56 protein-coding genes and 1 riboswitch (2 of these 57 running past the window's edge) are annotated in these 56,832 nt (G+C 53.4%); of the genes, 25 read left to right on the top strand and 31 right to left on the bottom strand.

What is annotated here, in order from left to right:
- Positions 1–1,034, bottom strand: partial view of a glycine cleavage system aminomethyltransferase GcvT gene (gcvT, locus tag PSE_RS07625; RefSeq protein ID WP_008550050.1) — the 5' portion only. 109 nt of this gene lie to the left of the window's left edge; 1,034 of the gene's 1,143 nt are visible here — the first part of the coding sequence; its start codon is at positions 1,032–1,034; the stop codon falls past the left edge of the window.
- A 195-nt stretch (positions 1,035–1,229) separates the two neighbouring features.
- A riboswitch (glycine riboswitch) is annotated at positions 1,230–1,324 on the bottom strand.
- A 122-nt stretch (positions 1,325–1,446) separates the two neighbouring features.
- Positions 1,447–2,034 carry a hypothetical protein gene (locus tag PSE_RS07620; protein ID WP_008549995.1) on the bottom strand — a complete coding sequence of 196 codons (588 nt, stop codon included), beginning with the start codon at positions 2,032–2,034 and terminating at the stop codon, positions 1,447–1,449.
- A 210-nt stretch (positions 2,035–2,244) separates the two neighbouring features.
- Between PSE_RS07620 and ispH the strand changes: the two genes are divergently transcribed.
- The 5 genes from ispH (at position 2,245) to PSE_RS07595 (ending at position 6,163) form a co-directional block, all read left to right on the top strand.
- Positions 2,245–3,240 carry a 4-hydroxy-3-methylbut-2-enyl diphosphate reductase gene (gene ispH / locus PSE_RS07615; protein WP_193384387.1) on the top strand — a complete coding sequence of 332 codons (996 nt, stop codon included), beginning with the start codon at positions 2,245–2,247 and terminating at the stop codon, positions 3,238–3,240.
- A 2-nt stretch (positions 3,241–3,242) separates the two neighbouring features.
- Positions 3,243–4,208, top strand: a complete 966-nt coding sequence (locus tag PSE_RS07610; protein WP_014284327.1) for a homoserine kinase — start codon at positions 3,243–3,245, stop codon at positions 4,206–4,208.
- Entirely contained in the window at positions 4,205–4,657 is a 453-nt protein-coding gene (rnhA, locus tag PSE_RS07605; protein ID WP_041768129.1) for a ribonuclease HI, read from the top strand. Before PSE_RS07610 ends, rnhA begins: the two co-directional genes overlap by 4 nt.
- 23 nt (positions 4,658–4,680) lie before the next feature.
- The gene (locus PSE_RS07600) at positions 4,681–5,610 is read left to right on the top strand and encodes a diacylglycerol kinase family protein (protein ID WP_014284325.1); all 930 of its coding nucleotides are present in this window, start codon (positions 4,681–4,683) and stop codon (positions 5,608–5,610) included.
- A 265-nt stretch (positions 5,611–5,875) separates the two neighbouring features.
- Positions 5,876–6,163, top strand: a complete 288-nt coding sequence (locus tag PSE_RS07595) for a PilZ domain-containing protein (RefSeq protein WP_208998111.1) — start codon at positions 5,876–5,878, stop codon at positions 6,161–6,163.
- Positions 6,164–6,178: 15 nt separating this feature from the next.
- Here the strand turns inward: PSE_RS07595 and PSE_RS07590 are convergent, their stop codons facing one another.
- The 6 genes from PSE_RS07590 to PSE_RS07565 form a co-directional block, all read right to left on the bottom strand.
- A complete protein-coding gene (locus tag PSE_RS07590) occupies positions 6,179–7,237 on the bottom strand; it encodes a D-alanyl-D-alanine carboxypeptidase family protein (protein WP_014284323.1) in 1,059 nt (352 codons plus the stop codon).
- Between the two features lie 200 nt (positions 7,238–7,437).
- The gene (locus PSE_RS07585) at positions 7,438–10,326 is read right to left on the bottom strand and encodes an EAL domain-containing protein (protein ID WP_008550026.1); all 2,889 of its coding nucleotides are present in this window, start codon (positions 10,324–10,326) and stop codon (positions 7,438–7,440) included.
- 102 nt (positions 10,327–10,428) lie between these two features.
- Complete coding sequence (locus PSE_RS07580) at positions 10,429–11,076, bottom strand: GNAT family N-acetyltransferase (RefSeq protein ID WP_014284321.1); 648 nt, start codon at positions 11,074–11,076, stop codon at positions 10,429–10,431.
- Positions 11,077–11,140: 64 nt separating this feature from the next.
- On the bottom strand, positions 11,141–12,412 hold the full coding sequence (locus PSE_RS07575) for a pitrilysin family protein (RefSeq protein WP_014284320.1): 1,272 nt from the start codon (positions 12,410–12,412) through the stop codon (positions 11,141–11,143).
- Entirely contained in the window at positions 12,412–13,818 is a 1,407-nt protein-coding gene (gene thrC, locus PSE_RS07570; protein WP_014284319.1) for a threonine synthase, read from the bottom strand. Before thrC ends, PSE_RS07575 begins: the two co-directional genes overlap by 1 nt.
- Before the next feature lie 190 nt (positions 13,819–14,008).
- Positions 14,009–14,602, bottom strand: a complete 594-nt coding sequence (locus tag PSE_RS07565; protein ID WP_014284318.1) for a YqgE/AlgH family protein — start codon at positions 14,600–14,602, stop codon at positions 14,009–14,011.
- Positions 14,603–14,796: 194 nt separating this feature from the next.
- On the opposite strand from PSE_RS07565, the gene PSE_RS07560 reads away from it, so the two are divergent.
- Both PSE_RS07560 and PSE_RS07555 read left to right on the top strand, forming a co-directional pair.
- Complete coding sequence (locus tag PSE_RS07560; protein ID WP_041768128.1) at positions 14,797–15,654, top strand: protein-disulfide reductase DsbD domain-containing protein; 858 nt, start codon at positions 14,797–14,799, stop codon at positions 15,652–15,654.
- Between the two features lie 193 nt (positions 15,655–15,847).
- Positions 15,848–16,333 carry a peroxiredoxin gene (locus PSE_RS07555; RefSeq protein ID WP_014284316.1) on the top strand — a complete coding sequence of 162 codons (486 nt, stop codon included), beginning with the start codon at positions 15,848–15,850 and terminating at the stop codon, positions 16,331–16,333.
- A gap of 72 nt (positions 16,334–16,405) precedes the next feature.
- On the opposite strand, the gene PSE_RS07550 is transcribed toward PSE_RS07555, so the two are convergent.
- The 8 genes from PSE_RS07550 to coxB all read right to left on the bottom strand — a co-directional run bounded on the left by PSE_RS07550 (position 16,406) and on the right by coxB (position 23,439).
- Complete coding sequence (locus PSE_RS07550) at positions 16,406–17,476, bottom strand: SURF1 family protein (protein ID WP_014284315.1); 1,071 nt, start codon at positions 17,474–17,476, stop codon at positions 16,406–16,408.
- Positions 17,466–17,861 (bottom strand): DUF983 domain-containing protein, encoded by a 396-nt coding sequence (locus PSE_RS07545; protein ID WP_208990142.1) that lies wholly within the window; start codon positions 17,859–17,861, stop codon positions 17,466–17,468. The genes PSE_RS07550 and PSE_RS07545 overlap by 11 nt, the downstream gene beginning before the upstream one ends.
- 147 nt (positions 17,862–18,008) lie before the next feature.
- Complete coding sequence (locus PSE_RS07540) at positions 18,009–18,899, bottom strand: cytochrome c oxidase subunit 3 (RefSeq protein ID WP_014284313.1); 891 nt, start codon at positions 18,897–18,899, stop codon at positions 18,009–18,011.
- A gap of 56 nt (positions 18,900–18,955) precedes the next feature.
- A complete protein-coding gene (locus PSE_RS07535; RefSeq protein WP_014284312.1) occupies positions 18,956–19,579 on the bottom strand; it encodes a cytochrome c oxidase assembly protein in 624 nt (207 codons plus the stop codon).
- Positions 19,580–19,588: 9 nt separating this feature from the next.
- Positions 19,589–19,744, bottom strand: a complete 156-nt coding sequence (locus PSE_RS27370; protein ID WP_008549643.1) for a hypothetical protein — start codon at positions 19,742–19,744, stop codon at positions 19,589–19,591.
- Between the two features lie 23 nt (positions 19,745–19,767).
- A complete protein-coding gene (locus PSE_RS07530; protein ID WP_041768126.1) occupies positions 19,768–20,700 on the bottom strand; it encodes a heme o synthase in 933 nt (310 codons plus the stop codon).
- A 140-nt stretch (positions 20,701–20,840) separates the two neighbouring features.
- Positions 20,841–22,433 (bottom strand): cytochrome c oxidase subunit I, encoded by a 1,593-nt coding sequence (gene ctaD, locus PSE_RS07525; protein WP_008549500.1) that lies wholly within the window; start codon positions 22,431–22,433, stop codon positions 20,841–20,843.
- Between the two features lie 82 nt (positions 22,434–22,515).
- Positions 22,516–23,439, bottom strand: coding sequence for a cytochrome c oxidase subunit II (coxB, locus tag PSE_RS07520; RefSeq protein WP_008549512.1), 924 nt, complete (start codon positions 23,437–23,439; stop codon positions 22,516–22,518).
- 593 nt (positions 23,440–24,032) lie between these two features.
- On the opposite strand from coxB, the gene PSE_RS07515 reads away from it, so the two are divergent.
- A complete protein-coding gene (locus PSE_RS07515) occupies positions 24,033–24,515 on the top strand; it encodes an invasion associated locus B family protein (protein ID WP_014284309.1) in 483 nt (160 codons plus the stop codon).
- A 90-nt stretch (positions 24,516–24,605) separates the two neighbouring features.
- Here PSE_RS07515 and PSE_RS07510 read toward each other — a convergent pair whose 3' ends face one another.
- Entirely contained in the window at positions 24,606–25,184 is a 579-nt protein-coding gene (locus PSE_RS07510) for a DinB family protein (RefSeq protein WP_041768123.1), read from the bottom strand.
- A 192-nt stretch (positions 25,185–25,376) separates the two neighbouring features.
- Between PSE_RS07510 and PSE_RS07505 the strand changes: the two genes are divergently transcribed.
- The 3 genes from PSE_RS07505 (at position 25,377) to tldD (ending at position 28,280) form a co-directional block, all read left to right on the top strand.
- Positions 25,377–25,994: a LysE family translocator gene (locus PSE_RS07505; RefSeq protein WP_208998110.1), complete on the top strand. Its 618-nt coding sequence runs from the start codon at positions 25,377–25,379 to the stop codon at positions 25,992–25,994.
- Positions 25,995–26,133: 139 nt separating this feature from the next.
- On the top strand, positions 26,134–26,739 hold the full coding sequence (locus tag PSE_RS07500; protein WP_208998109.1) for a LysE family translocator: 606 nt from the start codon (positions 26,134–26,136) through the stop codon (positions 26,737–26,739).
- A gap of 116 nt (positions 26,740–26,855) precedes the next feature.
- A complete protein-coding gene (gene tldD / locus PSE_RS07495; RefSeq protein WP_008550088.1) occupies positions 26,856–28,280 on the top strand; it encodes a metalloprotease TldD in 1,425 nt (474 codons plus the stop codon).
- Between the two features lie 66 nt (positions 28,281–28,346).
- Here tldD and PSE_RS07490 read toward each other — a convergent pair whose 3' ends face one another.
- Positions 28,347–29,096, bottom strand: a complete 750-nt coding sequence (locus tag PSE_RS07490) for a transglutaminase family protein (RefSeq protein ID WP_014284305.1) — start codon at positions 29,094–29,096, stop codon at positions 28,347–28,349.
- Positions 29,097–29,314: 218 nt separating this feature from the next.
- Between PSE_RS07490 and PSE_RS07485 the strand changes: the two genes are divergently transcribed.
- The 5 genes from PSE_RS07485 (at position 29,315) to PSE_RS07465 (ending at position 35,440) form a co-directional block, all read left to right on the top strand.
- Complete coding sequence (locus PSE_RS07485; protein WP_041768120.1) at positions 29,315–31,219, top strand: monovalent cation:proton antiporter-2 (CPA2) family protein; 1,905 nt, start codon at positions 29,315–29,317, stop codon at positions 31,217–31,219.
- A 113-nt stretch (positions 31,220–31,332) separates the two neighbouring features.
- Complete coding sequence (locus tag PSE_RS07480; RefSeq protein ID WP_041768118.1) at positions 31,333–33,111, top strand: monovalent cation:proton antiporter-2 (CPA2) family protein; 1,779 nt, start codon at positions 31,333–31,335, stop codon at positions 33,109–33,111.
- Between the two features lie 146 nt (positions 33,112–33,257).
- Positions 33,258–33,680, top strand: a complete 423-nt coding sequence (locus PSE_RS07475) for a helix-turn-helix domain-containing protein (RefSeq protein WP_014284301.1) — start codon at positions 33,258–33,260, stop codon at positions 33,678–33,680.
- A gap of 6 nt (positions 33,681–33,686) precedes the next feature.
- Positions 33,687–35,051, top strand: coding sequence for an MATE family efflux transporter (locus tag PSE_RS07470; protein ID WP_041768116.1), 1,365 nt, complete (start codon positions 33,687–33,689; stop codon positions 35,049–35,051).
- A gap of 167 nt (positions 35,052–35,218) precedes the next feature.
- Entirely contained in the window at positions 35,219–35,440 is a 222-nt protein-coding gene (locus PSE_RS07465) for a DUF2093 domain-containing protein (RefSeq protein WP_014284299.1), read from the top strand.
- On the opposite strand, the gene lpxK is transcribed toward PSE_RS07465, so the two are convergent.
- The 6 genes from lpxK to PSE_RS07435 are packed head-to-tail and all read right to left on the bottom strand — an operon-like array spanning position 35,437 to position 40,928.
- Complete coding sequence (lpxK, locus tag PSE_RS07460; protein ID WP_014284298.1) at positions 35,437–36,450, bottom strand: tetraacyldisaccharide 4'-kinase; 1,014 nt, start codon at positions 36,448–36,450, stop codon at positions 35,437–35,439. The genes PSE_RS07465 and lpxK overlap by 4 nt on opposite strands.
- 3 nt (positions 36,451–36,453) lie before the next feature.
- Positions 36,454–37,743 carry a 3-deoxy-D-manno-octulosonic acid transferase gene (locus tag PSE_RS07455; protein ID WP_014284297.1) on the bottom strand — a complete coding sequence of 430 codons (1,290 nt, stop codon included), beginning with the start codon at positions 37,741–37,743 and terminating at the stop codon, positions 36,454–36,456.
- A gap of 21 nt (positions 37,744–37,764) precedes the next feature.
- Positions 37,765–38,463 (bottom strand): lysophospholipid acyltransferase family protein, encoded by a 699-nt coding sequence (locus tag PSE_RS07450; RefSeq protein WP_014284296.1) that lies wholly within the window; start codon positions 38,461–38,463, stop codon positions 37,765–37,767.
- Between the two features lie 48 nt (positions 38,464–38,511).
- Entirely contained in the window at positions 38,512–38,754 is a 243-nt protein-coding gene (locus PSE_RS07445; protein ID WP_008550012.1) for a DUF4170 domain-containing protein, read from the bottom strand.
- 49 nt (positions 38,755–38,803) lie between these two features.
- Positions 38,804–39,598, bottom strand: a complete 795-nt coding sequence (locus tag PSE_RS07440) for a 3'(2'),5'-bisphosphate nucleotidase CysQ (protein WP_014284295.1) — start codon at positions 39,596–39,598, stop codon at positions 38,804–38,806.
- Entirely contained in the window at positions 39,585–40,928 is a 1,344-nt protein-coding gene (locus PSE_RS07435) for a TldD/PmbA family protein (protein WP_014284294.1), read from the bottom strand. Before PSE_RS07435 ends, PSE_RS07440 begins: the two co-directional genes overlap by 14 nt.
- 317 nt (positions 40,929–41,245) lie before the next feature.
- Between PSE_RS07435 and PSE_RS26640 the strand changes: the two genes are divergently transcribed.
- On the top strand, positions 41,246–41,854 hold the full coding sequence (locus PSE_RS26640) for a DUF6101 family protein (RefSeq protein ID WP_014284293.1): 609 nt from the start codon (positions 41,246–41,248) through the stop codon (positions 41,852–41,854).
- Here the strand turns inward: PSE_RS26640 and ubiA are convergent.
- Complete coding sequence (ubiA, locus tag PSE_RS07425) at positions 41,851–42,795, bottom strand: 4-hydroxybenzoate octaprenyltransferase (protein ID WP_014284292.1); 945 nt, start codon at positions 42,793–42,795, stop codon at positions 41,851–41,853. The two genes, PSE_RS26640 and ubiA, sit on opposite strands and share 4 nt — an antisense overlap.
- Before the next feature lie 71 nt (positions 42,796–42,866).
- A complete protein-coding gene (locus tag PSE_RS07420) occupies positions 42,867–43,355 on the bottom strand; it encodes a hypothetical protein (protein ID WP_014284291.1) in 489 nt (162 codons plus the stop codon).
- A gap of 123 nt (positions 43,356–43,478) precedes the next feature.
- Here PSE_RS07420 and purD point away from each other — a divergent pair, with 123 nt between their 5' ends.
- Complete coding sequence (gene purD / locus PSE_RS07415) at positions 43,479–44,759, top strand: phosphoribosylamine--glycine ligase (RefSeq protein WP_014284290.1); 1,281 nt, start codon at positions 43,479–43,481, stop codon at positions 44,757–44,759.
- A gap of 318 nt (positions 44,760–45,077) precedes the next feature.
- On the opposite strand, the gene PSE_RS07410 is transcribed toward purD, so the two are convergent.
- On the bottom strand, positions 45,078–45,842 hold the full coding sequence (locus tag PSE_RS07410; RefSeq protein ID WP_008549802.1) for a LuxR family transcriptional regulator: 765 nt from the start codon (positions 45,840–45,842) through the stop codon (positions 45,078–45,080).
- A 213-nt stretch (positions 45,843–46,055) separates the two neighbouring features.
- On the opposite strand from PSE_RS07410, the gene PSE_RS07405 reads away from it, so the two are divergent.
- The 4 genes from PSE_RS07405 (at position 46,056) to PSE_RS07390 (ending at position 51,025) form a co-directional block, all read left to right on the top strand.
- Positions 46,056–46,901 carry a patatin-like phospholipase family protein gene (locus tag PSE_RS07405; RefSeq protein ID WP_008549989.1) on the top strand — a complete coding sequence of 282 codons (846 nt, stop codon included), beginning with the start codon at positions 46,056–46,058 and terminating at the stop codon, positions 46,899–46,901.
- Positions 46,902–46,931: 30 nt separating this feature from the next.
- Complete coding sequence (gene fdhD / locus PSE_RS07400) at positions 46,932–47,684, top strand: formate dehydrogenase accessory sulfurtransferase FdhD (RefSeq protein WP_014284289.1); 753 nt, start codon at positions 46,932–46,934, stop codon at positions 47,682–47,684.
- Positions 47,685–47,730: 46 nt separating this feature from the next.
- Positions 47,731–50,025, top strand: a complete 2,295-nt coding sequence (locus PSE_RS07395; RefSeq protein WP_014284288.1) for an FdhF/YdeP family oxidoreductase — start codon at positions 47,731–47,733, stop codon at positions 50,023–50,025.
- 118 nt (positions 50,026–50,143) lie between these two features.
- Positions 50,144–51,025 carry an SDR family oxidoreductase gene (locus PSE_RS07390; protein ID WP_014284287.1) on the top strand — a complete coding sequence of 294 codons (882 nt, stop codon included), beginning with the start codon at positions 50,144–50,146 and terminating at the stop codon, positions 51,023–51,025.
- On the opposite strand, the gene PSE_RS07385 is transcribed toward PSE_RS07390, so the two are convergent.
- Positions 51,022–51,924: a LysR family transcriptional regulator gene (locus PSE_RS07385; protein ID WP_041768109.1), complete on the bottom strand. Its 903-nt coding sequence runs from the start codon at positions 51,922–51,924 to the stop codon at positions 51,022–51,024. The two genes, PSE_RS07390 and PSE_RS07385, sit on opposite strands and share 4 nt — an antisense overlap.
- 230 nt (positions 51,925–52,154) lie before the next feature.
- On the opposite strand from PSE_RS07385, the gene PSE_RS07380 reads away from it, so the two are divergent.
- Positions 52,155–52,598 (top strand): VOC family protein, encoded by a 444-nt coding sequence (locus tag PSE_RS07380; RefSeq protein WP_014284285.1) that lies wholly within the window; start codon positions 52,155–52,157, stop codon positions 52,596–52,598.
- A gap of 368 nt (positions 52,599–52,966) precedes the next feature.
- Positions 52,967–53,587: a hypothetical protein gene (locus tag PSE_RS07375; RefSeq protein WP_041768107.1), complete on the top strand. Its 621-nt coding sequence runs from the start codon at positions 52,967–52,969 to the stop codon at positions 53,585–53,587.
- Between the two features lie 13 nt (positions 53,588–53,600).
- On the opposite strand, the gene PSE_RS07370 is transcribed toward PSE_RS07375, so the two are convergent.
- The 3 genes from PSE_RS07370 to PSE_RS07360 all read right to left on the bottom strand — a co-directional run bounded on the left by PSE_RS07370 (position 53,601) and on the right by PSE_RS07360 (position 56,390).
- On the bottom strand, positions 53,601–54,710 hold the full coding sequence (locus PSE_RS07370; RefSeq protein ID WP_083841556.1) for a PLP-dependent cysteine synthase family protein: 1,110 nt from the start codon (positions 54,708–54,710) through the stop codon (positions 53,601–53,603).
- 179 nt (positions 54,711–54,889) lie between these two features.
- Positions 54,890–55,519 (bottom strand): MarC family protein, encoded by a 630-nt coding sequence (locus tag PSE_RS07365; RefSeq protein WP_208998108.1) that lies wholly within the window; start codon positions 55,517–55,519, stop codon positions 54,890–54,892.
- 121 nt (positions 55,520–55,640) lie between these two features.
- Complete coding sequence (locus tag PSE_RS07360) at positions 55,641–56,390, bottom strand: AraC family transcriptional regulator (RefSeq protein ID WP_014284282.1); 750 nt, start codon at positions 56,388–56,390, stop codon at positions 55,641–55,643.
- A gap of 235 nt (positions 56,391–56,625) precedes the next feature.
- Here PSE_RS07360 and PSE_RS07355 point away from each other — a divergent pair, with 235 nt between their 5' ends.
- A protein-coding gene (locus tag PSE_RS07355) for a DMT family transporter (RefSeq protein ID WP_014284280.1) crosses the window boundary here: on the top strand, positions 56,626–56,832 show its 5' end (the start). It continues 684 nt past the right edge of the window; 207 of the gene's 891 nt are visible here — the first part of the coding sequence; it begins with the start codon at positions 56,626–56,628; the stop codon falls past the right edge of the window.

Below are 56,832 nucleotides of genomic sequence, written 5' to 3'. Positions count from 1 at the left end.
AGTTTGGATGGGACATAGCCCATTGCCACCGGCGCGCCGAGTGTTGGGCCAAAACCACCTGATGTGACGCGGCCAATTACTTCTTCAGAACCCGGAACACGTATCTCTGCGCCTTCACGTGCCGGAGCACGGCCATCAAGCAGCAGACCCACGCGGAGATTTTCAGTGCCTTCAGCCAACTGCTTGAGCACGCGCTCGCCACCTGGGAAGTCGCCCGCTTCTTTGCGGCGCTTCTGCATGCAGAAAGTGATATTGCCTTCAACAGGTGTGGTGTTTTCGTCGATGTCGTGACCATAGAGGCAAAGGCCAGCTTCAAGGCGCAGGCTGTCGCGCGCACCAAGGCCGATCGGTTCTACACGCTCATCGGCGAGCAGCGCCTTTGCGACAGCTTCAGCTGCGCCAGCAGGAATGGAAATTTCGTAACCGTCTTCACCGGTGTAACCGGAACGGGATGCAATCACGGAGATGCCGTCAAACTCAAGCGGACGCGCTTCCATGAAGCCCATCTCAGCGGCTTCCGGTGCGTGCAGCGCCATCACTTCAGCGGCTTTCGGGCCCTGAATTGCGATGAGTGCACGGTCTTCAACGATCTCAAGTTTCACGTTGTCCGGCAGAGCAGCTGCGATGATTTTGTAGTCGTTGTCTTTACATGCTGCGTTAACAACAAGCATCAGGCGACCGTCGTCTTCAGCCGCAAGCGGGCGAGACACCATGAGGTCATCGATGATGCAACCGTTGTCGTTGAGCAGAACCGTGTAGCGCTGTTTACCCGGCTTCAGTTCCTTCATGTTGGATGGAACGAGCGTTTCCAATGCAGCAGCAGTGGTTGCGTGGTCAGGGCCTACGAGCCAAGCCTGTCCCATGTGGGACACGTCAAAGAGGCCTGCGCTTTCACGGGTGAAGAGATGTTCTTTCATAACGCCGAGCGGGTATTGTACTGGCATATCATAGCCAGCGAACGGCACCATTTTAGCGCCAAGCTCGGTGTGTAGATCGAAAAGCGGTGTTTTCAGCAGGTCTGTAGCTTCAGCCATATGGTCCCCTCAGACAGTGGCGTACACGTCAAAGACCATTCCCTTTGGAATGATCAAGTACGCCCCCTCTGTCTCGAGAACCTGAGAGATTTCCCGCACTGGCAGCTACAAAAACCAGAGCGATTACTCCTTCGGTGAGAGCCTTAACGTGCGATCCATACGGATAGCGCGCTCGGCACTGCTTTCCAGAGTGTTGCTTACTATGCGGTCCTTTTGCCTGAGAGTTTCCGGGGCGGTTGCTCCTTCGGCGATAACCCAATGGGTGGCTTATTCTCTCCCGCACAGCTCTGCACTCGCCAGCCCTCCTCTCAGAACCGGCGAATGTATTCCTCCTCAGCGGCTGCAACATGCCCCTGAGAAAGGCTGGCGCGACACTATGACGCCAAGCTGTGAACCCTTACTAACCTATTTTTTACTTTTCGTCGAATCCAAAGACGACATTTTGTCCCGGTTCATTCGGAAGGATAATATTTTCTTCCACAAATGCCCATGTCGCAGACGGCGATCCGGCCCCTAAAGTGACAGGAACGCTGAAGAGTTTGGAGTAGATTGTTTTTTCTCCGCCATCCACATCTTGTGTGACTGCTACACGCACAGGAAGCAGTACTTCGCCCCCTTTCCACGTCGGACCAGGGGTAATCGTACCCGCGATGCCCAATTTCATTGCTGAGTTCTGGCCGGACTTTTTACAGGTGCGTGCCCAATCGGTGATGATTGCCTGATAGCTGAGATTCTCAGGTGTCTTCTCTTTGCCGCGTGGGTATTTGGTCAGGATGGTTGTTCCTGAAAGTTCCTGCAAGGCGGGACATAAGGCAGGTGCCTGAAGCACGGACAGATCGAAAGTCTTCTCAGTTGCAGGCGGATTTGCTGAAGAAGATTCCAGCTCAGCATCTGATGACATGAAGCTTCCGCAGCCTGCCAGAGATGCACCGATTGCTGCTAGAAGAATTGCCCGTCCTGTGTTTTTGAGCAGTGATTTTGCCAATAAATTGCCCACCATACGAATCCCAAATTTATCTGCAGTTTTTGTTTCTATATCAGCCGCAAACGCAAATGGCGAGATACATCAGTCACCTGAAACACATTGGAGGAAGCTGACAGGCTGAATATTGGAGAAAATCAGCGCTTGATGCCCGATTAAAAACTCTTTTTCTTGACAGAGACAGCCAACATCCTTCAATTGCTCAAAGTCAAAATTCAGGAATACATCATGCAGGTTACGCCCTCCCCGAAGGCACCGGTCAAAATTTTACTTTGCGCTCCACGCGGCTTTTGTGCCGGTGTTGACCGCGCGATTCAGATCGTGGACCTCGCGCTGGAGAAGTATGGCGCTCCTGTTTATGTGCGCCACGAGATCGTTCACAACAAATATGTTGTTGAGGGTCTGCGCAACAAAGGTGCTGTTTTTGTTGAGGAATTGGATGAGATTCCGGTTGATGACCGTCCTGTGATTTTCTCTGCTCACGGTGTGCCTAAGTCCGTTCCGGAAGCTGCGCGCCTGCGTAATCTTTTCTTCCTTGATGCGACCTGTCCGCTGGTTTCCAAGGTGCATAAAGAAGCAATTTTGCACGACAGACGCGAGCGTGAAATTCTTCTGATCGGCCACAAAGGCCACCCGGAAGTTGTCGGCACAATGGGTCAGTTGCCGCGTGGGCGTGTCTCTCTGATTGAGACTGCGGAAGATGCACGCACGTTTGAGCCAAAGACAGATCATCAGCTGGCCTGGATTTCACAGACCACACTTTCTGTTGATGACACCAAAGAGATCGTCGAAATCCTTGAAGAGCGCTTCCCGACTATTGCGAAGCCGCACAAGGATGACATTTGTTATGCGACCACCAATCGCCAGCATGCGGTGAAGGAAATTGCGCCGAAATGTGATGCGATGATTGTTGTTGGCGCGCCGAACTCCTCCAACTCCAAGCGTCTGCGTGAAGTTGGTGAGCGGGCTGGTTGTGACAAAGCATTCCTGATCCAGCGGGCCTCCGAGATTTTCTGGGGTGACTTTGAAGGCGTGAAGACCATTGGCATCACTGCCGGTGCGTCTGCTCCTGAGATCCTCGTTGAAGAAATTGTTGAAGCCTTCCGTGAGCATTTTGATGTGACACTGGAAACCGTTACAACTGCTGAAGAAGACATTTCATTCAATCTACCGAAAGAGTTACGGGCTGCTCCTGCACCTAGCGGAACAAGCGCGGCAGAATAGTTATGGCTGTATATACCGATGTTTCCGATGAAGAGCTGGGCGCCTTCATCGACCGTTTCAACATTGGCACACTGCTCTCCTACAAGGGCATTGCCGAAGGCGTTGAGAACTCCAACTATCTGGTTCATACGGAGACGGGCTATTACATCCTGACGCTCTACGAAAAACGCGTTAATCCTGATGATTTGCCGTTTTTTCTGGGCCTGATGCAGCATCTCGCCGGTAAAGGTCTCAACTGCCCGACCCCGCTGATTGATCGCGACGGGCAGATGCTGGGTGAGCTCGCAGGACGTCCTGCGGCCATGGTCACATTCCTTGATGGTATGTGGGTACGCAAGCCGCAGCTGGTGCATTGCTCTGAGCTGGGCAAAGGCATGGCGCGGATGCATCTGGCTGGTGCTGACTTTGAGATCAAGCGTCCGAACTCCCTGAGCGTTGATGGCTGGGCACCTTTGCTGGATGCAAGCCGCGACCGTGCGCATGAGGTGAAGGCAGGCCTTGCAGAAGAGCTGACAGCTGAGCTGGATGAATTGCAGGCGCTGTGGCCTAAGGATCTACCAAGCGGTGTGATTCACGCGGATCTGTTCCCGGACAACGTTTTCTATCTGGGCAAGGAACTTTCCGGCCTGATCGACTTCTACTTTGCCTGTAATGATGCTTTTGCTTATGACGTGGCGATCTGCATCAATGCGTGGTGCTTTGAACCGGATGGCATGTTCAACGTGACAAAAGCACGTGCGCTGTTGGAAGGTTACCGAAGTGTGCGTCCGTTCAGCGAGCTGGAGTTCGACAATCTGCCATTGCTGTGCCGCGGTGCTGCGCTGCGCTTCCTGCTGACACGTCTTTATGACTGGCTGTCTGTGCCGGAAGGTGCGCTGGTTGTTCCAAAAGATCCACTTGAATACCTGCGCAAACTCAGGTTCCATCGTGGCGTATCCAATGCGAGTGCATACGGGCTGGATAAATGAGCGATACCAAACGTGTTGAGACGTGGACGGACGGAGCGTGCTCCGGCAACCCCGGGCCTGGAGGCTGGGGTGTGCTGCTTCGCTTTGGCGAGCACGAGAAAGAACTGTGCGGCGGCGAGCCAGCCACGACCAACAACCGTATGGAACTGATGGCGGCTATTCAGGCTCTGGAAACCCTGAAGCGGCCTTGTGCGGTGGATCTTTATACCGACAGCTCTTACGTGAAGAACGGCATCACGCAGTGGATGCACAACTGGAAGCGTAAAGGTTGGCGGACCGCCTCCAATTCTCCGGTTAAGAATGCAGATCTCTGGCAGCAGCTGGATTCAGCTGCACAGCGTCATGATGTTTCCTGGCACTGGGTGAAAGGCCATGCCGGGCACGAAGAAAACGAGCGTGCTGATGAACTGGCACGAAAGGGTATGAAGCCCTTTCAGAAGTCCAAGTAAGTCGGGAAGGTTCGGACGTACGCATGGAAAGCCCGCTTCCTCACTCCCGGCTGGATAAACCCGAGAAGAAGCCTCGCAAAGCCAAGCGTGTGCTTATTCTTGCCAATCCGACAGCCACATCCTTCCGCTTTCAGCGCATCACAGAGATTGTGAAATGTCTGGAAGAGGCTGGGATGAAGGTGGAGCTGAAGCTGACCAACCGTGCCAGTGAGATTACCGAGACCTGCACTGATCCAGACCTGAATACGGATATTCTGGCGATTGCTGGCGGTGATGCGTCCGTCAGTGAAGCAGCCTCTGCCATGCTGGGGCGTGGAATGAAGCCGCATCTTGCGATCATCCCATTTGGCACGGCCAACGTACTGGCGCATGAACTGGGTGTGCCGAGCGCGCCGAAAGAGATCGCCAAGGCCATCATCGCCGGTAAGACGCAGAAGCTGCACAACGGCTATGCCAATGGGCGACCGTTTTTCCTATCCACCTCTACGGGCTTTGATGCAGAAGTAGTGCATGTCGTACCATTGCGCCTGAAGCGTCGGTATGGTCGTTTCGCGTCTCTCTTCATTGCCGCTCAGCTGGCATTCTCTCGTCGCAAAGGCAGTTTTAAGGTGCGCGCGGATGGTGAAGAGCTGCAATGCGCCATGGCGTTGATCACCAATGGCCGCTACTACGCCGGAAAACACCTGGTGGTGCCTGAGGCTTCTATTTTAGAGAAGCAGTTGCACTTGCTCACCTTCAAAGAGGATGGCGCCTGGGCGCTTTTCAAATACGCATGCCGCTTACTTACTGGCAGCGTGGTAAAATCGCGCAATGTTCAGTGCCGGACCATCAAAACAGCCCGCATTGAGGCCTATCGCGCTGCGGCTGTTCAGATTGATGGGGAGCCATTCGGCGGTACACCGCTTGAAGTTTCAGTTGGTGACTGTGAACTGACTGTGATCTGCGGAAACTAGAACAGTCTTTCCTTTCTACGCTTTGTTTGATGGCTACAACCTCAAATTTACGTAGTGCTTCCCGCAGCTTATAACCTGCACGTCATCCTTACATATATTAGAGTTGAAATTTTTCTAATTTAACTCGTGAAATGAGTAACTTAAGCAATGTACGCTGCCTGGCCACGCGTTAACATCTGCGCAACATATAGTTGATACTGCGTATGTAAGTTTCCAAACTAACGATTCTAGTTATTGCATTTTTGACGTAAAGGCCGGCGGTCTCATGATGTTGCCTCGACCGAAACTTTTAGAGATAGAAAACAGAGGCCATAAACGGCATAACTGCCACTGGCCTGCAGTGTTGTTTACAGACAACTTCAACCGATCCTGCGTGATTGAGGACATCAGCAATGGCGGGTGCCGTTTGCTGGTCAACACGGGCAAGCTGACTTCAGGGTCTACCGTGAAGATTCAGGTGCCAGCCCGCAAGCTTTCGTTTACGGGCAAGATTGTCTGGCTTCACTGCGAAGAAGCAGGTATCAAGTTCACATCCAAACCTGCACGACTTTGAGCGTAGCTGGGTGAGTTACTGTGGTTTAGGCGTTGGCAGCGGGCTGCCGAAACCGATCGCAACCTTCCATGTACGGATGCTGTAGCTTTTGTGCTCTGTGCGGGATTTCAGGTAGCTCTTATTCCTGCCGATCCCCATTGGGTAGCGCTTGTTCTGTTGCGCTTCGTAGGCTTTGCTTTGGCTGGTGCAAATCCGTTTGCGCATGTCTTCAGGCTGTTGCTGCAGGTCGTTCGCAATATCCTCGAGCTGTTGACCGTTTGGCCCCAACTCTCCAGTCATTGCTTCTGTCAGCAGCTTGGCAGCCCGTTCGCTACGTTCCCGTCCGGTCGTTGCTCCAAGGACAATGGCCATATAGCGCTGCCCTCCCCGATCTGCCAGTGCAACGATGTTGCGGCCCGAGGAACAGACAAAGCCTGTCTTCATACCAACAGTTCCCGGCAGACGTGTCAGCAGTTCATTGAAGGATGTGATTGCCTTGCCATCTATGGTCACTTTTGATGTGGCGAACACGTCGTGATATTGCGGGTAATCGAGGTAGATTTCTCGCCCCAGTATAGCCAGATCACGCGCAGATGTTTGCTGGGTGGCATCGAACAATCCATTGGCGTTGGCAAAGTAGCTGGCTGTCATGCCAAGGCGCCGTGCTGTGGCGTTCATCCGCTGCACAAAGGCCTCTTCACTGCCGGCAACGCTCTCTGCAAGTGCAACGGCAACATCATTGGCTGACCCGACAAGAACCGCGTAAATGGCATCTTGCAGAGTCATGACACTTCCAACCTTCAGGCCTGACTTCAAAGAGGCCTGCCTCATTGCCCAAGGAGACATCACCACAGACGTTTCGAGGTCAATTTCTCTGTTGGCAAGAGCTTCGAAGGTGACAAGCGCTGTCATCAGCTTGGTTGTTGAGGCCGGATACCACGGATCGCCAGCGTCTTCCGCATACAACACACTCTGCGTATCCAGATTCAACAACAGAGCTGGTGTGGCACTTGCTGGCGTGAGGCTACCATATGAAATCAGGATCAGGCCCAGAGCGGCGTGAACTTTTCGACACGCATTACCAAAACAAAACATGCAGCTATTAAACTCAGATAGGGAAAAGAAGAGCCGGACCAGATGCCGTTAAAAAATTGCCTCGAGTGTGTCACCGCCAGAGTTATTCAGAGAATACACAGAGGTGAATGATCAAAATTTCACCAGCAATGCTGCTGTTGCCGAGTGATCACAAAATTTCCTTGTAACCACTCGGAGCCTCTTGGGTTTGACTGCCCATGTTAGCTTTGATTGCTGCGGTCCTGCTGAGCGAACTGCTCTTTGAGCATGCGGCCAGCTTCAGCAGCGCGCATTGGCTGACCGAAGTGGAAGCCCTGCACGTACTCGCAGCCCAGCTGGAAGAGTTCCAGCGCGTCAGATTCAGTTTCAGCGCCTTCAGCAACCACCTCCATACCAAGGTCATGCCCCAGCGCAACGATGGTGCGCAGGATGACAGGGCGTGCGCTCTGGCCGTTTGGGCGGACGAAGGACTGGTCGATCTTGATGGTGTCGAACTGGAAACGCTGCAAGTAGCTCAGGGATGAGTAGCCGGTGCCAAAATCATCCAGAGACAGACCAGCACCCAGACCTTTCAGGCGCTCCAGAACCTGCACTGAAAATTCCGGGTTCTGCATGACCAGAGACTCGGTCAGTTCCAGCTTCAGGGAGCCTGGGGTGAGCGCGGTGCGGGCCAGAACGGCTTTCACATCGTTGATCAGATCAGGCTTCAGCAGCTGGCGGCTTGAGATGTTTACGGAGACAAATAGCGGCAGAGCGTGCTTGAACTCACGTTGCCATTGTGCCAACTGACGCGCGCCTTTTTCCATCACGCGCAGGCCGAGCTCGTTGATCAGGCCGCTTTGCTCAGCAACTGGAATGAACTCGGATGGTGGGATCAGGCCGCGGCTTGGGTGTTCCCAGCGCGCCAGAGCTTCGAAGCCTGCTGTGGTCTTATCAGACAGACGCACGATTGGCTGGAAGACAACCTTGATCTCGTCTTTCTCAAGAGCGGAGCGCAGATCGTTGTCCAGCGCCAGCGTGTTGCTTGCCACCGGCTTCAGTGTCGGGCGGAAGATCTCAATGCGATCACCACCAAGGCGCTTGGCGTGGTTGAGCGCGATCTCAGCATCGCGCATCAGGTCCGTTGCCTTTTCAGGGCCCCCGTCAAAGATGGAAGCACCTATGGAGGCAGTCAGGAACACTTCCTGATCGCCAAAGGTGACAGGCGTGCGCAGAGACTTGCGCAGCTCATCTGCAAAGGAAGCGATACGGGTTGCGTCCTGCTCAGAGATCATCAGCACTGCAAAAGTATCTGCGGAGATGCGAGATAGGGAGTCTTGTGGCTTGATCAGACGGGATAAGCGACGCGCTGCGGTGAGTAGCATGGAGTCACCAGCGGTCTGGCCGATGCTGTCATTGACCTGCTTGAAGCGGTCGAGATCGATCAGGATCACAGTTGGGTTGCCGCTGCCTTCTGCTCTGGAGCGAGCTAGTGCAGCAACGAGGCGGTCCATGAACAACTCGCGGTTTGGTAGGCCGGTCAGATTGTCGTGCACAGCATCGTGCATGAGACGTTCTTCCGCGGTCTTTTGCGAGGTGATGTCGAGCAGCGTACCAACGCAGCGGATGACTTCTCCATCAGACCCAAGAACCGGACGAGCACGCATCTTGAACCAGCGGTAATGGCCATCTTCTCCACGGAGGCGGAACGCTTGATTGACGCGACCGCGGCGGTGATCGATCACAGCATCCAGAGTGCCACGGAACAGATCACGGTCCTGTGGGTGCAGGATTTCGAGCCAGAGGCGTGCAGGTCCATCCAGAAGGCCTGGTTTGATGCCAAGCGCTTCTTCAAGGCCGCCGCTGGTGTGGATCTTGTCGCGATCAACATCCCAGTCCCAGATGATGTCGCCAGAGCCTGTCAGAGCCAGTGCGCGCCGCTCAACATCGCTCACCACGGAGTGGGAGAGCCCGGAGCCTGCAAAGGCGTGCTGCATAACTGTGAAGCCGAGCAACAGAACGAAGAGAACAAGGCCACCGGCCAGAGCTGGCTGCACCAGATCGCTCTGCAGCATACCGGTTGTTGCCATCCATGCTGCAAACAGCCATGCAAGGAACAGGAACCATGTTGGCAGCAGCATAATCGCGCGCTCAAACCCACGGACGGTGAGCATCAGAATGACGCCAAAGCCAGCAATCGCCACACCGCCCATCAGGATACGAGAGATACCCGCTGCGATGGTTGGGTCCCAAAGGGCCAGACCGAACAGGCTGATCACTGTGATGAACAGGCCAATGGCAAGGTGCGTGTAATGAATGTGCCAGCGGTTAAGGCCGAGATAGGCGTATAGGAAGACCACAAGGGCGGCTGTCAGACTGATCTCCGCGACCGCTCGATAAAGCTGGTCATCCCCCAGCGTTCGCCCGAAGACTAAGTTCCAGAAGCCGAAGTCGATACACAAGTAGACCAGAACAGCCCATGCAAGCGCTGCAGTTGCCGGGAAGAGAACGGTTCCTTTCACCACGAACAGGATGGTGAGGAACAGTGCCAGCAGTCCTGCGATACCAAGCACAATACCGCGGTAAAGCGTGTAGGCGTTGATGTTGTCCTTGTAGGCCTCAGGCTTCCAAAGGCGGATTTCCGGCAGGCTTGGGGTGTTCACTTCTGCAATGAAGGTTACGTTTGCGCCTGGATCCAGCGTGATGCGGTAGATGTCCGCTTCTGTGCTGCGCTCGCGGATTGGCGGGATGCCCTGACTTGGTGTCAGAGATACGATGCGGCGCTGACCAAGGTCCGGCACAAGCACACCACCACCGGTCATCTTATAATAAGGCGCAACGAGCAAGCGGTCGATCTGCTCTTCACCCGGATTAGAGAGTGCGAACACGGCCCAGGAGCTGGCGGTATCATCAACGGAGCGCACCTCAATGCGGCGGACGATGCCATCAGAATCGGGAGCGGTGGAGACCTGAATGCTTTTGCTGGTGTTTGGATAGATATCGACAGAGCCGGTCAGATCGAGTGCATCAACGTCCTTCGGGACGACAATCGCCTCCAAAGCTAGAGCTTGTGATGCAACCACAATGAGCAGGAGAGCGCTTAACAGAACAGCCTGAATAACGTTCTGCATGCGCTGACAATAAGTCCCTGACACCGGCTTCTCCACGATAACGAAAAATTAACTGAATTCCTTGCCAAGATCATTACATCGTCAAGGCGCCAGTTTCATGGTTCAAGCATGTGTTACAGGCAATTTATCCCCATCTGCCTCTGATTGTGGCAGCACTTTGACTGGTAAAGGCGCAGAATCCCGGATTTTGCCAAACAAAATATGGTCTTGCCACATTCCGTTGATGAACAAATAGGAAGGTGCGTAACCTAATTCAGAGAATCCGACCTTTGTCAAAAGTGCTCTGGAGACTTCATTGGAGGGTAAGCAGGCGGCTTCGATCCGGTGCAAGTGCAGATCATTGAAGCAGAAGCAGCAGACCCGTGTGACCGCCTCTTTCATGTACCCATTGCCCGCAAACTGAGCGCCCATCCAGTAGCCCAATGAGGTTGCCTGTGCGACACCGCGGCGGACATTGGAGAGATTCAGGCCACCCAGCAGCTCATCCGTATCCCGATTGAACAGGAAGAACGGATAGTGAGAACCCTCGCGGATGTTGCGATTGTAGCGGCGGATGCGTTTGCGAAAGGATGCCTTGGTCAGATCATCGGCTGGCCAAGTTGGCTCCCATGGCTGCAGAAAATCTCTGCTGCGTGCGCGAAGATCAGCCCATTGGGCGAAGTCCGCCATGGAAGGTGCGCGCAGATAGAGGCGCTGAGTGGTCAGAGTCGCAAGGGACTGGGGAGATGTGCTTGTTTTAAAAAATGACACAGCTTCTCTCCCCTCTAAATTAGAACTCCATTATGCAGAAAGCGTAGCCTGAAATGCAACAGGCTTATGCCTTGATGCCAGCCAAACGCTCTTTTAGTTCAGCATAATTTAGCATAGGTGCCTTCGGTCCAACCTTCACAAATGTGGGATTGTCGGTGGCAAAAAGTTTTGCAGCCAGCACCTGCAATCGGTCTGCAGAAACAGCATTGAGACGCTTCTCCAGCTCTTCGATCGCAACAGGATGACCGTAGATCATCACCTGACGCGCCAGCTGCCCAGCACGCGCTGCCGGACTTTCCAGAGCCATCAGCAAGCCGGAACGCAGCTGCGCCTTTGCACGAGACACTTCCTTCTCAGAAACACCTTTTGCAATCTCTTTCAGCTGATCCACGAGCACTTCTGTCAGTTCAGCCGCATCTTCCGGACCGGTTGCTGCATGCACACCGAAGAAACCGGTATCTGCGAAGGCCCAATGGAAGGCATAGACAGAGTAGCAAAGGCCGCGCTTTTCGCGCACTTCCTGGAAGAGGCGTGAGGACATGCCACCACCAAGGATGGAAGCCAGCACCTGAACGGCGTAATAGTCTTCGTGCTCGTAAGGCAGGCCTTCGAAACCGAGGATGATCTGAAGTTCCTGCAGGTCGCGCTCAATCGCGCCTTCCCCGCCCACATACTGAGCCAGATTGTCTTCATCCGGTGCAGAGTTGGAAAGCTTGGAGAAGTTGGCTCTTGCCAGATCTACTAGCGCTTCATGTTCTACAGCACCTGCTGCGGCGAGTACCATGTCGGACGCGGTGTATTTGCGCTCAACGTACTGGCGGATTGCGTCAGCAGAGAAGCCGTTTACGGTTTCCGGAGTTCCCAGGATCGGGCGACCGAGCGGCTGGTTTGGCCATGCTGTTTCCAACAGAACATCAAAGACCTGATCATCAGGCGTGTCCTGTGCTGCGCCAATCTCCTGAAGAATAACGTGTTTTTCGCGTGCGAGCTCATCAGCATCGATGATGGAATCCTGCAGGATATCGGAGAGAATATCCAGTCCCAGCGGCACATCATCGGCCAGTGTGCGCACGTAGTAATTTGTATGCTCAACACTTGTGGAGGCATTCATCTCGCCGCCAACGGCTTCGATTTCCTCGGCAATCTCGCGGGCATTCCGCTTGGTGGTGCCTTTGAATGCCATGTGTTCAAGCAGGTGTGTGATGCCGTTCTCCTGCTCGCCTTCTGAGCGGGAGCCAGCTTTCACCCATACCCCAAGAGCCGTTGTCTTGAGGTACTCCATTTGATCAGTAACTACAGTCAGGCCATTTTCTAGTTTTGTTAGTTTGACCGCCATTAAACGCCTGCTTTCACGGCACGTGCACTGCCTTCAACGAATTTCGCAACTTCCAGAGCATCTGCCGGAAGAACAGAGAACTTCTCTTCGCGTTCCATCAGATCAGACAGGTGGGCTGGCAGGTCAGGATGGATACCTGATGCACTTTCTACTGCCGCCGGGAACTTGGCCGGATGCGCTGTTGACAGCACGATCATCGGAGTTACGCCGTCATTGTGCTCTTTGGCTACATGGATTGCGACCGCTGTGTGCGGGTCAAGCAAGTAGCCGCTTTCTTTGAGCGTATCAGTGATGGTCTGTGCAGTGTCTTCTTCACTTGCGCGACCAGCAGAGAACTTCTCTTTGATAAAACCTAGAGCTTTTTCGGAGAGAGTGAAGCCACCGGACTGCTTGAGGCTGTCCATCTGGCTCTTCACAGTGGCGCTGTCCTTGTCGTTCGCCGCAAACAGCAGGCGCTCGAAGTTGGAAGACACCTGAATGTCCATGGAAGGTGCAGTGGTTGCCACCACGCCGCGTGTCTCATAACGACCTGTTTCCAGGGTACGAGCCAGAATGTCGTTGGTGTTGGTCGCAATCACCAGCTTTTCAATTGGCAGACCCATCTGCTGTGCCACGTAGCCAGCGAACACATCACCAAAGTTGCCGGTTGGAACGGTGAAAGACACTTTGCGGTGCGGTGCGCCCAGAGATACTGCGGAGGTGAAGTAATAGACCACCTGCGCAACGATACGCGCCCAGTTGATGGAGTTTACGCCAGACAGGCCAACACGCTCGCGGAAAGAGAAGTTGTTGAACAGATCCTTCAGGATGCCCTGACAGTCATCAAAGTTGCCTTTGATTGCCAGTGCATGGATGTTGTCTTCCTTCGCAGTGGTCATCTGACGCTGCTGAACAGGAGAGACACGGCCTTCCGGGAAAAGAATGAAGACGTCGGTGCGCTCGCGGCCGCGGAATGCTTCAATCGCTGCACCGCCAGTATCACCAGAAGTTGCGCCAACGATGGTTGCACGAGAGCCCTTCTGCGCAAGAACATAATCCATCAGGCGACCAAGCAGCTGCATTGCAACGTCTTTGAATGCGAGTGTCGGGCCGTGGAAGAGTTCAAGGACGTATGTGTTTGGAGCTGTCTGGACGAGAGGTGTGACAGCCTTATGCGCAAAGCTTGCGTAGGCTTCGTCAATCATCTGCTTCAGATCATCATGCGGAATGGAGTCGCCAACGAATGGCGCGATCACCTTGAGCGCAACCTCGCTGTAAGGCTTTCCAGCAAATCCTGAAATTTCCTCAGTAGATAATTGAGGGAACTCTTTTGGTAGATACAAACCGCCGTCGCGTGCCAATCCCGTGAGCAGCACCTCAGAAAAATCGAGTTCTGGTGCATCGCCGCGCGTACTTACATATCTCACCGTTACATCCCTTCTCGCTTAACCTGAATCAGAGTAGTTTCGTGCCGTACCCTATTGGTATATTTCAGGTTTTCAGCTGGAACCCAAACACAGATTCCCAAATCAGTCGCATTTGTGTTTCAAGTGCGCACAGGGAAATAGCAGAAATTTTAAGAAGTTGCACGGCGAAATCTCGTTTAGGCACGTAAGATCATGCGTGACCAATGTCGCTAGACAGCATTCCCGGATCGATACCAAGAATTTCAAGAGCATTGTGCCACTTCTGATCGCCTTCACCTTCAAAGATCAGCGAAGGATCTGTTTGGCACGTGAGCCAACCATTGGCTTGCAACTCTGCCTCAAGCTGACCGGGTGCCCAGCCTGCATAACCCAGTGCCAGAAGGGACTTCTTGGGGCCTTTGCCTGCTGCGATGGCGCGCAACACCTCTACGGTGGCTGTCAGGACAACCCCTTCTTCAATCTTGAGGCTGGTTTCTTCCAGAAAGTAATCATCGGAATGAAGAACAAAACCACGACCAGCATCAACCGGTCCACCGCGGTACACTTTGCGGTCAGCAATGTCGATTGCCAGCTGGTCATCGTCGTCCTCATCAATGATGTTCAACTGACCTAAAAGTTGCCCAAATGTGATGTTAGGGGCCGGCTGGTTGAGCACAATCCCCATCGCACCCTCTTCAGAGTGAGCGCACACGTAGATGACGGAATGGGCAAAACGGCCATCCTCCATTGTGGGCATGGCAATGAGATATTGTCCGTCAATGTAACCCGGTTTTTCACCAGACATGTTGGGGGCGCTCTCCTCATGCTTCGAACGGATTGCCTCTTACTTGAGTGTAGAGGCAATTATATTATAGGTACTCACGGATTTTTCCGGTGATCAATGATCAGTGAGAAAAACATGGGATTGTTCACGGATCATTGATTGTCTGAGAGGCAATCTTAATGGGAATTCGAAAAGGGACCGTTTAAATAGACTCTATGATTTCTAGATTCTTCAAATCGACCCTCATCGCTGCTGCGGTGCTATCCGCCTCTGTTTCAAGCGCCTTGTCATCAAGTGTGTCTGAATGGGTAATTGTTCAAGGTGGTGCTGTCCGTCTTATTCGTGCGAGCGAGCCAACACCTGATGGCCTCTATCGCGGCGGGATTGAATTTCGCCTTGAAGATGGCTGGCATACCTACTGGAGATACCCGGGCGAAGCCGGTATCCCGACAGAAGCCAGCTTTGTTAATTCAGTCAATATAGCTAGCGCGGAGCTGATGTTCCCGGCGCCCAAGGCTTACTCTGACGGATTTTCCACATCTCTGATCTATTCAGAGAAAGTGGTGCTACCTGTGCTGCTCAAACGGATGGACGATGCACGTCCAGCCATTTTGAATGCGAACCTGACCTTTGGCATCTGTAAGGATATCTGCATTCCTGGGCAAGCTGAGGTTTCTCTCGTTTTTCCAGCGGCAACCATGAAAGATGAAGTTGCTGACAAGCTGGTCAACGATGCGTTTGCACAAGTGCCAATCGCACAAGGTGATCTGCCAAGCCAGTTTCCTGAGATCAAGGTTGTTGGTGAAGGCAAAGAACGCCAGCTTGAAATCAGCGCGAAAGTGCCTGCCAAAGAAAAAGCCCCAGAGCTTTTTGTTGAGGGCCCTGCCGGCTCTTACCATGGCGTGCCAAAGCTGACTTCTGTGAAGAAGGGCAAGGCTCACTGGACACTGCCTTACATTGGCCTGCCAGAAGATGTGAGTGAGCTTGAGCTGCGCCTGACGCTGGTGACCAAAGACGGAGCCTTTGAGGAAACGCAGAATGTCTCTGTTCCTCAAACCACAGCTTCAAACTAAGCTTTTCTAAGGGCTTTAGTTGTATTTGCGAAACGAAGAGCTCGCGGCTACAACTAGAGCCCGTTTCTTTTCAGATGCAGACCTTAAGTTGAAAGGTCTGCTATGTTGTCATCCAGAGTCCTGAGCGTATCTGATCTGAAAGCCCAAGCACTTTCAAAGGTACGCCTCAAACAAGCAAATTGGGGAGTTTTCCATGGTCATTCAAGTGGGCGATAAGCTGCCAACTGTCACATTCAAAACCATGAGTGCAGATGGTCCAGTTGATGTCACCAGTGAAGAGCTGTTTGGCGGTAAAACTGTGGTGCTGTTTGCGGTTCCGGGTGCATTTACACCAACCTGTCACCTGAACCACCTGCCAGGCTTCATCGACAATGCAGAAGCCATTAAGGCCAAGGGTGTTGAGACCATCGCTGTGGTTTCCGTGAACGATGCTTTTGTGATGAGCGCATGGGCACGTGACACTCGTGCGGATGACAAGATCCTGTTCCTTGCGGATGGCAGTGCAGACTTTACCAAAGCAATCGGCCTTGAGCTGGATGCATCCGCGTTTGGCATGGGCATCCGCTCCAAGCGCTATTCCATGATTGTGAAGGACGGCGTGCTGTCTTCCCTCAACATAGAAGAAGCTCCAGGCGAAGCTACGATTTCTTCTGCAGAGAATATTCTCTCTCAGCTTTAAGGGGCTCAGCCCAAAAACGTTTAAGGGGAGCCAAGCTCCCCTTTTTTGTTAGTCTTCCCAAAGAACTTAAAGCTACCTGCGAGGTCGACGAGCAGCATCCGAGATCATCTTGTAACGATCCGCTTTTCGCTTTTCTTCTTCCGCGTCGTAGTCGTCGTCTTCGTCCTCATCATCGTCTTTGACGACTGGCTTGTCTTGATTGAACCAAGCCTTGATCAAGAATGCGAAATAGACGCCCACCAAGGTGAGAGCCAGCCCCGCCCATGTGAACGCGTATTGCAGGTGGTTGTTGGAGAACGTCATGCGCGTTTCACCCGCCTGTGGCAGGTCACCGGCGACGCTGACAGTCTCCTGCAGGTCAATGGTGTATGGCGCAGTCTGATCAGCCAGCATGCCCATGGCTTCTGCCATGGCCTTTGGCTCGCGAACATACCATTCATTGGTGCTCAGGTTTGGCTCAGCTGAGAACATGCTTGCCACTTCAGCGCGGCGTGCGAGACCTGTAATGGTCATCTGACCGCGCGGTGGAGCAGAGCCCAGACGTGTGCTGAAGTCCTTGCGATCAATCGGGACGAAACCGCGATTGACCAACACAGTCCATCCATCATTGGTGATGAACGGTGCGTAGACGAAATACCCCTGTCCTCCCAGCGGGCCCTTCGGCTTGCTCAATGTATCGAAGTAGAACAGCTCACCAATGATGAATTGTCCTGAGACTTCGACTGGCATGTAGTCGATCTCGTCGCTGGACAGCTCTGCCCAAGTGGCTGGTCCGGGTGCGGCGACAGGTGCTTCTTTTGCCCGCACCTCAGCACGTTCGATCAGCGCAACTTTTTGGTCCAGCCGGTCAAACTGCCACAAGCTCAGATTTGCCAGAATGGCAAGGCCGATTGCAGCGCACAGGTGCAGGATCCAGTAGCGCTTCAGAAACGGTATGAGTCTGGACTTGCTCGCGTCAGCATTTCCAGCCTCTTCATCGTCATGTTCTAATTGATCATCAGTCACGGCGTTATCTTTATTATTTTTTGTGTGTTGTGATGGATTTTCTGGAACCGGCTCAGGCTCCTCATGCCATTCGACATCGTTTTTGCGCGCAGGCTTTGCATCAGGTGATACATCGCCAACCTCCCTCTCAGCGATCATCAAGTTTTCCTTCCGCTGCATTGTTCTTGTACTGCAACGCGATCAACAGGCCCTTGAGAACGCGCAGAAGCGTTATGCTCAACACCACAGTGACGGGTGCCCATATGATCATATGCAGCCATAATGGTGGTTGATACGCAAACTCGACAAACAGCACACCACCAACAAGAATAAACCCCAGAATGAGAATGGCAAAGACTGCTGGTCCGTCTCCAGAATCTGCAAAGTCATAGGTCAGACCGCATCTGGAACAAGACGCCCGTAGTTTCAGCAGGCCCTGAAACAATGGCCCCTCCCCGCATCGTGGACATTTACCGCGTAGACCGGCGGACAATGGATTGGCGGGAAGGCCTTGAAAGGCCTTTGTCTTTTTCCTCTCACTCATGTGGAGCCTCGGATCCAAGGGTGCCCGTGAGAACGCACAGCAGACACCTAGGTCATATACATATAGAAAAGGCGGCTTGCGCCGCCCTTATCTTTTTCGATTTTTTTGGCCTGAGATCCAGACCTACTCCTGGCTAATGCCGGCTGATTAGCCGCCCCAGATGTAAACTGCTGCGAACAGGAACAGCCAGACCACATCCACGAAGTGCCAGTACCAGGCAGCAGCTTCGAAGCCGAAGTGCTTGGTGGTGGTGAAGTGGCCAGCCAGAGCACGGAACATACACACAGCGAGGAAGATGGTGCCCACGATCACGTGGAAGCCATGGAAACCGGTCGCCATGAAGAAGGTTGCGCCGTAGATGTTCTCAGAGAAACCGAAGGCTGCATGAGAGTACTCGTAGGCCTGACAGATGGTGAAAATTACACCGAGGACTACGGTTGCAATCAGACCCCACTTGAGGCCTTCGCGATCACCATGAACCAGAGCGTGGTGCGCCCAGGTAACCGTTGTACCGGACAGCAGCAGGATCAGAGTGTTCAGCAGAGGCAGGTGCCATGGATCGAAGGTTTCGATGCCCTGTGGAGGCCATACACCGCCAGTATGCTCAACACGGCCAAACTGCGCTGCTTCGCCTGCGAACAGGGACGCATCAAAGAATGCCCAGAACCATGCTACGAAGAACATAACTTCGGACAGGATGAACAGCAGCATGCCATAGCGCAGGTGCAAAGACACAACGCGGGTGTGATGACCTTCGCGGGACTCGCGCACAGTGTCACGCCACCACATAAACATGGTGTAGAGAACGATTGCCAAACCAATGGCAAACAGCGCCCAACCGCTTAATGTGAAACCGATAGGCTGAAAGTCAGTCCAGCCTTTCCAGTAGGAAAGGTCTAACGAAAAGTTGATACCGCCTTCGCCCATCCGCATAAACGCAATGGCACCAATTGCCATAACCAACGCACCAACAGACCCGATGAAGGGCCATGGGCTTGGCTCGATAATGTGATAATCGTGGTTCTTCGCACCAGCCATATCTTTCTCCCCATTTCAAAAAGGTCGCTTCTGCTAAAGCAGATCCGTCTCGCGACCTAAAGCTTGTCAGTGGCCGCGTCGCTTGGAGAAGCCACTGCAGCTGTTTCTTCCTCGCCGTCTTTCGGCAATTCAAAGAATGTGTAGGACAAGGTGATTTCCTTGATGTTTTTCAGGCTTTCGTCCTTGTCCAGTTCCGGATCGATGAAAAACACGACCGGCATATCGATTGACTCTCCTGACTGGAGCGGTTGCTCGGTAAAGCAGAAGCAATCAATTTTGTTGAAGTAGCCCCCTACTTCGAAAGGGGCCACATTGAAGGTGGAGGTTCCGGTTGAAACCTGCTGCGCGAGGCTTTTGGCTTCGTACATGATCTCTGTCATCTGACCGAGCTTCACGCGGACCTTCTTCTGTTTCGGTTTAAAGTCCCAATTCAGACCCGGAGCGACGTTGGCGTCAAAGCTCACGATGATCTCACGATCGAGAATTGTTTCAGATGCCTCTTCCGCACGCTGTGTGGTTCCGCCATAGCCCGTCACCTGACAGAAGAGCTGATAAAGCGGGACAGCGGCGAAGGACAGACCAACCATTCCGAAGAACACACCAGCACAAATCACGGCAACGGTTGCGTTGCTGCGTTTCGCTTTTGCCTGTTCTGCAGTTTCTGAGTTTTGATCAGTCATCAGCGTCTCTTACAGCGGGCGATCAATGATGCCCGGACCGAGCTTTACGATGGTGACGACGTAAAACATGGCAACCAGTACAGCCAGAGTGACTGCAAGAGCCACAGAACGGCCACGACGGGTCTTGATTTGCTCTTCAGAAAGAACTGCTTTTTGCTTGCTCATTTTCTTCTCTTTCCTGTTGTGCGTTAGACCAGACCAATCATGTTCTCAGCGAGCAACCCAGCGAAGATCAGCATGAGATAGAACAGTGAGAACTTGAAGAGAGACATTGCTGCTTTCTTGGCGGCATCACCTTCGCGCACTTTCCAGACACGGATTGCGTAGCCAAGGAACATCAGACCAAGGATCGCAGAGCCAACACCGAAGAAGGCGGATGCGAAGCCCAGGAAGTATGGAGACATACCAACTGGCAGAAGCAGCAGGGAATAGAGAACGATCTGATGACGTGTTGCGGTTTTACCAGCAACGACCGGCAGCATTGGAACACCTGCTTCCTGATAGTCGCCGTTTTTAACCAGCGCCAGTGCCCAGAAGTGTGGAGGTGTCCAAGTGAAAGTGATCATGAATAGGGCGATGCTGACCAGAGTAACGTCGCCTGTGACGGCTGCCCAACCCACCATTGGAGGGAGCGCACCAGCTGCACCACCGATCACGATGTTCTGCGGTGTGCTGCGCTTGAGCCACATTGTGTAGATGACAACGTAGAAGAAAATGGTGAATGCCAGCAGGCCAGCTGCGACCCAGTTTGCGACCAGACCGAGTGTCAGGACGGAACCGAAAGAAAGCACCATGCCGAATGCAAAGGCTTCTTCGCGCGTGATTTTACCTGCAGGGATCGGGCGCTTTTTGGTGCGGGACATAACAGCATCAATGTCTGCATCCCACCACATGTTTAGCGCACCAGAAGCACCACCACCAATGGCGATGCAGAGAATAGAAATGAAGCTGAGGAATGGGTGCTGGTTGCCCGGCGCCATGACAAGGCCAACAGCTGCTGTGAACACAACAAGGGACATTACCCGCGGCTTGAGCAGCGCGATGTAATCAGAAACGCTGCCACGACCGCCCAGATCGGTAACGTCTTCCTGAAGTCCTTGAGTCTGATCCAGCATTGTCATGCCTGTACCTCTGTCGCGATAGAGAAGCCTGTGCTGTTTTCAGCGTTCTTGGCTTCATTCCCGGAACATTGGAGCACTTCCGGGTCTTGTGCTTCGGCTAGCACCGGGGGCATTGGCCGCCCCCGGTAATCTCAGGCCAGTTACTTGATCTTTGGAAGGATCTCGAACTGGTGGAATGGAGGAGGTGAAGACAGTGTCCATTCCAGTGTAGTTGCGCCCTGACCCCATGGGTTGTCGCCAGCTACACGCTTCTTGAGGAATGCATCAGCAACACACCACAGGAAGATGAGCACGCCAATGCCGGAGATGTAGGACCCATAGGAGGAAACCATGTTCCAGCCAGCGTACGCATCCGGATAGTCTGCGTAACGACGAGGCATACCAGCAAGACCAAGGAAGTGCTGCGGGAAGAACACCAGGTTCACACCAATGAACATCACCCAGAAGTGCAGGTTACCGAGGAACTCGGAGTACATGTAACCGGAGATTTTTGGGAACCAGTAGTACCAGGCTGCGAAAATCGCGAATACAGCACCCAGAGACAGAACGTAGTGGAAGTGAGCCACAACGTAGTAGGTGTCATGCAGAGCGCGGTCGAGACCTGCGTTTGCCAGCTGAACACCGGTTACACCACCAACGGTGAACAGGAATACGAAGCCGATTGCCCAAACCATTGGTGTGCGGAATTCAATGGAACCACCCCACATGGTCGCGATCCAAGAGAAGATCTTAATGCCGGTAGGAACCGCAATCACCATGGTCGCGAACAGGAAGTATGCCTGAGTGTCAGCAGACAGACCAACGGTGAACATGTGGTGCGCCCACACGACGAAGCCAACAACACCAATCGCCACCATCGCGTATGCCATGCCGATGTAACCGAACACTGGCTTATGGGAGAAAGTAGAGATGATGTGGGAGATGATGCCGAATGCAGGCAGGATTAGAATGTACACTTCAGGGTGACCGAAGAACCAGAACAAGTGCTGGAACAGGATTGGGTCGCCGCCACCAGCAGCTTCAAAGAAGGTGGTGCCGAAGTTACGGTCTGTCAGAAGCATGGTGATCGCGCCAGCCAGAACAGGCAGGGAGATCAGCAGCAAGAATACAGTCACCAGCACCGCCCAAACGAACAGTGGCATCTTGTGCATGGTCATACCTGGGGCACGCATGTTGAAGATGGTGGTGATGAAGTTGATCGCGCCGAGAATGGAAGATGCGCCTGCAACGTGGAGTGACAGGATTGCAAAGTCCATTGCCGGGCCAGGCTGACCAGAGGTGGACAGCGGAGGATAGATGGTCCAGCCACCGCCAACACCGTTTGCACCTGGAGGCCCCGGTACGAACAGGGACATGAGCAGCAGGATGAATGCTGGTGGCAGAAGCCAGAAGGAGATGTTGTTCATGCGTGGGAACGCCATATCAGGCGCGCCGATCATGATCGGAACAAAATAGTTCGCGAAACCACCGATCAACGCTGGCATAACCATGAAGAAGATCATGATCAGCGCGTGCGCTGTGGTGAACACGTTGAACATGTGCGGATCTGCGAAGTACTGCATTCCCGGTTCTTGCAGTTCCATACGCATAACGATGGAAAGAAGACCGCCGATGATGCCAGCCATGATCGCGAAGATCAGGTAAAGGATACCGATATCCTTGTGGTTGGTGGAGTAGACCCACCGCACCCATCCGGTTGGATGGTCATGTGCATGCGTTTCAGACGCAGACATAGTTGTGCTCCCTCGTAAAGTTCTTGCTCGCATGCGCAGCAGCCCTTGACGCGCGCATACTCGGCTAAATCAGTGGTCCCGATTAACGGGACGCAACCTTCACGTCGGTGGCTGCGGTGGCAGCAACCTTCTTCTCATCAGCAATCAATTTTGCGAGAAGTGTGTTCGCTTCGTCGATGTCGGACTTTGCAGCTTCGGCCCAAGCCTGGTACTGCTCTTTGGTCACGACCTGAACGGCGATTGGCATAAACGCGTGGTCCTTACCGCAAAGCTCAGAACACTGGCCGTAGAACATGCCGGTGTTATCAGCACGGAACCAGGTTTCGTTGAGGCGGTATGGAACGGCGTCGATCTTGATGCCAAATGCAGGAACAGCGAATGAGTGAATCACGTCAGCTGCTGTCACCTGAACACGCACGGTGGTGTCGACTGGAACAACGATGTTGTAGTCCGTTGCAAGGAGGCGAGGAAGTTCTGCGTCTGTCAGGCCTTTTTCAGCCATGATGCCAGCGCGCTCGTCGTCCTGAATCATCAACGCATCGAAAGACACGTCTTCCATGCCTTCGTCGGCATATTCATAACCCCAGTACCACTGGTAGCCAGTAGCCTTGATGGTCATTTCGTATTCAGGGATATCAAGCTGCTTGAAGAGCAAACGGAAAGACGGAACTGAGATCATCACCAGAATGAGGATTGGAACAACGGTCCAGACAACCTCGATCATGGTGTTGTGTGAAGTGCGAGATGGCGTTGGGTTCGCCTTCTTGCGGAACCGGATCATCACAACGAGCAGCAGAATAGCTACAAATACTGTCACGCCGGCCATAATGATAAGGGTAAAATCGTTAAACCAGCGAATGTCTTCCATCACTGTTGTCGCCGCAGGCTGCATACCCAGCTGCCACGGCGTTGGCTGTGCAGCACTGGCCGCACCTGCCATAAAACCCGTCAGTCCAATTGCTACAATCGCAGCAACGGCCGCCAGGTGATGCTTCAAGAGCTTCATCACGTCTTGCGCTCCCTGTCCCTCTTAATGCCGCCGAAACGGCAATCCTCTTCTTGTTCACGCACGTGGGGTGCCCACTTTGGCCCGTCCGACCAGTCCTCACACCTGCGTGAATCCCTGCGACATATTAACCCAATAAGGGTTTCTACGCGATTCCCCTTAGGTTATAGCGACTATAAGTCGCAGTATCATTTGACTTTGATCAATGTGGGTGACAAAAAACATAAGAAATCCGCAGATGCAATGGGATTTTGAGCCCTCTCCGGTGTTTTCACCTAGTTACTTTCCCCTATAAAGAAAATCGATCATTTCTATCCATGCGTCTAATTTCACACACCAAATCGTCACTTTATCGGCAAAAAGGATCGTTACCTCGGCGTGAACAAAGTGAGTCGGAACCCTCCTTCCCCGTCAGTTAAGTGGACAGCGAATAATGCCAGTTTGCGCTTTGACATCAGGAGCGGTATTCCAATATTTTAGGGAAGCACCCCTCGCCGGCTGGTTGAGGAGACAGGCACTGCGTAGCCAGTGAACTGGAGGAAGGTTTTTTGAAGCAGTTTTTACGCACGCTGACTTTAACAGTTGCGATGACAATGGCGGGCACCGTCGGGTTTTCCGGTGCAGGTCATGCGCAACAGGCACTCGGCGAACTGAAGGGCGAGTTTGGTGATTGGCAGCAGCGTTGCGCCACTTCTCCGGGATCCAATGTCGAGCAGTGTGCTCTTATTCAAAGCGTTACAGATTCTGCGCGCGATACCGTGGGCCTGACAGCGATCATTCTTAAGACGGCTGACCAGCAAGCAACCGTTTTGCGCATTCTCGCTCCACTAGGTGTTCTGCTGCCTATGCAGCTTGGCCTGAATGTTGATGGCAAAGATGTTGGCCGTATGCCTTTCATCCGCTGCCTGCCAGCTCCAAGCGGCTGTGTTTCTGAAGCGATGCTGGAAAAAGACCTGATCGACAAGCTGACCAATGGCCAGACTGCGACCTTCATTATCTTTGAAACACCAGAAGAAGGCATCGGCATTCCGATTTCCCTGACTGGCTTGAAAGAAGCGATTGCGGCTCTTCCATAAGCCCTCGCCCCTTTAAAAAGTAAGCTGAAAGCCGATGTGATGTTAATCGCTTCGGCTTTTGTCTTTTCAGGGCCGCATTGATCCCACTTCTTAGCCCTTCTGCTTTTCAGGCTCAGGCCAGATATCTGCCTCAGAAAAGCCCAGAGCTGCAAAGTCGTCTTTACGGGCGGCCTGTTCCATCTCATTCCCCAGGAAGAATTCATCCAGCTGCGGAGGTTTGACGGAGGTTCCGCTCAGCATGGCGTGCACTTGCCCGCGGTGGTGGATCTGATGTTGGAAGAGGTGCAGTAAGATCCTGTCTGCCTGTTCGCTTAACGGTTTGTCATCTCTCAGCACGAGTATTCGAGCAAGGTCAGATGGCTCCAGAGCGTCAACAAGATCGATCAGCTTGGTATCGCTCTTTCTTTGTGCCTCAAAAAGTGGTGCGATGTCGTCGAATGGGTACTCAGGATCGAAAGCACGGATGCCGAGTGGCTTTCCTTCCAGAGCGCTGACATAGAACCAGTCAACGGTGAGGATGTGGTTCAAGCTCATCAAAATGGAGGGGAAGAAGCTGGTTCGTTCTGCGGTCAGCTCCACTTTTGTCAGGTTTTGACAGCTGCTCAGGAGCCTGTAGTTGGCCCAGGCGTTGTTCCTTGCCTGCGCTTTAAAGTATTGAAGTGTCATCATTACATTATCTTATTGCATTGAAATAGAACGCTATCGAACCGAGAGCCCTCTTAGTTTTCTTAAAAAGATGATGGCCGGGCAAAGGGTTTTTGCACCCTATATTCGATAGGCAGTTTTTTATGAAGGCACATTCTGATTGATTGCGGCTACATCGGCCCGTCAGAATAGAAAACAGCCCCTTGCAGGTGAGCCGTGCCCATAGCGATGCATGTCTATATCGCGTTTGTTGTCACGACATTAATGATTATGTCCGTGCCTGACGCCAGCAAAATGCTGATCCTTTCCAGATCCGCATCTGGTGGCACTTTTGCTGGGCTCTTTACCCTTATTGGCGTGAAAGCTGCTGAAGCCATTCAGGTGATACTGGTCTCCTTCGGGCTTTCCTGGTTGATTGTGAGCTATCCTTATGTGTTTGAAGTTGTGACCGTTTTGGGGGCGGCTTATCTGATTTATCTTGGCATTCGCAGGTGGCGGGCTGCGGATGGAAAAATCCAGGAGCCCAGCGGACAAGGTTCAGACTTTCTCACCGGTTTCACCATCAGCATTGCCAATCCCAAAACCCTCATCTTCCTCGCAGCTCTCTTTCCTCATTTCCTCAATCATACTCATCCAGTTGACGGCCAGTTTGTTCTTCTTGGTACCACCTTCCTACTCATCGCCACCTGTCTGGACTTGCCGCTAGTTCTTGGTGGTGGGCTGGTGGAGCGCCTGATCCGGTCGCCGCGGCTTGAGGACATTCTAAAGCGGTTTAACAGCGGTGTGCTTTTGACGGCGGGTGTTTTTTTGATGGGACTGCTGGTTTTCAGATGAAACAGAGAGCTTGCTTAAAACTCTCGCAGAAATCCCAAGGGTTTGATTGCGGAACCTATGCATGTTGGGAACATCCCCTAGCAGCAGTTTGCTCTGCGCCAGCTGCCCTCAGGAACATCGCATCGGGTATTGGATCCAGATGATGAATATCAGCCTTTATCTTGGGTTTATTGCTGCAACCTTCATACTGCTTGCCATTCCCGGCCCCAACATAATGATGATACTGGCAAAATCGACACGTGAAGGTACCGCAACCGGGTTGATTGTCATGGCTGGCATGACCATCGCTCAAGCAGTACAGATTCTTGCCGTTATTCTGGGTCTTTCCTGGGTGGTGCGCACGTATCCTGATGCTTTTGAGATCATTCAGCTGGGGGGTGCTGCCTATCTGATCTTTCTTGGGATCTCCAGCTGGCTGCGTGCCGGACGGCATGACAAAATAGAGAGCCATGGGCGTAAGCACTTGAAAATCGGCTTTCTAGTTGGCCTCTCCAACCCGAAGTCCCTGCTGTTCATGGCGGCTTTCTTTCCGCAGTTTATCGACAAGGCTTATCCGCCAGACCCGCAGCTTGCTCTTATGGGCGCGACTTATCTGGTGATGGCGGTTTTGATTGATGGGTTGATTGCCATTCTTGGCGGCTATTGGCGCAACTGGATGTCCGCACCATCGGCCAAGTTCAGGCTCGACCGGGTTTCCGGTGCGGTTCTGGTTTGTGCCGGTTTGGTGCTTGCCTTCTTGCACTGACCTTCAAATACTTGGGAGCGATGGGCTTCCCTCCCCCTTTATTGACGAGTAAGCCTTGAAAGTGCACGGATTGTTCGCCACAACAGAGCAAATCCATTTATTTCGGAGTTTTACCCATGAGCGATAAACCGATTGATCTTCTCCAGACCTCAGGACTGGACGAGGAGACAGCGCGCCAGATCACTGCGGCAGCGCTGAAAGGCGCCGATGATGGGGAACTTTATCTGGAGTACAGCCAGAACGAAGGCCTGGTGTTCGATAATGGACGCCTGAAATCCTCCAGCTTCAGCACCGGCCAAGGCTTTGGCCTGCGCGCTGTTGTTGGTGAAGCCTCTGGCTATGCCCATTCCGACGACATTTCCGAAGCTGCTTTGAAACGTGCCGCTGATGCTGTGGCATCCGTGCAGAGCGGGCATTCCGGCACGTATGCAGCGCCGCCAACCCGCACCAACCAGAAGCTCTATACGGATGAAAATCCGATTGGTAGTCCGACTTTTGCCGAGAAAGTTCAGCTGCTGCAGGAGATTGATGCCTATGCACGTGCGAAAGACCCACGCGTTCAGCAGGTGACTGTTTCTTTAGCAGGCAGCTGGAAGACCGTTGATATTTTACGCGCTGATGGGCACCGTATTCGCGATGTGCGCCCGCTGGTTCGCCTTAACGTTTCCATTGTGGCTGGTGATGGCGACAAGCAAGAGTCTGGGTCCTATGGCTCTGGTGGCCGCGAAGGGTTTGGTGAGTTTGTTGCAGAGACCAGCTGGCAACACGCAGTTGATGAAGCCCTGCGTCAGGCTCTGGTCAATCTGGAAGCGATCCCGGCTCCGGCAGGTACGTTTGATGTTGTGCTTGGCAACGGCTGGCCGGGTATTCTGCTGCATGAAGCAGTGGGGCATGGTCTTGAGGGTGACTTCAACCGCAAGAAGACCTCTGCCTTTGCTGGCCTGATGGGACAACAGGTGGCCGCGAAGGGTGTAACAATCGTTGATGATGGCACCATTGCCAAGCGTCGCGGTTCTCTTTCTGTCGATGATGAAGGCACACCAACTGGCCGTACGACACTGATCGAGGATGGTATTCTCGTTGGGTACATGCAGGATCGTCAAAACGCACGTTTGATGGGTGTTGAGCCGACTGGTAATGGCCGACGTGAGTCCTTCTCACATCAGCCACTTCCACGCATGACCAACACCATCATGGAAGCCGGTGATAAAGACCCGAAAGAGATCATTGAGAGCCTTGAGGACGGTATCTATGCTGTTTCCTTTGGTGGTGGTCAAGTTGATATCACTTCCGGCAAGTTCGTGTTCTCCTGCACAGAAGCCTACCGCGTTCAGAACGGTAAGATTGGAGCTCCTGTGAAAGGTGCGATGTTGATCGGTAACGGTCCTGATGCCCTGACACGCGTGTCCATGATTGGTAATGACCTGAAGCTTGATCCGGGTATTGGTACTTGCGGCAAGGCTGGTCAGGGTGTGCCAGTGGGCGTAGGCCAGCCAACCATGCGCATCAATGAGATGACTATTGGTGGCACAGCGACCTGATTGGTTTCAGGTCATCTTGAGAATTTTAAAGGGGCAGTGATGCCCCTTTTTTCTTCGCGGTTCACTTTAGTCTAGCAATGGGATAGCTGGCACTTTGCCGGCACGGATGCGGTTGGTTTTCCAATTCATCACATGACGAATGCCGTTTTCATAAAGTGCCTTCATTACTGGTGAAAAAGCCTGCATATGCTCTGCATAGAAGTCATCAGGACTGTCGTAGGTTCCAAAGTCGTTGTTGATGCCGGTTTTCTGGATGTAGGTGTCTTGTCCCTGCCAATCGACCTGAGGCGCACTAAGACAGTTGGTGCCGACACCGTAACCACACAGGGATTGGCGGTTTGGGGCAAACTCCTTTTGCAGCGCTGTCAGAAAGGCCTCATCCAGAATAAAGCCCTCCAGATTGATCCAGCGATCTTCCAGCCAGATCTCCACCCAGGAATGCAAGATGTTCTCAGGGGCGATTTTGTAGACCAGCTCCGGCACCACGCCACGCTGCAGCTCCTTATGGATGGTGAAGCCGTGCAGGCGGCAGGGAATACCAACTGCGCGCATCATGGCCATGAGCAGTGTGCCCTTGGTGTTGCATTGACCGATACCATCGGCGAGCACCTGACTGGCGGGGATGTTGTCGGCCTTGTTGTAGCCGAACATGATTTCGTTACGGACAAAATCATAGACAGCCCCTGCCCGATCGAAAGGTGATAAGTCCTTCCATTTTCGCTGATCTACGAGCTGACGGATGGTTGGCGCCCGGAAGTTTAGCAGTGGGGTTTCCTTGAGCAGGACATCTAATTGAGTGTTCGGTTTATCCAGCATTTGCGCCTCCAATCGAGAATGAATCGACTGTAAAGGCTCTAGTCACTGTAGGTTCAAGAGCTAAATTGCATCTTTTTTCAATACAACGTGAACACCGGAAATTGCAGTTCGTTAAGGGTCCTGAAGATTTGCCTTAGCTTGTCTGCATTGTGTTGAAGCCGAATTTACGATGGGTCTGTAGCTTTTCCTGCAAAAATAATAATGAGCCGCCCTCTTTCATGATCTCACTCCACCAACTGGATTTTGTCGCAGACATCATGCTGTTTTTGAGCATGGCGATTCTGGTGGTGCCGTTTGCCAAGCTGATCCGGGTTGGGACGATCGTGGGCTACCTGATCGCAGGTGTCATTCTTGGTCCCTGGGGGATTGGCCAGTATCTTGGCAGCCCTTTCAGCACGCCAGATGAACTTCGCCCGATCGGTGAGCTTGGCGTTGTAATGCTTTTGTTTCTGATCGGGCTGGAACTTAATCCCGGCAGGCTGTGGTCATTACGGCGGGAGATCTTTGGCTCAGGGTCTGCTCAAGTTGGGTTTTCTGCACTTCTGATTGGTCTGGCGATCTATTTTGCAGGGCTGACCTGGCAGAAGTCGCTCATAATCGGGCTTTCCCTCGCCCTCTCCTCAACCGCCCTTTCCTTGCGCATACTGCAAGGCAGTGGGGACCGGACGACACCCATGGGGCAGACGTCCATCGCAATCCTGTTGTTTCAGGACATGATGATCGTTCCCATTCTCGCCCTGATGGCGATTGTAGCGCCGGTTCCGATTGATACAGGACAACGGCCTGGTTGGGAGACCGCATTGATTATGGCGTCCACCGTGCTGCTGTTGGTTGCTGTTGGGCGATATCTGCTGACACCGTTGTTTCGCCTGTTTGCCCGCATTGGTGCCAGAGAGATGATGACGGCCTCTGCATTGCTAACCGTGCTGGGGGCTGCCGCGCTGATGAAAGCTGTAGGGCTTTCCAGTGCGCTTGGGGCGTTCATCGCGGGGGTGATGTTGGCAGAAAGCTCCTTCCGACATGAGCTGGAAGCAGACCTTGAGCCGTTTCGTGGCTTGTTGCTGGGGTTCTTTTTCATCACCGTGGGCATGTCCATTGATATGAACTTTGTCTTCCAGAACTGGGTGATGGTGCTGGCATGCAGTTTTGGGCTCATGGTTCTGAAGTGCCTGAGCATCTTCACCGTGACCCGCATCTCCGGGCATACGTCAGAGAACAGTTTGCAGATTGGCGGATTACTGGCGCAAGCGGGGGAATTTGGTTTTGTTATCTTCTCCGCGTCCGTTGCCGTTGACCTGCTGAACCCGCATCAAAGCAGCCTGCTTTCGGCGATAATCTCTTTCACCATGGCCTTCACGTTGCTCAGTGTGAAGCTGACGCAGTGGTTTGGGGTGAAGCTCAGGCCGGAGCCGGTGAAGCCGGATATTCCCAATACAGAAGGCGGGCGCACCAATGTACTGGTGATCGGGTTTGGTCGTTTTGGGCAGCTTGCTAGCCAGATGCTGATTGCACAGGGCTCCACCGTGACTGTTCTGGATATGGATGCCCAGCACATTCGGGAGGCTTCGCGCTTTGGTTATCGGATCTACTATGGTGATGGTCGGCGACTGAATGTTCTGCGGGCAGCAGGGGCAGAAAATGCCAGTGTGATTGCGGTGTGTACGGAACGTGCTGAGACGACCAGCCAGATTGTGCGTATGACCAAAACACAGTTTCCGCTCGCCAAGATATTTGCGCGCGCGCATGACCGGCGCCATGCCATTCAATTGGTCACTGCCGGGGCGGATTATCAGCTGCGCGAAACACTGGAGTCAGCGCTGGAGTTTGGTCGGGAAATTCTGGAGGAGCTTGGAGAAGACGAGGATCACACTCACGAAATTCTTGCTGATGTTCGCCGGCGTGATGCGGAGCTGTTGGCCTTGCAACAGGTTGGTGGGCTTTACTCTGGTTACAAGCAGTTCAAACTGCCAGAAGTGCCAGTGAAACCACTGATCAAACCGAAGTCCGAATCCACGGCCCTGAACGAGCCAGCACGGCGGTTGGCAGAGGCTGAAAAACAGGCTGAGAAGGAGCAGGCGGACAATTCTGAAAAAACTTCAACACATAAGCCATCATCAGACTAGCTTTATACGGAAAACTACATTTTCCCTTAGATACAATTAAGGTATTTCCCTCAGAATCGACAGAAATCAGCAAAGTCTGTTTCAGTATTTGAATTTTTGTTTTTAGGGTGCCAATGGCAGAAGCTCACGTCCCTCCGTTTTTTATTGAAACCATTGTGGTTCTTTCCGCAGCCGTCATCGCCGTACCAATTACCAAACGGCTTGGACTTGGCGCGGTTGTGGGCTTCCTTGCAGCGGGCATGGCGATTGGCCCTTATGGCATCAGCTTCTTCAATGAGCCTGAGCGAATACTGGGCTTTGCGGAGCTTGGGGTGGTGCTGCTGTTGTTTGTAATCGGGCTTGAGCTTGAGCCCGCCCGATTATGGACCATGAGGCGGGACATCTTTGGTCTTGGCACAGCACAGGTGCTGATTTCCGGCCTTGTGCTGACATTGGGCGCATTGATGTTTGGCCTTTCCTGGCAGGTTGCGCTGATTGCCGGTCTTGGCCTTGCTTTGTCTTCCACCGCATTCGCATTGCAGATGCTGCAGGAACGCGGGCACCTAAGCACCAAGTATGGCCAGAGGGCCTTTGGTATTTTGCTGCTGCAGGACATGGCCATTGTGCCTTTGCTCGCCATGGTCGGCATTCTGGCCCCTGCCCAAGCAGACGTGGAAGAAGCTTCCATTGCGATGCAGGTGATCACGGTCGTTGCCGCCGTCGGTTTCGTGATCTTTGCCGGACGTTTCCTGCTCTCTCCCCTTTTCCAGCTTCTGACAGCATCTGGTGCGCGAGAGTTGATGATTGCGGCCGCTTTGCTGGTTGCCCTTGGCAGTGCGGGCCTGATGAGCCTCGTGGGATTGTCCATGGCTCTCGGCGCATTTCTCTCCGGCGTGATGCTCGCAGAATCCAGTTATCGACACACGTTGGAAGCCGATATTGAACCGTTCCGATCCATGCTCATGGGCTTGTTCTTCATGACGGTGGGCATGGCGCTGGAGCTGGATCTGATTGTCGCCAACTGGCAGCGCATCGTTTCTGCTGTGGTCCTGCTTATGATCACCAAGGGCGTGTTGCTCTGGGGTCTCTCCCGCCTGTTTGGATCTTCCAACTCTGACGCGCTCCGTGTGGCTGTTACCTTGCCTCAAGGTGGTGAGTTTGCCTTTGTATTATTCTCAACGGCGACCGCTGCGGCCATTTTGCCGGAAGAAACAGCAAACATCTTGAGTGCGGTTGTGATCCTGACCATGCTGCTGACACCGCTTGGCGCTGTGGGTCTGGACTTTGTGGCCGAGCGCATGAAGAAGCATGGCGACACCACCAACAAGATCGAGACCTTCGAAGATGCTTGCCCAAGCGTTCTAATCGTGGGTTTTGGTCGCTTTGGCATGATGGTTGCGCAGATGCTGACTTCTGAAGGTATTTCCGTGACTGCTCTCGACAACAAGCCGGACCGCATCAACTACGCACGTCAGTATGGCTACAAGGTCTATTATGGTGATGCAACGCGGCCTGATGTTTTGAAGGCTGCTGGTGGCGAGAACGCGACCTTGATCGCGCTGTGTATTGAAAATGACCGCGTGATGAAGCAGGCCATCTTGCAGATTAGATCCGCTTTCCCGAATGCGGCTCTTTATTGCCGTGCAACGGATCGGGCGCATGCTTTGGATCTCACCCGCCTGGGTGTTGACTACCAGATCCGCGAGACGTTCGAGTCCAGCCTCACCTTTGGCCGCAAGGCACTTGAGTACCTTGGTCTGCCAGCGGACCGGATTGATGAGGTTGAGGATGATGTTCGCAAACGGGACGATGAGCGGCTGACAATGCAGCTGGCTGGTGGTGATCTGGCCGGTTCTGATATGCTGCATCAACGCACTCCGCGCGACGAAGGCAAATCAGAAAAACCTGATTGATTTAGTCAAGATATCAGCACACTACTCTTGACCTCTATTGATTTGAAGCACATTTAGAGCGAGGGTGCATTGCATCCTCTTTTCTACATTTCGTGATCTGTGGCACTGCATTCCCACGATGTCCACATTAATCCCTATGGTTCGATATGGCTGGTGAATATTCAATCGGTGATCTGGCGAAGAAGGCTGGTGTTAAAGTCCAGACAATCCGGTTTTACGAGCAAAAGAAGCTGCTACCGGAGCCTCCGCGGACTGAGGGCGGCCAGCGCCGATACGGCGAAGACCACCTGAACCGACTGTCTTTCATTCGTCATGGACGTGATCTTGGCTTCTCTCTTGAGATGATCGAGAGCCTTATGCTGCTCAAGGAACATCCCGAAGATGACTGCGAGGGTGCAGACGAGATCGCGCGGGCTCACCTTGCCGAGGTTGAAGACAAAATTGCTCGTCTGCAAAGCCTGCAAAGTGAACTGAAAAAAATGCTGGTTCATTGTTCCAGCGGCAAGATACATGATTGCAGGGTCATTGAGGCCCTCTCCTGCGATTGCTATCAGCATCGCGAAAAGTGAGTTTTTATGTCCAGACCAACTAGATCCGGCGCACGGGACGCAAAGTTTACCTATGGCTCGACCATGCGCCATGTGCTGGTGATGACATCTACCGGCTCTGTCGGGCTGATTGCTATTTTCCTCGTTGATTTCGCTAACCTTTTTTACATTGCACAGCTGGGTATTGAAGAGCTGGCCGCGGCTATCGGTTACGCCGGTACGGTGATGTTCTTCAACTCCGCCATCGGCATCGGGCTTTCCATCGCCGCCAGCGCTTCCGTTGCCCGCCGTATTGGGCAAGGAGACGCCAGAAGCGCAAACCGGCTTGTTAGTATGTCGTTGATCATTTCCACGCTGATCTCACTGGCTGTTGTGGCGGGTAGTCTGGCGTTTCTGGATGATCTGGCGATGTTGCTTGGCGCAAGTGGACGCACCCTCGAATACACGCTGCACTTCCTTTACATCGTCGTGCCGTCCATGCCGTTGCTGGTTGGGGCCATGGTGCTTTCTGCGCTGCTGAGATCTGTTGGTGATGCGCGCGGTGCGATGTTTGTGACGCTTTCAAGCGGGTTTGTTACGGCAGTTCTCGACCCTATCCTGATCTTCGGGTTTGATATGGGCATCACAGGCGCGGCTGTCGCCTCTGTCATCTCCCGTGCGGTGATGGTTGGCGTTGGTTTTTACATCCTGATCGTGAAACACAACATGATCGGCCGTCCGGAAATTTCAGAGGCTGTGAGCGATACGGTTGATCTATTCAAGGTGGCAACACCTGCCATGCTGACGAACATTGCGACGCCCGCTGGTAACGCCTGGATCATTGCTGAGATGGCTCAGTTTGGAGATGGTGCTGTAGCAGGTTTTGCGATTGTTGGCCGTATCATCCCTGTGGCCTTTGGTGCGCTCTTTGCCCTTTCCGGTGCTGTTGGCCCTATCATTGGGCAGAACTTTGGAGCCTTGAAGTTTGATCGCCTGAGCAAGATCGTGAAGGATTCTCTTCTACTGATCGTGGTCTACACGCTGGCTGCCTGGGCACTGTTGTTCATGCTGCAAGAGCCGCTGGTTGAGTTCTTCAATGCAGAGGGCGATAGTGCTTCTCTGGTGTTCTTCTTCTGCACATTCGCGGCTGCTGGCTTCCTGTTTAATGCAGCGTTGTTTGTGACCAATGCGGTCTTTAACAACCTCGGCTTCCCAATCTACTCCATGCTGTTCAACTGGGGCAGAGCGACACTGGGTACCATTCCGTTCACTATCGCTGGTGCTTACTTCTATCAGGCTAACGGTGTCTTAGCGGGACAAGCTATTGGTGGCGTGGTCTTTGCCTTTCTTGCGCAGTATGTGTGCTGGCGGACCATCGAGAAAATTCGCAGGGAAAAACTGGCAGCAGCTTAATTGCTGCCAGAGTTCATTGCTTAAGATATCCAGACTTACCGCTTTGCAGTTTCAAAGGGCGTCTCTAACCTGAAAACTACGTCTCTATTTTTCGGAGATACGCGGTGGCCTTTTTAGAGTTTGAGCGGTAAGAAGAGAGAAATGAAACAATTCCGGATGCAGAAATAATGAACCGTTTTGAACAACCGCGCATTCCAACAGAAGCACGTATCCGCTACATGGATGGTGATTATCAGGTGAAAGCACCAGGTAACTTTGTGAAGTGTGCGATCACTGGCAAAACGATCATGCTTGAAGAGCTCAAGTACTGGAGTGTTTCCCGTCAAGAAGCTTATGTGGATGCAGATGCTGCCCTGCAGGCTTATGAAAGCAATGATCTGAAGGCTTAAACCTTCGCGGATCCAAGCACTGGTTTCAGGCGCTCAAGCAGGGCGTCTGGATCTTCAATCTTCATCTCCACTTCCAGAACACTTGCAACATTTGCAAGCCGCGCAATGGACTGCTCTTCGCGGCCATCCAAACGCACATAGTCCTTGGTTGTGGTGATCGGCAGCAGATCCTGCGCTTCTGCCACGCGCAAAATCAGGCGTGCATCTTCCTTTGTAAAGTAGTGATGGTCCGGGAAGGACATGGTCTCAACGACCTCAGCTCCTGCTTCCTTCAGGCTGGCAAAGAGTTTCTCAGGTCGGCCAATACCCGCAAAAGCCAGGACCCGCTCCCCTTCCAGTGCATCTGCAGAGACGGGACGGATAGCAGCGCGCATCAGGTCGATACCGGCTTGCTGGGCGGCTTCCTGTTGCAGCTCGCTCTTATTCCCCTCGCCCACAACCATCAGCAGACTGACGCGTCCCAGTTGCTTTTTGAAAGGCATTCTGAGTGGGCCAGCTGGAATACATCTGGCATTACCGATACCGGTTTTGGCATCCAGCAGCACGATGGAGAAGTCTTTGTGCAAGGACGGGTTCTGAAAACCATCATCCATGATGATGACAGAGATGTCTTGCTGTTCCAGAAGCTTCGCACCTGCAGCGCGATCCGCTGAGATTACCGTTGGGCCACGACGAGCCAACAAGAGGGCTTCGTCTCCAACTTCAGCAGCAGCATAGTTAGAAGGATCAACAAGCAGCGGGCCTTTGTTGGTGCCGCCGTAACCACGCAGGAGAAAACCTGGAGTATGGCCCGCTTCTCGCAGCAGTGCATTCAATGCCAGAGCAAAAGGTGTTTTGCCCGTTCCGCCTGCTGTAAAATTGCCGATGCAGATCACTGGCTGCTTGGCTTTGTAACGTGGATTGTACTTGAAGCGGCGTGCTGCCAAGAAGCCATAGAGTGCACCCAATGGGCTCAAGAGTTTTGCTTGCCACGTTCCATTTGACGTCCACCAGAAATCAGGAGCATTCATAGCTTAAGCCTCCCCTGCTTCTGTTGGTTTCACCGGAAGGTACTGTTGCAACTCAAGCTGTGTCGCAGCGAGCGCACCGCGTCCGGATTCTACCAAGGCTTTCGCCTTATCAGCACGCTGCTGGACCTCTTCTGGTTTGTGGAGCAAATCTTCGACCTGCGCGGCCAACTCGCTTGCATTGTGCACCACAAGCACACCCTCTTCTTTAGCGAAGTGGCGATAGATCCATGCAAAATTCTGAGTATGAACACCAGAGAGGATCGCACAGCCGATCTGAGCTGGTTCAAGCAGATTGTGTCCACCGATTGGAGCGAAAGAGCCACCCATGAAGACGATTGGAGCTATGCGGTAAAACAGACCCAACTCGCCCAGTGTATCTGCGATATAGATGTCTGTTGCGTTGGTGATAGCCTCGCCTCTTGAGCGCTGTGTGCACACGAGGCCCATTTGCTCCAGCTCTTCCCGGATTTCTTTGGCCCGGACCGGATGACGAGGAACAATAATTGTGAGCAACCGATCAAACTTCTGCTTCAGCTCCAGATGAGCCTTACCAGTTTCCGCTTCTTCTTCAGGATGTGTACTGGCTGCGAGCCATCTTGGTCGACCTTCGAGCTGATCTTTAAAGTCAGCAAGTTCGACCGGGTCACACTCAGGAATGTTGCCATCAAACTTGATGTTGCCTGTCGCCTTTACGCGGATAGCACCAAGCTGCTTAAAGCGGGCGCCATCATCGTCAGACTGCGCGAGCACACAGTCTACAGTCCCGAAAACGGAGTGCGCGAAGGATGGAACACGGTTCCAGTTTGCAAAGGAACCTTCTGACATACGTCCGTTGACGATGATTAGCGGGATCTGGCGCTTCTCCAACTCATGGAACGTTGCAGGCCAGATCTCGGATTCAACAGTGATGGCCAGACACGGTGCCCAGTGATTTAGGAACCGTTTGATGTTGCCGCGGGTATCATAGGGGACAAACTGGTGGATCACACCTTCTGGCGCAGATGCCTCAACCACTTGCGCAGATGTCAGTGTTGCCGTGGTGAGCAGGACATGCGACCCACCATCAACCACTTGCTTCGCCAATGGCAAAACGGCATTGGCTTCACCAACGCTGGCCGCGTGGATCCAGATCAGGTTTCCAGCTGGACGATCCTTTGAGGCGACGCCAAAGCGTTCGCCTTTGCGGTTCTGATCTTCTTTACCCTGTCGGGCGCGCAGCTTGTATAAGCCAACGAGCAAAGGCGCGGCCAGACGACCGAGACCTTGATAGACTCTGAAGATCACTGAACTCATGGGACCCAGTTCTGCCAGTAATTATTTTTTGCCTGATTTGGCGATTGCGTAAGCTTTGTCAGTCGTCTCGTTCATTCTGGTTTCCAGAAGCTGACGAATTTCCTCAAGCTGTTCATCGCTTGCATCAGCCGGGACCGGAATGGGCTCGCCAAAGCATAACGCAATATGGCTGAACGGCAAATTGATGGAAGCCTTATCCCAAGTATCAAGGTCATAATGACGGCTGGTCGCAATTGCGACTGGCAGGAGTGGCCGACCAGAATGTTTGGCTAGCTGGACGATGCCTTTACCTGCTTTACGAGAAGGGCCTTTAGGCACGTCCGCCGTCATAGCGACATTGCCACCTTCTTTCAGCGCGCGCAAAGCTTCGATGAAGCCGCGCATACCGCCGCGTTTTTTGATCTGCTTGGCGCGTTGCGCACCAGCGGCCCGGATAAGACCGAGCCCCAGTTTTGATGCGCAAATCGCCTGCATTTCACCATCAGCACTTCGGGAAATCATCACCCGTACGTCCCAGTCTTTTGGGCGCGCAAAGGGCATCATGAAATGCTGACCGTGCCACATGGACACAACGTATGGAACAGTGTCCTCGTGATCCTCATAAAAGTTAGGAGGATCGAGAGTGAACTTACTGCTCTTGCGCACGAAGAGCAGATAATACGCCATGGCATTGCCCACCAGCTTCATCACAAGCGGGTGTTTGCCGAGTTTTTTCAACATTTCACAGGCCCATTTGGTTTCGGGCGGAATTCCCGGGAGGCGCAGTACTTACTTGGTTTCTGCGCCCGGATCAAGCAGACGGTGCATGTGTACAATGAAGTAACGCATCAGGGCGTTATCTACAGTGCTTTGCGCCTTTGCTTTCCACGCTGCGTGTGCTTCAGCGTAGTTCGGGTAGATTCCTACAATGTCCAGATCCTTAAGATCTTTAAAGCGAACATTGCTGATATCTTCTAATTCGCCACCAAACACGAGGTGAAGTAGCTGTTGGTTTTCTTCTTGAGCACTCATGGTGTTCGCTCACCTTCTCCACAAACAGTCCGACCGAATACCGTAAGGATTAATCCTCTACGGATATTCCCTGAAGCCTTTTAAACAATTTGGCAGAAGATGCCACTAGTCCGGGGTGATTTGTTCTAGTTTTATTGTAGTAGAGCGTTGATCCAGACAAGTCTACTAACTGCCCACCAGCCTCGCTTATGATTAAATCCGCTGCGGCAAGGTCCCAATCACGGGCTCTCGCGCGGGCCAAACCTGCATCCAATTTCCCACAGGCGACCAGTGCAAAACGGTAGGCAAGTGAGCCCAGATAAGGGCTAAAACGAATCTGCTCGCTTTTTACGCCTTCCTTTTCGAGGAAGCTGACCGGACCGGCAATGTAGGATCCGGTGACAGATGGACGATCGGAAACGCTGATCTTTTCCTGATTGAGGTAACTGCCACCACCACTGACTGCGGTGTAAAGCTCATCGCGAACCGGACAATAGATGACGCCGACGGTGGGGCGGCCATTTTTGACCACGGCCAGAGACAAGCACCATTCATCGCGACCATTGAGGAACGCGCGGGTTCCGTCGATCGGATCAACGATAAAGACGGTTTCGTGATCCTTGCGGGCTAGATCGTCTTCAGTTTCTTCCGAAAGCCAGCCGTAATTCGGACGTGCTTCGCGCAGTTTGGAAGCCAAGAACTGGTCAACTTCGATATCTGCGACAGATACCGGCGAGTCGCCTTCTTTGGTCCAGTTTTTTGGTGAGTTTCCAAAATAAGAAAGGGCGATCTTGCCGCCCTGCAGAGCTGCTGTAACCAGCAGCTCCAGATCTTCCTGCAGGCTATTTGTATTAGCTTCCGGCAATCGTCAGTCCTTCGATAACCACTGTTGGCGTTGCCACTGCATATCGCTCGTCCAGATCAGATGCCGGTGTGAGGTTCAGGAACATGTCCTTCAGGTTTCCTGCAATGGTGATCTCGCTCACTGGGTAGGCGATTTCGCCGTTTTCGACCCAATAACCAGAGGCACCGCGGGAATAGTCACCTGTTACACCGTTTGCACCGTGACCGATCAAGTCTGTTACCAGCAAACCTTCGCCGATATCTCTTAAGATTTCTTCCGGTGTTTTCTCGCCAGCCTGTAGGGTCAGGTTAGTCGCGCCGGGAGATGTGCTTGAGCCGGAGCGGCGGGCACGACCATTGGAGGTCAGGCCAAGCTCACGGGCTGCATAGCCATCCAGGAACCAATGGCCGAGGATACCATCCTCAATCATGTTGAGGTACTCAGCGCCTGTGCCTTCCGCATCAAACGGAGCGGTTCCACCACCGCGCGCTTTGAACGGGTCATCGGAGATGGTGATGCCTTTGCTGAACACCTGCTGGCCCATCTTGTCTTTCAGGAAGCTGGTGCCGCGGGCGATGGATGCGCCGTTGATTGCGCCTGCGAAGTGGCCAAGCAAGGAGCGTGCTGTGCGTGGTTCGTAAACCACGGGGGCTTTGCGGGTTTCCAGCTGGCGTGGATTGAGGCGACGAACTGTCCGCTCCCCTGCGATGCGGCCAACTTCTTCCGCAGACATCAAGTCATCCCAGTATGTGCGGGAATCGAACTCGTAGTCGCGCTCCATGCCGGTGCCCTCACCGGCAATTGCGGTCATGGAGAACCCGGAGCGGGAGCGTTGGTAGGCGCCGACAAAACCGTGGCTTGTGGCAAGCACGATGCCGGAGAGGCCCCAGCTTGCGCCAGCACCGCCGGACTTGGACACGCCCTCTACAGTGAGTGCGGCAGCTTCCGCGTCCAGAGCAGTTTTGGTCAGCTCATCCGGGCTCACTTCGCGTGGGTCGATCAGGTCCAGCTGCGGGATTTCTTTCAGGAGGCGCTCAGGTTCAGCAAGGCCAGCATATGGGTCTTCCGGAGTGACTTTTGCCATTTCCACTGCGCGGGCAGCGAGTTCGGCTGGGTCATCACTGGCGTTGGAAGAGATGCTGGCGACTTGTTTGCCAACAAAGACACGGAGTGTCACGTCGTTGCCTTCGGCGCGGTCGGTGTTTTCAACCTTACCTTCGCGCACGGAGACAGACAGTGACATGCCCGTAACTGCGATTGCGTCTGCTGCATCGGCTCCAGCTGCTTTTGCAGCTTCCACCAAGCTGACTGCCTGTTCTTCAAGCTTTGAATTGGCAATTGCGTCAGACATTCGCGCGGACCTCCTGTTGTCTTGCTCTTCGTGTTTAGGGCGTGCCTGACATAAGAGCAAGCACACCTGCCAAGAATCGCGGGGCTGTACGCAGAAATTGCGGGGTTCTGCTTGCAGTTCGCTGCCCTACCGATGAACCCACCTAAAGATAGTTAGAATTTTATCAAGTTCGGAAGAGGTTCGCTAAGCCTCTTTAAAATCAGAGTTTTTTAACCATTCGAGTTAAGGAGTTACGCAGATTCTACCCTGTAATTTTCCTCTAGTTTGAAAAGAAGATGAATTGAAACCTCCACACCTGTGGAGGGAGGGGCAGTTCCGTGATCAACTACAAATCGCAGTTTTTGGGCCTTGCGAGCAATGACAACCACATTAATCGTGTGCGTGTCTCGCTGCCGTATCGTATGCAAGCGGACCTGCCGGATGATCTTCTTGAAACACCGGGTGTTAACAGATCCGATATTCGCATTGATCCGGACAAGGTGCTGATCCGCCGGGAGATGGGGGGCTTGCCTCTTACTCTGTCGGTCCCGCTTGGTTCGTACTCAGGTATCGCGGCTAAGGTTACTGTCAACGAGATCACTGATGAGCTTGAGTATCAGGTGGTTCTGCTGCACCGAGATCATGCTCTGAGCATTCCCCTTCTTACCGGTACTGATATGGAATTGACGGCGGATTACTGGGAAGCGTGGTCGGATGCTTTGGCGCTGCCGTTGTTGACCATCGACAGTGATGGCACATCCAAGCTTGCGCGTCTTGGCCTGAACACCTGTTCTAAAGGGGAGCCGCTGCCACGCAGAAAATTGCGTGCGCTCACCGGACGTCGCCCGCGGTTTCTTGTGGGACGTGAGACAGGTAAGCCGACGAAGCTGCAGAAGGTTTTTGCCAGCTCTCGCCGCTTCACATCCCTGCGTCGCCGGAACTCTTAGAGATAATAGGCAGCCAGACCGTCCAGCACCAATCCAATAAACAGGATCAGACCGAAGGTGGAGTTGGACTTGAAGAGCTCCAGACACTGATCCCCGTCATCGATGTCCAGCACACGGATCTGGTTGAACAGGTGGAAGGCTCCAATAGCCAGCCCTGCAAACGCTAGCGGACCGCTGCCAGCGAGAACGAATGCGCCTGCAAACAGAACCACAGTGGCTCCGTAGAGAATGACCAGAGCCTGACGGGTTTTCTCACCAAACAGACGTGCCGTTGAACGCACTCCGACCAGAGCGTCGTCTTCTTTGTCCTGATGCGCGTAGATAGTGTCGTAGCCGATGGTCCAAACAATACCACCGCAATAGAGCAGCACAGGTGCCAGCGACAAGCTGCCGAAGACCGCTGCCCAGCCCATCAGAGCACCCCATGAAAATGCAAGGCCCAGCACGAACTGCGGCCAGTCGGTGATGCGCTTCATGAAAGGGTATGCCGCCACAATGGCAAGGGACGACATGCCCAGAATGATGGTGAAGGTGTTGAACTGCAGAAGAACAATGAGCCCAGCCAGAGCCTGCAGGATCATGAAGATCTTGGCTTGTCTGCTGGTGACCTGACCGGACGGGATGGGACGGGAGCGCGTGCGCTCAACCTTGTCATCGATGTCCTTGTCGACAATGTCATTATAGGTGCAGCCAGCACCGCGCATTGCCACTGCGCCAATGAACATCAAAATGGCATACCAGATGTTTGGAATCGGTGCGCCAGCTGCATTGGAAGCCAGAGCCAGAGACCACAGGCACGGCCACATGAGCAGGTACCAGCCGATCGGGCGTTCCCATCTTGCAAGGCGGGCAAACGGGCGCAGCCCCGCAGGCAGACGTGTATCAACCCAATGACGCTTTACCGCATCAGCAACTGGTCCAGTGTCTTTGGTATTGAACATTGCCACCTCACCGTCATGTCTGGAGCTTATCTGCGTTCATTTCCCTTCACGCAGCAAGCCCCAAGTTTGCTTTAAAAGCTGAGAGGGAATTCCTCTTCGTAGTGAATGGTCTTTTCCAACAGATCGACACTTTGCGTCAAGAAGCCAAATTCTTCGAAGAACCGTTTTCTGGTCTTTCCCTGAGGCTTCTTGAGCGAAACCTCCATTTTAACGACAGACTTTTGCGCCAGATCATCTTCCAGCTCATGCAATATGGAGGGCAACAGCCGCTCTATTCCTTCAATCGGGGCCAGAGCAATCTGCTCAATGAACCCGACTTTGCCACCTGCCCGCACGCTATAGCGATAGCTGACGAGCACAAATCCGAGGCTTTTTCCTGTGCTTCTGATCAACCAGGCCTGCCCTGCACTTGGGTCCACCAGCAGGCGGCGGGCGGTTTCTTCCAGCGAGAGAACTGGCTCTGAGAGCGTGTCCTGCTCTCCCCATTTTGCCAGCAGCTCGAAGAACTCATTCATAAACAGCGGTGTAACCAGCAGCAATTCGACTGATGGACGAGGCATTTTTGGGTCTCTCCGGAGCTGTTGTTCGTTTACTGACAGCGTTACTCATGCTACACGCTGCATCACAATCTAGACGCACAACTCGGGAACCTGTTCCCTTCTTAATTTCAGGGTCTACCTCTCATGAATATTCTGCTGATCGGTTCTGGCGGGCGTGAACATGCGCTGGCATGGTCTTTGGCAAAATCTCCTGTGCTCAATGAACTGTTTGTTGCTCCGGGCAACGCAGGCATCGAACAGTTTGCCAAATGTATTGCACTGGACCTGACTGATCACCGTAGTGTCATCGAGTTCTGCCGTTTGCATGACATCAACTTCGTTGTGATTGGTCCGGAAGCACCATTGGTTGATGGCCTTTCCGACAGCCTGACCCACGCTGGTCTGCGCGTATTTGGTCCCTCTTCTGCCGCTGCGCAGCTGGAAGGCTCAAAAGGCTTCACCAAAGATATGTGTGCTCGCGCAAACGTGCCAACCGCAGCCTATGGCCGCTTTGACAACGCAGAGGCTGCCAAGACCTACATTCGTGAGCAAGGTGCTCCGATTGTTGTAAAGGCAGATGGCCTTGCTGCTGGTAAGGGCGTGATCATCGCCATGAACGAGCAGGAAGCGCTGGACGCAGTCGACAGCTGCTTTGATGGCGCATTTGGCGATGCGGGTGCCGAGGTTGTTGTAGAAGAGTTTCTTGAGGGTGAAGAAGCCAGCTTCTTCGTTCTGTCTGATGGTGTGAATGCACTGCCACTGGCCACTGCGCAGGATCATAAACGTGCGTTTGATGGTGATGAAGGCCCGAACACCGGTGGTATGGGCGCCTACTCCCCTGCTCCTGTGATGACCGAAGAGATGATGGACCGGGTGATGAAAGAGATCATCCATCCAACCATCGCTGATATGAAGGCACAGGGCTGCCCGTTCAAAGGCGTGCTTTATGCTGGTCTGATGATCACCAAGGACGGTCCGAAGCTGATTGAATACAACGTTCGCTTTGGTGACCCTGAGTGTCAGGTGCTGATGATGCGCCTGAAGACCGATCTGCTGCCAATTCTGCTTGGTTGCGCGGAAGGTACTTTGGATCTGGTCGATGCGGAATGGCATAGTGATCCTGCGATCACTGTTGTTATGGCTTCCAAGGGCTATCCGGGCTCCTATGAGAAGCTGACTGAGATCAAAGGTCTGGTGGAAGCTGCGGCTGATCCGGACGTGGAGATCTTCCACGCAGGCACCGTGGTTGCTGATGAGAAACTGCTGTCCAATGGTGGCCGTGTTCTGAACATCACCGCACGGGCAGCGACCGTTTCTCAAGCACGGGCAAAAGCTTATGCTGCGATTGAAAAGATTGACTGGCCAGAAGGGTTCTACCGTAAAGACATTGGCTGGCGCGCTGTTGAGCGTGAGCAGCAGGGCTGATCAAGTTCAGCTTTGACCTATGAGTTTTGAAAGGAGCGGCTGTAGGGCCGCTCTTTTTGTTTTTGGCTTGGGGGTGGGCAAAAAAAATCCTCCGAAGCTGGCTTCGGAGGAGTTGTATTTATCTACACTATTCGGCCGGGCCACGACAGCCTGTGCCCAGACCAACAGATCAAATTGATAAACTACCACAAACAACTGCACGAGGCGAAAAAGTGCCATGCAGGAGCTAAAGTGCAACCTCTAGCAAATGTGAGTATGCATAAATGCACAACTCATAACAATGGGGGATTTTCCCTGATGCCTTAAAGTTGCAAGTGCCTAAGGTGAAAGCAACTGAAAGGTCATTGCACGGGCCACAGCGTGCGTACGGTTGGTCACTCTAAGCTTTTTGCAGGCCCGTTTTATGTGGTGTTCAACAGTTTTCTCAGAGAGATTCAGGATATGGGCGATTTCTTTATTTGCCCTCCCCGCCGTCAACCACAGCAGGCATTCATGCTCCCGCGGCGTGAAACCAAAAAATTCGCTTAAGGTTTCGGGTTCTTGCGCATAAGTATGGAAAAGGTGCACCGCGCCCTTCAGAACCGGGTAGTTGGAGGTCATCTGCGCATCGAAGCCCAGCTGGGTGCGTTCGCACGAGGCGAAGCTGGCCCCGCCAACCAAATGCTTGTTGGAACACTCCAGTGGGATAGTAACCCCAAACTTCAGACCAGCGGAGCGGACATCATTGAAGAAGTCGCTATCCACCTTGCTGGTGGGACGCACAGTGTAATCCGTCCAGAGCTGATCAACCTTCCTGCCGCTGAGCAGGTGGTCCATACCCGGATCTTTGAAATAGTAATGGTGGGAGTTGTAGTGCTCGACCCAGTCCTGCGAATGGTTGGACAGGCAGATTGGCTGGCGATCCTCCACACGGCCCTCAATCTTGGGCACGATGATGTAGGCGCCTTTTTCAAAACCGAGCTTTTCTGCAAATCGAGTGAGTTCTTCCCAGCGTGCTTGTAGGGATGAACAGTTCCATAGCTCTTGAGAAAACTGCAGGAGATTTCGGTCAAAGCCCGCCGGATAGCCCATGGAATAGTTCATCGTAACACCGCAAGATTGGAGCCCCGCTACACATCAGCCAGTCGAGCCTTGCTCAACTGCTACCAAATAAAATGATATGTTTGCCCCAACGCCCATCTATTGTTTATCTATGTTCGTCGCGGTGATTATCACTGTATTCTTCTCGGTTTTCAATTGGAAAGCTGAGGGGAACACCTATATTTTTATTATAGATATTAAAGGAACAGGCTTTCAATGAGTACTCCCAAGATCGGCGTTGCCCTTGGTGGCGGAGGCGCCCGCGGTCTCTCCCATATTCCTGTTTTGCAAGCTCTTGATGATATGGGCCTCACCCCTCATGCCATTACGGGCACTTCTATCGGTGCTTTGATTGGCGCTGGATATGCTGGTGGGATGAGCGGTGACCAGCTTGAGGAGTACACACTGGAGACGCTTGGCGAGTGGAAGAAGGTGCTGGGTAAGCTGGTGGAAGTGAGCATGCCCAAACGCTTTGCCGACCTGATTGGCGGCAAGTCCAGTTTTGGCCAGTTCGATTCCAAGCGTGTTCTGGAAGTCTTTGTCGGTGATGTGCTGAAGCAGGACTTTTCTGAGCTTTCCATCCCGTTTCAGGCCATTGCTGCGGACTACTACAAGGCAGAGGAAGTGCGCTTTGCGGAAGGAAATCTGGTGGACGCGGTTTCTGCGAGTATCGCCATTCCGTTTGTCTTCAAGCCTGTGCACCTGAACAACACTGTGCTGATTGATGGCGGGGTGGTGAACCCCCTGCCCTTTGATGTGCTGCCCAGCGATTGTGACATCGTGATAGCCGTGGATGTGGTTGGTACGCCGAAGAAGGATGAGAAGCGCGCTGTGCCCAGCGCGACCGAAAGTGTGTTCGGAGCCACCCAGATCCTGATGCAGACCATTTCTCAGGAAAAATTGAGAATACGGGCACCGGACCTTTCCATCTTCCCGAATATCAAGCAATATCAGGTACTTGATTTCCTGAAGGCGCGGGAAATTCTGGAAGATAGCTCTGGGTTAAGGAATAGTGTGAAGGTTGAGCTTGACCAGAAGATCGAGAACTACCTAATCTCCTGATAAGAAGAATAGAAAGAAGTGGAGTCTGGGTTGTCTATTGTAGACCCTGAGTGGCAAACACCTATCAATGACGGCAGAAAGCTACCTCCTGAAGTTCCGGTCGCGGTCACGCTGAACGGAGAGGGCTTTGCTGTGTTCATGGCCACGCCCAGAGACCTTGAAGATTTTGCCGTAGGATTTGCGATCAGTGAGTCCATCGTCTCCGGTATCAAGGATGTGCAGTCCATTGCTTTGCATGAACATGGCGAGGAAGGCATCAGCGTCAATCTGGAGATTGAAGACGAGCAGTTCTTCACCGCTGTGAAACGCAAACGCCTGCTGACCGGGACATCCGGCTGCGGGCTGTGCGGTCTTGATAGCATTCGCGCGGCGTTGCGTGCGCTTACTCCCCTTTCCCCGCAGCCAGCTCCCAAAACAGAGAGCATCAGCGCCATGTTTGAGTCGATGCAGTCCAAGCAAACGCTCAACGACATTTACGGCGGTGGCCTGCATGCAGCTGCTGTGTGTTGCGGCGAGGATATTCTGGCCGTGCGTGAAGACATTGGCCGCCATAACGCCATGGACAAGGCACTTGGGGCTGGAGCCCGCAGTGGAAAGCCGGTTGATCTTGTCATCACCACAAGCCGGTGCAGCTCTGATCTGGTGCAGAAGGCTGTCAGCGCCCGTGTGGGTACTCTTGCTGTTATGGCAACGCCCAGCGATCTGGCTGTCAAGCTGGCGCGAGAGAATTGTTTAAATCTGTTTAGTTGCAACCGTGGATACAGCTTCACACGCTACAGCTAGCGACTCATCAAGTTCGTGGGCGATTTAAGAGCCTGAGGAGTCCGGCGTGTCCGACAATATTATTGCAAAGAAATCAACAGCTCCCGCTGGTGGCTGGGGTGCCGTGTGGAGCTGTGGTCAGGCTCTGCTGCAAAACACGTCGCTCACTTCGGGAATCAAAACAGTCTTAAAAACCAACCAGCCTGACGGGTTTATTGGCCCCGGCGTGGCGTGGGTGGACCCGGAAAAAACAACTTCCATCGAGTTTTGTGAGAACGGTGTGAAGGCTGTGGCCGCGGAAATGACCGAGAAGCGGATCACTGAGTCGTTCTTTCAGGAGTACACCGTCTCCGAGTTACAGACGTTTTCTGACTTCGACCTTGAGGATCAGGGCCGACTGACCTGCCCTTTGCGCTACAACAGGATTACAGACCGCTATAACGAGATCACCTGGGCTGAGGCTTTCAAGGAGATCAGCGCTGAGCTGCGGGCGATTAAAGATCGCAAGGAGGTTGTGTTTTACACCTCCGGGCACGCCAGCAATGAAGCTGCCTTCCTCTACCAGCTGTTTGGCCGCATTTACGGGACCAGCAACTTCCCTTCCAGCTCTAACCTGTGCCACGAGGCCAGTGGTATTGCGCTAGAGGAAGCTATTGGGTGCGGGTTGGCGACGGTTCGGCTGGAAGACTTCGCCAAGGCGGATGCGATCTTTGTGTTTGGCCATAACCCGGGCGCGACGGATCCACGGATGCTGCCTGTTCTTCGTGACGCAACCAAGCGGGGCGCGCAGGTTGTCTCCTTCAATCCGCTGCGCGAACGTGGGCTGGAGCGGTATGCGGACCCGAAGAACCAGTTGGAGATGGTGCGTTTTGGCTCTCGCCCCGTCGCCAGCCACTTCTTCACGCCAAAGCTGGGCGGCGACATGGCAGCCGTGCGCGGTATGGTGAAGGCCATTCTGGCGTGGGACAACGAGCGCATTCTCACCCACAGCATCATCGACCGTGTGTTTATTGAAGAGAACTGCGGTGGGTTTGAGAGCTATGAGAAAGCGCTAGAGCTGACCCCTTGGAAAGAGATTGAGGATCAGTCTGGTCTAACCCGTGATGAAATCGAAAAAGCTGCCCTGCTCTACGTGCAGGCGGATCGGCCGATTATTACGTGGGGCACTGGCATTAGTCAGCATAAGCACTCTGTGGCGACTATTCGCGAAATCATGAACCTGTTGTTCATTCGCGGCAATGTTGGCAAGCCGGGCGCAGGCGCCTGCCCGATGCCGGGACATGCGAACACGCAGGGCATTCGGCGGATGGGCATTACCTCCGATCCGTCCGAAGAGTTTTTGCTGGCACTGCAGGATGTGTTTGAGTTTGAACCGGAAATGCACGCGGGTGTGGATTCGGTTGAAGCCATCAAGATGATGAATGAAGGCAAGCTGCGGGTGTTCATGAGCCTTGGCGGCAACTTCACCCGCTCTGCCCCGGATACAGGCCTGACGGAAGAAGCCATTCGCAAGTGTCGCCTGACCATTAACATTGCGACCAAGCTGAACCGGAGCCATCTGATGACTGGCTCCCTCTCCTACATTCTGCCGAGCCTTGGGCGCACGGAATATGATGAGCAGCGGTCCGGCGATCAGATTGTGACCGTGGAAGACTCCCTCTCCAAGATCCATAGCTCCGCCGGGGTTAATCCCCCAGCCTCTGATCTCCTGATGTCCGAACCCGCCATCATTGCCGGGCTTGCCAGAGCGACCATTGGCAACAAGGTGGTGAACTGGACGCATTTCATTGAGAACTACGACCGCATTCGCGAGAAGATTGAGGAAGTATTGCCGGAGTTTGCCGGGTTCAACAGCCAGGTGCGGACACCGGGCGGCTTTTATCTGGCCAACCCGATTGCGGACCGTCGGTGGGCGACGAAATCCAGTAAGGCTGAGTTTTCCGGTTACTCCCTGCCGCTGGCAACCGCTGCTCAGCTGACTTCCAAGGCACCGAAGCTCACCTTCACGCTGCAGAGCATGCGCTCCAACGACCAGTTCAACACCACCATTTACTCGCTGAATGACCGCTACCGGGGCATTTCAGGTGGGCGTAAAGTGGTGTTCATGAACCCGATCGACATGCGCCGTGCTGGTGTTTCCAGAGGTGAAAAGGTCGATATTGGCACTGTGAGTGAGGATGGCCGCAACCGGCGTGCGCTGGATTTTCAGGTGGTGCCCTACGACATCCCCGAGGGCTGCATCGCCTCCTATTTCCCGGAGGTGAACGTGCTTGTTCCGGTGTACTCCACGGGCGACCAATCCAACACTCCCACAAGCAAGGCTATTCCGGTCACGCTGTCGAAGTCTCGTCGTCGGGGGTGATTGTGTTGCTTCTGGCAGCATAGATGCGGCCAACCACCTATCTATTTAATAGATGGGTTATAACTAAGTGTATCGTCTCCTGCGTTGTAAAAGCGTCGTTACAACAGGAGATACTATCATGATCAAAAAGATCACTATCATCGGCGCCACGGGTCATTTGGGGCATCGCGTTACTGCTAAACTCGTCGAGAAGGGCGTAGACGTGACAGCGATTGTGCGCGATCCGATTGCTGCAAAATCAAAGCTGCCCGCTAACGTTCGCCTCGTTCAGGGGGATGTGTCTGATCCGGACAGCCTTACCGCAGCTTTGCAAGGTACTGAAACGCTTTACATCACACTCAACACCGAAACACTGGACACTCGCTTGCCCTTCCACACCGAACGAGAAGGTGTGATCAATGTTGTTGCGGCAGCAAAAGAGGCCGGTGTGCAGCATATTATGCAGATTGCCGGGGTCGACTATGCGCACCCCGAGTTTTCGGCGAAAGGCATGGCCTATGGCACAAACGCAATTCGCAAGGGCGGGATTGATGCCATTAAGGCGTCCGGCATTCCCTACACGTTCTTCTACTGCTCGTTCTTCCTGGATTCCTTGCCCAAGCTGCTGATGGATAATCAGCTGGCCGTCATTGGCAATCATGTAAACCCGATCTGGTTCACGAACTCCAGTGACTTGGCAGAACTGGTCTTCAAGGCCATTGATAATGAGGCAGCCCAAAACAAAGAGTTTGCGGTTCAGGGCCATGAAGCCATGACCTACACTGAAGCCGCAACAGAGTTTCTGGGAACCTACGCCCCTGACGCAGACATCATACAGCTGCCAATGGAAGCCATCAGCCAGATGGGGCTGCCTGAAGAACAGACTGTTTTCATGGAGCACGTGCTGACATTTGTGGAGCAATTGCAGGAGAAAGATGTGGCGGGCGAAACCCGGCGGGTTCTGGGCTCACCAAAGTACACCATCACCTCCTTCGCTCAGGAGCTTCGCGAAGAAGCTTAAGTCACCACCGAGTTCTGAATGATGCCTTTTTCAGAGAGTGTATCCAGCAGCTTAGCGGTTGCCTGACCCATAGGCTTTTCGAAGGACCAGATCATATCAACCGGGCGCTCGGCATAGGGTTTGGTCTCGAACTGTAGTGGCAAAATCTTCAAAGCACCGGTTTGAACAAAGGCATCCACCGCATGCATTGGCAGCGCCGACCAGCCCAGGTCGGCCTGCACAAGATCTATGGCTTCCGTCGCCGTGCTCACCTGCCAAATAGATGACGACGCTTTCAGAATGGCACTGTTGGCGTTTTCGGCTTCTTTCAGCAAAATCTGACGATGCAAGCGCAGCTCTTCCCAGGAGACCGACGGCTTTAGCGCAAGCGGACTATTCGGGTGACTGACGCAGACCAACCTGAGTGTGCCTAATGAGCGGAAATCAATGGCTTCCGGAATGCCCTCAGGTTCCAATATTATGCCCAGATCCACAGCGCCCTGTTTGATTAATCGTTGGATCTCTCCAGCGGTAAATGATTGAATTTCAACATCAACAGATGGAAATTCCGCGCTGAAGTCGCGAATGATCTCCCCCAGATTGGCCAGTTTAATGTGCGGCGCCATTGCAAGCGTCACCCGGCTTTCCAGGGTGACAGAGAGAGCATCGGCAACAGCCAGAAACCGGCTGTGACGTTCCAGCAGTATTTCTGCCTGTGAGATCAACGTTTCGCCTGCTTTGGTAAGGGTGGGATACCTCCGGCTCCGATCGAACAGCTCAACATCCAGATCGACTTCAAGATTGGCGACCAGCGTGCTGATCACCGATTGTGCCTTGTTGCATTTGCGGGCTGCGGCAGAAAATGATCCTTCCCGGTGTGTGCTTACAAATGCCTCTAATTGTTCGAGTGAAGCGCGCATGGGAAGCTCCTGCCATCTATCTATCAAGAGTATGGAACCAGAAGTTAATTATCCCATCAGCAGATTACAACTCCTGCCGGCGCTTGATTTGAGGTGAGTTCTCTATCCCATTAGATCGCGTTTCTGTTCCAGCGACACTCTCAAAACTTCGAGGTCAAAAGAGGAGATGTTGACATGTGGCTTTATGTACATAAAGTATAGTTGCTATATTTATGCTATGGAGAGTCGTTATGTTGTTTAATTCATTGCAGGGTAAAGGCGCTGTTGTGCGTCGGTTTGCTCTAGGTTTTATTGCCTCTTTCGCGTTTGCAAGCGCTGTTTCGGCAGAGCCGTTTCAGGAGGTGACTGTTGGGGTGCCAGTGCCTTCACTGGCGGAAGCAGAAGCGTGGTACGCCAAGTTTCTAGGCCCTGACACTGAGGTGCTCAGACCTGTTCCCGGTATTGTGGAGTTCAAGGTAGCGCCGGGGGTTTGGTTCCAAGTCTTTGAGGTCGATGACACGCAACCAAGTGGCGCTATTATCCGTTTTATGGTGGAGGATATGGCAGCGAGCCAAAACGCACGCACGGCACTGAAAATCGATACGGGAGAGGCCGTGGAGATACCTGAGGTCGTGACATATTCCGAGTTCGCTGACCCATTCGGAAATGCTTTGGGACTCTATCAAATGCCTTAATGCAGCAGCCGAGCAGTCTTAGGGCTATCGGCTTTTACCGCTCAGCACGCTGACTGAATTAAAGTCAGCGTGCTTGGCTAACTTGCACTAAGTAAAACGCCAATAGTTTACTATGAAAACTCGCAATTATGGCTGAGAGTACGTCTCGTCTTTCACTAGGCATCTGATTCCAGTGATTGGCGGTTCTGTTCCTTCTAGGCACCGCTAAAGAGGCAGAGCTTGTTACGCGGGCATGCTCACTTCTATAACCGACATGGTTGCAGCTCTGTTGTTTGGGCTACCAACCTTATCCCTAGATCGAGTACTGATAATTGAACAACAGCGCCTTTTGACAGGTCTAGGCATAATGGGACTGGGAGCGGGTAGGAATGGTACGTTTTAGTTGGTGGGCAAACAGATTAATCGGCTTATATATTTTGCTCATAATCCTTGCTTTGTTGTTTTCTGTCGCATCGACGAGATTTGGTAGTTTGGCCATCTTGGAAAGGAAACTCAATCCTTCGACCTTTGTATTTTGGCAAGATGGTGAACTATACAAAAACCCTCCGCTGTTTACGCAAGTTATGGCTGATGCAAAAGGGCAATTTGCTTCTCGCGAACCCAGCAGCTTTGAAGACGTCGATATTTGGGTTTTAATCTTAGAAGGCTTTGCAGACATCAAAAACGTAGAGCTAGCACCGCACCTAGGTATCGACATCGACGATGCGGCAACATTCTCCACTGATATTACAAAAAGTCTTATGCAGGTTAGCCTGAGGGTTCGACTACACCCATTCCCTCTCGCTATTACCCGAAAACACATTGTCTTAGTGAATACAAAATCTCTTCGTGAAAACTTCAAAGAACAGTGCTTTGACGAGATAACGTATGAATCCATGATCGGGGATCATGATCCGAAACTTTGGGAGCAATGCCGGATCAGTGCAACAGAACCGGAGACCAAACACCTTCTGTATAGCTTCGTTAGACCAACTTTCATCAGTAGGTGAGGCAGTTCCCTCACTAGATGCCATCAATTTCGGCGAAGTCGATGAGTTTGTGCATGTAGGAGAGCAGGTCGAGGTTTTTGCTGGCGACCCAGTCGTCGTTGTAGAGCGTATCCAGATAGCGCTCACCGCTGTCGCAGATTAGGGTGACGATGGAGCCTTCCTGATCGTTTTCCATCATCTCCTTGGCCAGCGCCAGAGCACCATAAAGGTTTGTGCCTGTTGAGCCGCCGCATTTGCGCAGGATGACACCTTCTAGCCATCTGATGGTGGCGATGCTGGCTGCATCGGGGATGTCGATCATTCTGTCGATGACATCTGGCATGAAGGAGGGTTCTACTCTTGGTCTGCCAATCCCTTCTATGAGTGAGGGCTTGTTGCGGACGATTTGGGCATCGCGGTTGCGGTAGTACTCATGAAACACCGAGTTTTCAGGATCGACGACACAGAGCTGCGTCTTGGAATAGTCCTCTGTATGGAGGCGGATGTAGCGGCCAATGGTTGCCGATGTGCCGCCAGTTCCGGCACTCATGACGATCCACTTGGGAGCGGGGAAGCGCTCCAGCTCCATTTGTGAGAACAGGCTTTGGGCAATATTGTTGTTGCCGCGCCAATCGGTTGCCCGCTCCGCGTAGGTGAACTGATCCACGTAGTGTCCGCCCAGTTCCTTCGCCAATCGTGCGGCCTCGCTGTAGATCTGATAGGGCTCAACGAGGTGTACCTCACCGCCCAGCGCTTCGATCTCACGGATTTTGCCGGTGGCGGTTGCTTTGGGCGCAATGGCAATGAAGGGGTTGCCGATGAGGCGGGCGAAATAGGCCTCCGAGATTGCCGTGGAACCGGAGGAGGATTCCACGATGGGCATGCCTTCCCTGATCCAGCCATTACAGATGCCATAGAGGATGAGCGAGCGGGCCAGCCGATGTTTGAGACTGCCACTGGGGTGGGTGCTTTCATCCTTGAGGTAGAGATCAATGCCCGCCTTGGTGAGTTTGGGAATGTTCAGCTTGATCAGATGTGTATCAGCCGAGCGATTGTAATCCGCCTCAATGTTTTTGATGGCCTGCAGCGCCCACGCCCGGCCTGAGGGGTTCCGATGATTTTTGTGGCTGCTGAACTCCAGCATAGAAACACCTGATCTGTTGTTTTGGAGGCGGATGGTGCCTCGTTGGATCAAGTATAGCTTCTGTACTCTTTGCCGGATGGACCGATCCCTGCTGTGCGAAACAGAGGGTAAAGCTTGTGGCGAAAATCATTGGTTTTCAGAGGAGAAAGGCTCAGTTAGGCGAGCCTTTCCGTAGGCGTTTAGCTCGCCAATGCGGGGATCATGCCTTTGACGCCGTCTGCGAGCATACCCATGGCGATTGCGGCAAGCACCATGCCCATGAGGCGGGTGACAACGCCCATGCCGGACTCGCCCAGTTTGTTGGCGATTGGCTTGGAGACGGAGAACAGGAAGCCGGTGAACAGAGCGAGACCGACAGCCGCGATGGAGAGATCAATCTTGGCCCAGATGCCGGAATGACGTTCAGCGGCGACGATGGCTGTGGCGATAGCGCCCGGTCCGGCAACGATTGGGATGGCCAATGGCACAACGGCGATGTGGTTCTGCTCTGCTGCGGAGGCGGCTTCCTCCGGGGTTTGACGGTGGCTGTTATCACTGCGCAGCATGGACAGCGCGATTAGCAGAACGATTACGCCGCCCGCAGCGCGCAGCTCATGCACGGTGATGCCGAAGAACTTGAGGAGGATGCCGCCCGTCCAGGTGACAGTGAGGAGTGTCAGCGCGATGGCGCCGGCGCAGGTCCACGCGATGCGGCGGGCGGTGGCAGCGTCCCGATCCGCAGTCATGCCTGCGAAGACGCCTGTGTTTCCGATGGGGTTCATCATGGAGAACAGCGCTGCGACGTAGGTGATCAGAGCAGTTTCAGTCATCAGATGCTTTCTGTTGTTGGCTTTGCACGCAGTGGTGATACTGAAGAAAGCATGCAACATACTGATCGCACCTAAGGGTGACAACTTAAAGGGCTGTAATGATTGGGTGTTCTGGTGGAGATCAGTTGTGGCGCGTCAGGGAGGCGCGGTACTGGGCTCTGTACTGGGATGGCGTCAGGCCGAAGTGTTTTTTGAAGATGTTGGTGAAGGACGATGCATTCTCGTAGCCAACCTCAAAGGCGATGGAAGCCATGGTCTGGTTGGAGGAGCGCAGCAGGCCCAGCGCTTTGTTGAGGCGCATCTCCAGCTGTACCTGTTTCGGGGACTTGCCGAAGGAGGCTTTGAAGTTCTTCTGCAGGCTGCTAACCGAGAAGCCCTCTTCCTTCGCAAGCTCGGAGATTTTGACGGGCGCGGGCAGCTGGTCCTTCACACTCAACAGACGGGCACTGGTCATGTTTTGATTGGCAAGGTCGGAGCCCTGCCCGGTTGCCAGTTCCAGAGCGGTGTTGAGGATGGTGGATGCGCCGGTTGCGTCTGCGGCGAAGGTATCTGTCAGAGAGGCAACGAAGTTGAGGTACTTGAGCGCAAGCGGTGACAGTTCCAGATGACTGTCATTGGCATTACGGAAGAACTGGGTGATGGCTGCTTTGTCGCTGACGTCGATGATGAGAAAGCGGCTGCCGGAGGTGGTTTCGCTGTCATGCAGGGTTTCCGGCGCGATGAGGCCGACGGAGCCGACCTTCAACTCTTTGAACTGGCCACCGATCTCGATATCCATCTCGCCCTGCAACGGAATAACAGCCTGCGCGAACGCGTGGCGGTGCCCGAGTTCCAGCCGGTTATATTCGCGGATTACAGCTTGAAACGACATCTCTTCCTTCCGGGTCTCAACTTTCTTATCTGAACGTACTAAGCCTGTTGATGGCTAAGGGATACAGCGTAGGCGCACAAATCTCAAAAAGAAAATCTATTTCCTGTTTTGCCTAATTCCAATAAGCAGGAAATGGGGCAAGATCTGGCCTGCTTTGCTGAGAAGCCTCGGCCTAGCGGTGATGGCGTGCGACAGGTGCGGCGCCAGACCTTTGTTATCTAAGCGGACTATTTGCATGTTACAGAACCACTCAGCGGGCAAGACCAGCGCTGCGACGATGATCGGGAGCATCTCCATTGTTTTGTGGGGCACCCTTGCGGTGTTGACCAAGCTGACAGGAGATCAGTTCCCGCCATTTCAGTTGCTGGCCATGACGTTCACCGTTGCGACGCTCACACTCTCCGGCAAGCTGCTCAGTGGGAAGGCTGATTTGCGGTCTGCA

The sequence above is a fragment of the Pseudovibrio sp. FO-BEG1 genome, assembly GCF_000236645.1.
Classification (GTDB): domain Bacteria; phylum Pseudomonadota; class Alphaproteobacteria; order Rhizobiales; family Stappiaceae; genus Pseudovibrio.
The sequence above is the reverse complement of the archived record's forward strand: the minus strand, read 5'-3'. Positions and strand labels throughout refer to the sequence as shown.

Excerpts from the sequence above, each read along its gene's own strand:
- tldD (WP_008550088.1), top strand. The coding sequence starts at position 26,856 with ATGAGCGATAAACCGATTGATCTTCTCCAGACCTCAGGACTGGACGAG.
- PSE_RS07600 (WP_014284325.1), top strand. The coding sequence starts at position 4,681 with ATGGAAAGCCCGCTTCCTCACTCCCGGCTGGATAAACCCGAGAAGAAG.
- ubiA (WP_014284292.1), bottom strand. The coding sequence starts at position 42,795 with ATGTTCAATACCAAAGACACTGGACCAGTTGCTGATGCGGTAAAGCGT.
- rnhA (WP_041768129.1), top strand. The coding sequence starts at position 4,205 with ATGAGCGATACCAAACGTGTTGAGACGTGGACGGACGGAGCGTGCTCC.
- lpxK (WP_014284298.1), bottom strand. The coding sequence starts at position 36,450 with ATGAATGCTCCTGATTTCTGGTGGACGTCAAATGGAACGTGGCAAGCA.
- PSE_RS07360 (WP_014284282.1), bottom strand. The coding sequence starts at position 56,390 with ATGTCGTTTCAAGCTGTAATCCGCGAATATAACCGGCTGGAACTCGGG.
- PSE_RS07470 (WP_041768116.1), top strand. The coding sequence starts at position 33,687 with ATGTCCAGACCAACTAGATCCGGCGCACGGGACGCAAAGTTTACCTAT.
- PSE_RS07455 (WP_014284297.1), bottom strand. The coding sequence starts at position 37,743 with ATGAGTTCAGTGATCTTCAGAGTCTATCAAGGTCTCGGTCGTCTGGCC.
- PSE_RS07535 (WP_014284312.1), bottom strand. The coding sequence starts at position 19,579 with ATGACTGATCAAAACTCAGAAACTGCAGAACAGGCAAAAGCGAAACGC.
- PSE_RS07590 (WP_014284323.1), bottom strand. The coding sequence starts at position 7,237 with ATGTTTTGTTTTGGTAATGCGTGTCGAAAAGTTCACGCCGCTCTGGGC.
- PSE_RS07595 (WP_208998111.1), top strand. The coding sequence starts at position 5,876 with ATGATGTTGCCTCGACCGAAACTTTTAGAGATAGAAAACAGAGGCCAT.
- PSE_RS07585 (WP_008550026.1), bottom strand. The coding sequence starts at position 10,326 with ATGCAGAACGTTATTCAGGCTGTTCTGTTAAGCGCTCTCCTGCTCATT.
- PSE_RS07435 (WP_014284294.1), bottom strand. The coding sequence starts at position 40,928 with ATGTCTGACGCAATTGCCAATTCAAAGCTTGAAGAACAGGCAGTCAGC.
- PSE_RS07620 (WP_008549995.1), bottom strand. The coding sequence starts at position 2,034 with ATGGTGGGCAATTTATTGGCAAAATCACTGCTCAAAAACACAGGACGG.
- PSE_RS27370 (WP_008549643.1), bottom strand. The coding sequence starts at position 19,744 with ATGAGCAAGCAAAAAGCAGTTCTTTCTGAAGAGCAAATCAAGACCCGT.
- PSE_RS07420 (WP_014284291.1), bottom strand. The coding sequence starts at position 43,355 with ATGCCTCGTCCATCAGTCGAATTGCTGCTGGTTACACCGCTGTTTATG.
- PSE_RS07365 (WP_208998108.1), bottom strand. The coding sequence starts at position 55,519 with ATGACTGAAACTGCTCTGATCACCTACGTCGCAGCGCTGTTCTCCATG.
- PSE_RS07555 (WP_014284316.1), top strand. The coding sequence starts at position 15,848 with ATGGTCATTCAAGTGGGCGATAAGCTGCCAACTGTCACATTCAAAACC.
- PSE_RS07405 (WP_008549989.1), top strand. The coding sequence starts at position 46,056 with ATGAGTACTCCCAAGATCGGCGTTGCCCTTGGTGGCGGAGGCGCCCGC.
- PSE_RS07410 (WP_008549802.1), bottom strand. The coding sequence starts at position 45,842 with ATGAACTATTCCATGGGCTATCCGGCGGGCTTTGACCGAAATCTCCTG.
- PSE_RS07565 (WP_014284318.1), bottom strand. The coding sequence starts at position 14,602 with ATGTCTGGTGAAAAACCGGGTTACATTGACGGACAATATCTCATTGCC.
- PSE_RS07575 (WP_014284320.1), bottom strand. The coding sequence starts at position 12,412 with ATGGCGGTCAAACTAACAAAACTAGAAAATGGCCTGACTGTAGTTACT.
- coxB (WP_008549512.1), bottom strand. The coding sequence starts at position 23,439 with ATGAAGCTCTTGAAGCATCACCTGGCGGCCGTTGCTGCGATTGTAGCA.
- PSE_RS07540 (WP_014284313.1), bottom strand. The coding sequence starts at position 18,899 with ATGGCTGGTGCGAAGAACCACGATTATCACATTATCGAGCCAAGCCCA.
- PSE_RS07480 (WP_041768118.1), top strand. The coding sequence starts at position 31,333 with ATGGCAGAAGCTCACGTCCCTCCGTTTTTTATTGAAACCATTGTGGTT.
- PSE_RS07610 (WP_014284327.1), top strand. The coding sequence starts at position 3,243 with ATGGCTGTATATACCGATGTTTCCGATGAAGAGCTGGGCGCCTTCATC.
- PSE_RS07445 (WP_008550012.1), bottom strand. The coding sequence starts at position 38,754 with ATGAGTGCTCAAGAAGAAAACCAACAGCTACTTCACCTCGTGTTTGGT.
- PSE_RS07560 (WP_041768128.1), top strand. The coding sequence starts at position 14,797 with ATGATTTCTAGATTCTTCAAATCGACCCTCATCGCTGCTGCGGTGCTA.
- PSE_RS07375 (WP_041768107.1), top strand. The coding sequence starts at position 52,967 with ATGGTACGTTTTAGTTGGTGGGCAAACAGATTAATCGGCTTATATATT.
- PSE_RS07515 (WP_014284309.1), top strand. The coding sequence starts at position 24,033 with ATGGCGGGCACCGTCGGGTTTTCCGGTGCAGGTCATGCGCAACAGGCA.
- PSE_RS07385 (WP_041768109.1), bottom strand. The coding sequence starts at position 51,924 with ATGCGCGCTTCACTCGAACAATTAGAGGCATTTGTAAGCACACACCGG.
- PSE_RS07450 (WP_014284296.1), bottom strand. The coding sequence starts at position 38,463 with ATGTTGAAAAAACTCGGCAAACACCCGCTTGTGATGAAGCTGGTGGGC.
- PSE_RS07545 (WP_208990142.1), bottom strand. The coding sequence starts at position 17,861 with ATGAGTGAGAGGAAAAAGACAAAGGCCTTTCAAGGCCTTCCCGCCAAT.
- PSE_RS07370 (WP_083841556.1), bottom strand. The coding sequence starts at position 54,710 with ATGCTGGAGTTCAGCAGCCACAAAAATCATCGGAACCCCTCAGGCCGG.
- purD (WP_014284290.1), top strand. The coding sequence starts at position 43,479 with ATGAATATTCTGCTGATCGGTTCTGGCGGGCGTGAACATGCGCTGGCA.
- ispH (WP_193384387.1), top strand. The coding sequence starts at position 2,245 with ATGCAGGTTACGCCCTCCCCGAAGGCACCGGTCAAAATTTTACTTTGC.
- PSE_RS07550 (WP_014284315.1), bottom strand. The coding sequence starts at position 17,476 with ATGATCGCTGAGAGGGAGGTTGGCGATGTATCACCTGATGCAAAGCCT.
- PSE_RS07465 (WP_014284299.1), top strand. The coding sequence starts at position 35,219 with ATGAACCGTTTTGAACAACCGCGCATTCCAACAGAAGCACGTATCCGC.
- PSE_RS07475 (WP_014284301.1), top strand. The coding sequence starts at position 33,258 with ATGGCTGGTGAATATTCAATCGGTGATCTGGCGAAGAAGGCTGGTGTT.
- PSE_RS07390 (WP_014284287.1), top strand. The coding sequence starts at position 50,144 with ATGATCAAAAAGATCACTATCATCGGCGCCACGGGTCATTTGGGGCAT.
- PSE_RS07490 (WP_014284305.1), bottom strand. The coding sequence starts at position 29,096 with ATGCTGGATAAACCGAACACTCAATTAGATGTCCTGCTCAAGGAAACC.
- PSE_RS07510 (WP_041768123.1), bottom strand. The coding sequence starts at position 25,184 with ATGATGACACTTCAATACTTTAAAGCGCAGGCAAGGAACAACGCCTGG.
- PSE_RS07500 (WP_208998109.1), top strand. The coding sequence starts at position 26,134 with ATGATGAATATCAGCCTTTATCTTGGGTTTATTGCTGCAACCTTCATA.
- ctaD (WP_008549500.1), bottom strand. The coding sequence starts at position 22,433 with ATGTCTGCGTCTGAAACGCATGCACATGACCATCCAACCGGATGGGTG.
- PSE_RS07380 (WP_014284285.1), top strand. The coding sequence starts at position 52,155 with ATGTTGTTTAATTCATTGCAGGGTAAAGGCGCTGTTGTGCGTCGGTTT.
- PSE_RS07485 (WP_041768120.1), top strand. The coding sequence starts at position 29,315 with ATGATCTCACTCCACCAACTGGATTTTGTCGCAGACATCATGCTGTTT.
- PSE_RS07530 (WP_041768126.1), bottom strand. The coding sequence starts at position 20,700 with ATGACAATGCTGGATCAGACTCAAGGACTTCAGGAAGACGTTACCGAT.